The sequence below is a fragment of the Actinomadura geliboluensis genome (genome assembly GCF_043197915.1).
Classification (GTDB): domain Bacteria; phylum Actinomycetota; class Actinomycetes; order Streptosporangiales; family Streptosporangiaceae; genus Spirillospora; species Spirillospora geliboluensis.
On sequence record NZ_JBICUA010000003.1, the window covers coordinates 703,491 to 759,390 of the forward strand.

General features: G+C 73.7%; 54 protein-coding genes and 1 riboswitch (1 of these 55 running past the window's edge). Of the genes, 18 read left to right on the plus strand and 36 right to left on the minus strand.

Annotated features, from left to right (window positions below; translation table 11 throughout):
* Positions 1–176: 176 nt before the first annotated feature.
* The 6 genes from ACGFI1_RS13440 to treS all read right to left on the minus strand — a co-directional run bounded on the left by ACGFI1_RS13440 (position 177) and on the right by treS (position 7,554).
* Positions 177–1,070, minus strand: coding sequence for a metal ABC transporter permease (locus tag ACGFI1_RS13440; protein ID WP_138638414.1), 894 nt, complete (start codon positions 1,068–1,070; stop codon positions 177–179).
* Positions 1,067–1,696: a metal ABC transporter ATP-binding protein gene (locus tag ACGFI1_RS13445; protein WP_138638424.1), complete on the minus strand. Its 630-nt coding sequence runs from the start codon at positions 1,694–1,696 to the stop codon at positions 1,067–1,069. Before ACGFI1_RS13445 ends, ACGFI1_RS13440 begins: the two co-directional genes overlap by 4 nt.
* Before the next feature lie 5 nt (positions 1,697–1,701).
* Entirely contained in the window at positions 1,702–2,625 is a 924-nt protein-coding gene (locus tag ACGFI1_RS13450; RefSeq protein ID WP_392785325.1) for a metal ABC transporter solute-binding protein, Zn/Mn family, read from the minus strand.
* A gap of 384 nt (positions 2,626–3,009) precedes the next feature.
* Entirely contained in the window at positions 3,010–3,930 is a 921-nt protein-coding gene (locus ACGFI1_RS13455; RefSeq protein WP_392785327.1) for a C40 family peptidase, read from the minus strand.
* A 284-nt stretch (positions 3,931–4,214) separates the two neighbouring features.
* Positions 4,215–5,645, minus strand: a complete 1,431-nt coding sequence (locus ACGFI1_RS13460) for a maltokinase N-terminal cap-like domain-containing protein (RefSeq protein ID WP_392785329.1) — start codon at positions 5,643–5,645, stop codon at positions 4,215–4,217.
* 1 nt (position 5,646) lies between these two features.
* On the minus strand, positions 5,647–7,554 hold the full coding sequence (gene treS / locus ACGFI1_RS13465) for a maltose alpha-D-glucosyltransferase (RefSeq protein ID WP_392785330.1): 1,908 nt from the start codon (positions 7,552–7,554) through the stop codon (positions 5,647–5,649).
* 401 nt (positions 7,555–7,955) lie between these two features.
* Between treS and ACGFI1_RS13470 the strand changes: the two genes are divergently transcribed.
* Both ACGFI1_RS13470 and ACGFI1_RS13475 read left to right on the plus strand, forming a co-directional pair.
* On the plus strand, positions 7,956–8,225 hold the full coding sequence (locus ACGFI1_RS13470; protein WP_138641629.1) for a hypothetical protein: 270 nt from the start codon (positions 7,956–7,958) through the stop codon (positions 8,223–8,225).
* Positions 8,226–8,228: 3 nt separating this feature from the next.
* Positions 8,229–9,071: an STAS domain-containing protein gene (locus tag ACGFI1_RS13475; RefSeq protein ID WP_386869353.1), complete on the plus strand. Its 843-nt coding sequence runs from the start codon at positions 8,229–8,231 to the stop codon at positions 9,069–9,071.
* Between the two features lie 4 nt (positions 9,072–9,075).
* Here the strand turns inward: ACGFI1_RS13475 and ACGFI1_RS13480 are convergent, their stop codons facing one another.
* From ACGFI1_RS13480 to ACGFI1_RS13510, 7 genes are all read right to left on the minus strand, one after another.
* The gene (locus tag ACGFI1_RS13480; RefSeq protein ID WP_392785332.1) at positions 9,076–11,208 is read right to left on the minus strand and encodes an alpha-1,4-glucan--maltose-1-phosphate maltosyltransferase; all 2,133 of its coding nucleotides are present in this window, start codon (positions 11,206–11,208) and stop codon (positions 9,076–9,078) included.
* A 151-nt stretch (positions 11,209–11,359) separates the two neighbouring features.
* The gene (locus tag ACGFI1_RS13485) at positions 11,360–12,103 is read right to left on the minus strand and encodes a copper homeostasis protein CutC (RefSeq protein WP_392785334.1); all 744 of its coding nucleotides are present in this window, start codon (positions 12,101–12,103) and stop codon (positions 11,360–11,362) included.
* Positions 12,100–13,056, minus strand: coding sequence for an asparaginase (locus ACGFI1_RS13490; RefSeq protein ID WP_392785336.1), 957 nt, complete (start codon positions 13,054–13,056; stop codon positions 12,100–12,102). The genes ACGFI1_RS13485 and ACGFI1_RS13490 overlap by 4 nt, the downstream gene beginning before the upstream one ends.
* 11 nt (positions 13,057–13,067) lie before the next feature.
* The gene (locus ACGFI1_RS13495) at positions 13,068–13,943 is read right to left on the minus strand and encodes an amino acid ABC transporter permease (RefSeq protein WP_364554284.1); all 876 of its coding nucleotides are present in this window, start codon (positions 13,941–13,943) and stop codon (positions 13,068–13,070) included.
* A complete protein-coding gene (locus ACGFI1_RS13500; RefSeq protein WP_138635229.1) occupies positions 13,940–14,584 on the minus strand; it encodes an amino acid ABC transporter permease in 645 nt (214 codons plus the stop codon). Before ACGFI1_RS13500 ends, ACGFI1_RS13495 begins: the two co-directional genes overlap by 4 nt.
* 11 nt (positions 14,585–14,595) lie before the next feature.
* Positions 14,596–15,531: a glutamate ABC transporter substrate-binding protein gene (locus tag ACGFI1_RS13505; protein WP_364554285.1), complete on the minus strand. Its 936-nt coding sequence runs from the start codon at positions 15,529–15,531 to the stop codon at positions 14,596–14,598.
* A 53-nt stretch (positions 15,532–15,584) separates the two neighbouring features.
* Entirely contained in the window at positions 15,585–16,313 is a 729-nt protein-coding gene (locus ACGFI1_RS13510) for an amino acid ABC transporter ATP-binding protein (RefSeq protein ID WP_138635233.1), read from the minus strand.
* Positions 16,314–16,429: 116 nt separating this feature from the next.
* On the opposite strand from ACGFI1_RS13510, the gene ACGFI1_RS13515 reads away from it, so the two are divergent.
* Positions 16,430–17,587 carry an ROK family protein gene (locus tag ACGFI1_RS13515; RefSeq protein WP_205719123.1) on the plus strand — a complete coding sequence of 386 codons (1,158 nt, stop codon included), beginning with the start codon at positions 16,430–16,432 and terminating at the stop codon, positions 17,585–17,587.
* Between the two features lie 31 nt (positions 17,588–17,618).
* Here the strand turns inward: ACGFI1_RS13515 and ACGFI1_RS13520 are convergent, their stop codons facing one another.
* Complete coding sequence (locus ACGFI1_RS13520) at positions 17,619–17,963, minus strand: STAS domain-containing protein (RefSeq protein ID WP_171068878.1); 345 nt, start codon at positions 17,961–17,963, stop codon at positions 17,619–17,621.
* Between the two features lie 432 nt (positions 17,964–18,395).
* Here ACGFI1_RS13520 and ACGFI1_RS13525 point away from each other — a divergent pair, with 432 nt between their 5' ends.
* From ACGFI1_RS13525 to ligD, 4 genes are all read left to right on the plus strand, one after another.
* Positions 18,396–18,671: a sulfurtransferase TusA family protein gene (locus tag ACGFI1_RS13525; protein ID WP_138635237.1), complete on the plus strand. Its 276-nt coding sequence runs from the start codon at positions 18,396–18,398 to the stop codon at positions 18,669–18,671.
* 111 nt (positions 18,672–18,782) lie between these two features.
* Positions 18,783–20,252 (plus strand): flavin-containing monooxygenase, encoded by a 1,470-nt coding sequence (locus tag ACGFI1_RS13530; protein ID WP_392785339.1) that lies wholly within the window; start codon positions 18,783–18,785, stop codon positions 20,250–20,252.
* A 1-nt stretch (position 20,253) separates the two neighbouring features.
* Positions 20,254–21,258, plus strand: coding sequence for a transglutaminase domain-containing protein (locus tag ACGFI1_RS13535; protein ID WP_138635241.1), 1,005 nt, complete (start codon positions 20,254–20,256; stop codon positions 21,256–21,258).
* Positions 21,259–21,293: 35 nt separating this feature from the next.
* Positions 21,294–22,250: a non-homologous end-joining DNA ligase gene (ligD, locus tag ACGFI1_RS13540; protein WP_392785341.1), complete on the plus strand. Its 957-nt coding sequence runs from the start codon at positions 21,294–21,296 to the stop codon at positions 22,248–22,250.
* 84 nt (positions 22,251–22,334) lie between these two features.
* On the opposite strand, the gene ACGFI1_RS13545 is transcribed toward ligD, so the two are convergent.
* The gene (locus tag ACGFI1_RS13545; protein ID WP_392785343.1) at positions 22,335–23,549 is read right to left on the minus strand and encodes a cytochrome P450 family protein; all 1,215 of its coding nucleotides are present in this window, start codon (positions 23,547–23,549) and stop codon (positions 22,335–22,337) included.
* 214 nt (positions 23,550–23,763) lie between these two features.
* Complete coding sequence (locus ACGFI1_RS13550) at positions 23,764–24,615, minus strand: PaaX family transcriptional regulator (protein WP_386869327.1); 852 nt, start codon at positions 24,613–24,615, stop codon at positions 23,764–23,766.
* Between the two features lie 190 nt (positions 24,616–24,805).
* Here ACGFI1_RS13550 and ACGFI1_RS13555 point away from each other — a divergent pair, with 190 nt between their 5' ends.
* The 4 genes from ACGFI1_RS13555 (at position 24,806) to ACGFI1_RS13570 (ending at position 28,050) form a co-directional block, all read left to right on the plus strand.
* On the plus strand, positions 24,806–25,720 hold the full coding sequence (locus ACGFI1_RS13555; RefSeq protein ID WP_364554286.1) for an SDR family NAD(P)-dependent oxidoreductase: 915 nt from the start codon (positions 24,806–24,808) through the stop codon (positions 25,718–25,720).
* A complete protein-coding gene (locus tag ACGFI1_RS13560) occupies positions 25,717–26,613 on the plus strand; it encodes an amidohydrolase family protein (RefSeq protein ID WP_392785345.1) in 897 nt (298 codons plus the stop codon). Before ACGFI1_RS13555 ends, ACGFI1_RS13560 begins: the two co-directional genes overlap by 4 nt.
* On the plus strand, positions 26,610–27,062 hold the full coding sequence (locus tag ACGFI1_RS13565; protein WP_386869321.1) for a MaoC family dehydratase: 453 nt from the start codon (positions 26,610–26,612) through the stop codon (positions 27,060–27,062). The genes ACGFI1_RS13560 and ACGFI1_RS13565 overlap by 4 nt, the downstream gene beginning before the upstream one ends.
* A 187-nt stretch (positions 27,063–27,249) precedes the next feature.
* Positions 27,250–28,050, plus strand: a complete 801-nt coding sequence (locus ACGFI1_RS13570; RefSeq protein ID WP_301178280.1) for an IclR family transcriptional regulator domain-containing protein — start codon at positions 27,250–27,252, stop codon at positions 28,048–28,050.
* On the opposite strand, the gene ACGFI1_RS13575 is transcribed toward ACGFI1_RS13570, so the two are convergent.
* From ACGFI1_RS13575 to ACGFI1_RS13600, 6 genes are all read right to left on the minus strand, one after another.
* On the minus strand, positions 28,037–28,993 hold the full coding sequence (locus tag ACGFI1_RS13575) for a quinone oxidoreductase family protein (RefSeq protein WP_392785347.1): 957 nt from the start codon (positions 28,991–28,993) through the stop codon (positions 28,037–28,039). The genes ACGFI1_RS13570 and ACGFI1_RS13575 overlap by 14 nt on opposite strands.
* Positions 28,994–28,997: 4 nt before the next feature.
* Positions 28,998–29,360 (minus strand): hypothetical protein, encoded by a 363-nt coding sequence (locus tag ACGFI1_RS13580; RefSeq protein ID WP_392785349.1) that lies wholly within the window; start codon positions 29,358–29,360, stop codon positions 28,998–29,000.
* 57 nt (positions 29,361–29,417) lie between these two features.
* Positions 29,418–30,623, minus strand: coding sequence for an RNA-guided endonuclease InsQ/TnpB family protein (locus ACGFI1_RS13585; protein WP_392785539.1), 1,206 nt, complete (start codon positions 30,621–30,623; stop codon positions 29,418–29,420).
* Positions 30,624–30,739: 116 nt separating this feature from the next.
* Entirely contained in the window at positions 30,740–31,603 is an 864-nt protein-coding gene (locus ACGFI1_RS13590; RefSeq protein ID WP_386869317.1) for a DODA-type extradiol aromatic ring-opening family dioxygenase, read from the minus strand.
* The gene (locus ACGFI1_RS13595) at positions 31,596–32,414 is read right to left on the minus strand and encodes a citryl-CoA lyase (RefSeq protein ID WP_392785351.1); all 819 of its coding nucleotides are present in this window, start codon (positions 32,412–32,414) and stop codon (positions 31,596–31,598) included. Before ACGFI1_RS13595 ends, ACGFI1_RS13590 begins: the two co-directional genes overlap by 8 nt.
* A complete protein-coding gene (locus ACGFI1_RS13600) occupies positions 32,407–33,603 on the minus strand; it encodes a CaiB/BaiF CoA transferase family protein (protein ID WP_387076768.1) in 1,197 nt (398 codons plus the stop codon). Before ACGFI1_RS13600 ends, ACGFI1_RS13595 begins: the two co-directional genes overlap by 8 nt.
* A gap of 215 nt (positions 33,604–33,818) precedes the next feature.
* On the opposite strand from ACGFI1_RS13600, the gene ACGFI1_RS13605 reads away from it, so the two are divergent.
* The 3 genes from ACGFI1_RS13605 to ACGFI1_RS13615 all read left to right on the plus strand — a co-directional run bounded on the left by ACGFI1_RS13605 (position 33,819) and on the right by ACGFI1_RS13615 (position 36,045).
* Entirely contained in the window at positions 33,819–35,252 is a 1,434-nt protein-coding gene (locus tag ACGFI1_RS13605) for an amidohydrolase family protein (RefSeq protein ID WP_392785354.1), read from the plus strand.
* 125 nt (positions 35,253–35,377) lie between these two features.
* Complete coding sequence (locus ACGFI1_RS13610; RefSeq protein WP_392785356.1) at positions 35,378–35,566, plus strand: hypothetical protein; 189 nt, start codon at positions 35,378–35,380, stop codon at positions 35,564–35,566.
* 83 nt (positions 35,567–35,649) lie between these two features.
* The gene (locus ACGFI1_RS13615; RefSeq protein ID WP_392785358.1) at positions 35,650–36,045 is read left to right on the plus strand and encodes a hypothetical protein; all 396 of its coding nucleotides are present in this window, start codon (positions 35,650–35,652) and stop codon (positions 36,043–36,045) included.
* Positions 36,046–36,159: 114 nt separating this feature from the next.
* Here the strand turns inward: ACGFI1_RS13615 and ACGFI1_RS13620 are convergent, their stop codons facing one another.
* The 5 genes from ACGFI1_RS13620 to cobF form a co-directional block, all read right to left on the minus strand.
* Positions 36,160–36,444 carry a DUF6295 family protein gene (locus ACGFI1_RS13620; RefSeq protein ID WP_138635264.1) on the minus strand — a complete coding sequence of 95 codons (285 nt, stop codon included), beginning with the start codon at positions 36,442–36,444 and terminating at the stop codon, positions 36,160–36,162.
* A 27-nt stretch (positions 36,445–36,471) separates the two neighbouring features.
* Positions 36,472–37,215, minus strand: a complete 744-nt coding sequence (locus ACGFI1_RS13625) for a dienelactone hydrolase family protein (RefSeq protein ID WP_138635265.1) — start codon at positions 37,213–37,215, stop codon at positions 36,472–36,474.
* 67 nt (positions 37,216–37,282) lie between these two features.
* Positions 37,283–38,119, minus strand: a complete 837-nt coding sequence (locus ACGFI1_RS13630) for an undecaprenyl-diphosphate phosphatase (protein WP_392785360.1) — start codon at positions 38,117–38,119, stop codon at positions 37,283–37,285.
* 152 nt (positions 38,120–38,271) lie between these two features.
* Positions 38,272–39,393, minus strand: coding sequence for a 5-methyltetrahydropteroyltriglutamate--homocysteine S-methyltransferase (locus tag ACGFI1_RS13635; RefSeq protein WP_138635267.1), 1,122 nt, complete (start codon positions 39,391–39,393; stop codon positions 38,272–38,274).
* A gap of 186 nt (positions 39,394–39,579) precedes the next feature.
* Positions 39,580–40,335, minus strand: a complete 756-nt coding sequence (gene cobF / locus ACGFI1_RS13640) for a precorrin-6A synthase (deacetylating) (protein WP_392785362.1) — start codon at positions 40,333–40,335, stop codon at positions 39,580–39,582.
* A gap of 73 nt (positions 40,336–40,408) precedes the next feature.
* Here cobF and cbiE point away from each other — a divergent pair, with 73 nt between their 5' ends.
* The 3 genes from cbiE to ACGFI1_RS13655 are packed head-to-tail and all read left to right on the plus strand — an operon-like array spanning position 40,409 to position 43,085.
* A complete protein-coding gene (cbiE, locus tag ACGFI1_RS13645) occupies positions 40,409–41,614 on the plus strand; it encodes a precorrin-6y C5,15-methyltransferase (decarboxylating) subunit CbiE (protein WP_392785364.1) in 1,206 nt (401 codons plus the stop codon).
* The gene (gene cobM, locus ACGFI1_RS13650; RefSeq protein WP_386869297.1) at positions 41,611–42,366 is read left to right on the plus strand and encodes a precorrin-4 C(11)-methyltransferase; all 756 of its coding nucleotides are present in this window, start codon (positions 41,611–41,613) and stop codon (positions 42,364–42,366) included. The genes cbiE and cobM overlap by 4 nt, the downstream gene beginning before the upstream one ends.
* Positions 42,351–43,085 (plus strand): cobalt-precorrin-6A reductase, encoded by a 735-nt coding sequence (locus ACGFI1_RS13655; protein WP_392785366.1) that lies wholly within the window; start codon positions 42,351–42,353, stop codon positions 43,083–43,085. The genes cobM and ACGFI1_RS13655 overlap by 16 nt, the downstream gene beginning before the upstream one ends.
* On the opposite strand, the gene ACGFI1_RS13660 is transcribed toward ACGFI1_RS13655, so the two are convergent.
* Genes ACGFI1_RS13660 through ACGFI1_RS13670 form a run of 3 tightly spaced genes read right to left on the minus strand, consistent with a single transcriptional unit; the run spans position 43,076 to position 46,313 of the window.
* Positions 43,076–44,563, minus strand: coding sequence for a precorrin-2 C(20)-methyltransferase (locus tag ACGFI1_RS13660; protein WP_392785368.1), 1,488 nt, complete (start codon positions 44,561–44,563; stop codon positions 43,076–43,078). The genes ACGFI1_RS13655 and ACGFI1_RS13660 overlap by 10 nt on opposite strands.
* Positions 44,563–45,180: a precorrin-8X methylmutase gene (locus tag ACGFI1_RS13665; protein WP_138635273.1), complete on the minus strand. Its 618-nt coding sequence runs from the start codon at positions 45,178–45,180 to the stop codon at positions 44,563–44,565. Before ACGFI1_RS13665 ends, ACGFI1_RS13660 begins: the two co-directional genes overlap by 1 nt.
* Positions 45,181–45,212: 32 nt before the next feature.
* Complete coding sequence (locus ACGFI1_RS13670; RefSeq protein WP_392785370.1) at positions 45,213–46,313, minus strand: precorrin-3B synthase; 1,101 nt, start codon at positions 46,311–46,313, stop codon at positions 45,213–45,215.
* Positions 46,314–46,384: 71 nt separating this feature from the next.
* A riboswitch (cobalamin riboswitch) is annotated at positions 46,385–46,508 on the plus strand.
* A 52-nt stretch (positions 46,509–46,560) separates the two neighbouring features.
* On the opposite strand from ACGFI1_RS13670, the gene cobN reads away from it, so the two are divergent.
* Positions 46,561–50,187, plus strand: coding sequence for a cobaltochelatase subunit CobN (gene cobN / locus ACGFI1_RS13675; protein WP_392785372.1), 3,627 nt, complete (start codon positions 46,561–46,563; stop codon positions 50,185–50,187).
* On the opposite strand, the gene ACGFI1_RS13680 is transcribed toward cobN, so the two are convergent.
* The 6 genes from ACGFI1_RS13680 to ACGFI1_RS13705 form a co-directional block, all read right to left on the minus strand.
* On the minus strand, positions 50,142–51,485 hold the full coding sequence (locus tag ACGFI1_RS13680) for a cobyrinate a,c-diamide synthase (protein ID WP_392785541.1): 1,344 nt from the start codon (positions 51,483–51,485) through the stop codon (positions 50,142–50,144). The two genes, cobN and ACGFI1_RS13680, sit on opposite strands and share 46 nt — an antisense overlap.
* Positions 51,482–52,084, minus strand: a complete 603-nt coding sequence (gene cobO / locus ACGFI1_RS13685; RefSeq protein ID WP_301176081.1) for a cob(I)yrinic acid a,c-diamide adenosyltransferase — start codon at positions 52,082–52,084, stop codon at positions 51,482–51,484. The genes ACGFI1_RS13680 and cobO overlap by 4 nt, the downstream gene beginning before the upstream one ends.
* Before the next feature lies 1 nt (position 52,085).
* Positions 52,086–54,098, minus strand: a complete 2,013-nt coding sequence (locus ACGFI1_RS13690) for a VWA domain-containing protein (RefSeq protein WP_392785374.1) — start codon at positions 54,096–54,098, stop codon at positions 52,086–52,088.
* A gap of 215 nt (positions 54,099–54,313) precedes the next feature.
* Positions 54,314–55,051 (minus strand): CbtA family protein, encoded by a 738-nt coding sequence (locus ACGFI1_RS13695; protein WP_392785376.1) that lies wholly within the window; start codon positions 55,049–55,051, stop codon positions 54,314–54,316.
* Positions 55,052–55,059: 8 nt separating this feature from the next.
* Positions 55,060–55,245 (minus strand): CbtB domain-containing protein, encoded by a 186-nt coding sequence (locus ACGFI1_RS13700; protein ID WP_138639530.1) that lies wholly within the window; start codon positions 55,243–55,245, stop codon positions 55,060–55,062.
* 237 nt (positions 55,246–55,482) lie between these two features.
* A protein-coding gene (locus ACGFI1_RS13705) for an extracellular catalytic domain type 1 short-chain-length polyhydroxyalkanoate depolymerase (RefSeq protein ID WP_392785378.1) crosses the window boundary here: on the minus strand, positions 55,483–55,900 show its end. The gene runs 797 nt beyond the window's last position; 418 of the gene's 1,215 nt are visible here — the last part of the coding sequence; its start codon lies beyond the right edge, outside the window; it ends in the stop codon at positions 55,483–55,485.

A 55,900-nucleotide genomic window follows, 5' to 3' on the forward strand; every position in this document is an offset into this window, starting at 1 on the left:
TCTTGTTGATGCCCTTGCGACCTGCGGCGATGCCCACGGGCGGGTAAGCGAATCGCAACGACCCGGTGATCACCGATCCGGCATGTCCGGAACGTCGGACGCGGCGCGGTGCCCGTCCGGCGCGCGGCGCCGGGCGGGCACCAAGAGTTCCTGTGGGAACGATCAGGTGGGAACGATTAGGCGGGCACCGCGTCCGGGCGGGGCGCGGCGCGCCGCGCCGTCCAGCCGCGCCGCGCGCGGACCGCCCCGGCCGCGCGGCAGACCGCGTACAGCGCGAACGAGATCGTCGTCACGTACGGGCTGACGGGGATGCTGGAGCCGATCGACAGCAGGATCCCGCCCACTACCGACACGGTCGCGAACACCGTGCTCAGGACCGGCACGAGCACCGGGGACGCGGTGACCCGCACCGCCGCCGCGGCCGGGGTGCAGAGCAGCGCGAGCACCAGCAGCGCCCCGACCACCTGCACGGACACCGCGACCGCGAGCCCGAGCACGAGCGTGAACGCCAGCGCGAGCGCCCGCACCGGGACGCCCCGCGCCGCCGCCACGTCCGGATCGAGGCTGGCGAACGCCAGCGGCCGCCACATGAGGGCGAGGCACACCAGCACCACCGCCGACGTGCCGAGCAGCCACGACAGGTGCGGCGTGTCGATCGCGACGATCTGCCCGGTGAGCAGGCCGAACTTGTTGGCCGACCGGCCCTTGTACAAGGAGAGGAAGAGCACGCCGAGCCCCAGCCCGAACGGCATCAGCACGCCGATGACCGAGCCGCGGTCGCGCGCCTTCGCGCCGAGCAGCCCGATCAGCGCGGCCGCGGCCAGCGCGCCGACGACCGAGCCGCCCGCGACACTGAGGCCGAGCAGCAGCGCGCCCGCCGCCCCCGCGAACGACAGCTCGCTGATGCCGTGCACGGCGAACGGGAGGTCGCGCATGATGACGAACGTCCCGGCGAGCCCGCCGACGAGCCCGAGCACGGCGCCCGCGATGAGCGAGTTGCGGACGAGCCCGAGCAGCGCCCCGTAGTCCTCGAAGTTGAAGATCTCGTGCCAGATCTCGTGCCAGCTCACGCCGCCTCACCCAGCTCCAGCACCCGGTCGGCGAACGGCGCGACGGGCTCGACCTCGTGCGTGACGAACACGACCGCCGTGCCGTGCTCGCGCCGCCGCCGCTCGACCAGCTCGGCGACGATCCGCTGGTGCTCGGCGTCCAGCGACGCGAGGGGCTCGTCGCACAGCAGGATGCGCGGGCCGGTCGCCAGCGCCTGCGCGATCCGGACCCGCTGCAGCTCGCCGCCCGACAGCAGGTCGAGCGGGACGTCCGCGTAGGCCGCGGCGCCCACGTCGCGCAGGGCGTCCTCGACCCGGCGGCGCGTCTCCCGGGGGCGGCGCCGGGGCCCCCACGTGTGCCCGTCGATGCCGAACCGCACCAGGTCGCGGGCCCGCAGCGGGGTGTGCGGCGGGACGGCCCGGTGCTGCGGGACGTAGCCGACGAGGTCGCTGCCCCGGCGCGGCGGGCGGCCCCGCACGGTGACCGTCCCCGCCGTCAGCCGCTGCAGCCCGAGCAGCACCCGCAGCAGGCTGGTCTTGCCCGACCCGTTGTGCCCGAGGACGACGAGGAACTCGCCCTCCGCCACGTCGAGGTCCAGTCCCTTCCACACCGTCCGCTCCCCGTAGGAGAGGGCGGCGCCGCGCATGGCGATCACGACAGCGCCTTCCCCAGCGCGGCGATGTTGCCGTCCATCCAGGTGATGTAGTCGGTGCCCTCGGGCAGCGTCTCGGTGACCGGCACGACGGGCACGCCGCTCTCCTCGGTGGTCTTCTCGACCTGCTCGGTCTGCGGCCCGCTGGTCTGGGAGTTGTAGACGAGCGCCTTCACCTTCTTGCCGGTGAGCAGCGCGAGGATGTCGCGCATGGCGCGGGGCGGGACGTCGCCCTCCTCCTCGACCGCCTCGCTGAACTCCTCGGGCGTCCGGTTCTCCAGCCCGGCCGCCTCCAGCAGGTAGACGGGGACGGGCTCGGTGATGGCGACGCCGTCGCCCGCGTGCGCGGCCTTGAGCGCGGCCACCTTCTCTTCGAGCGTCTTCAGCTTGGCCTTGAAGGCGCCGGCGTTCGCGGTGTACGTCTTCGCGCCGTCCGGGTCGGCCTTGGCGAGCGCGGCGGAGAGCCGGTCGGCGAGCCGGCCGACGGACGGCAGGTCGTACCAGACGTGCTCGTTCAGCTCCTCGCCCGCCGGCGCGGTCCGCCCGGAGACCTCCACGGCGTTGAGCACGGTGGCCTTGGACGCCGCGCCCTTGAGCAGCGTGTCCATGAAGTCGTCGTAGCCGCCGCCGTTCTCGATGACGACCCCGGCCTTGGACAGGGCGAGCCGGGTGCGCGTCCCGGCCTCGAACGAGTGCGGGTCCTGCGCGGGGTCGGTGATGAACGACGTCACCGACACCTTGTCGCCGCCGATCTGCCGGGCGATGTCGCCGTAGACGTTCGTCGAGGCCACGACGGGCACCGCGGCGTCCTTCTCCTCGGTCGCCCCGGCGTCCGGCGACGATCCGCAGCCGGCCGCCAGCAGCGCCGAGACGGTGAGGAGGGCGCCCGCCCCGGTGACGCGGGCACGCAGGAGAGAGGTCATGAGAGGCTCCCGAGAATGAAAACGGTTTTCAGTGCAACTTAGCATGATCTGCCGCGTTCGCCGGACCGCACGATGGTCCGGCCGAGCCTGTGAACGAGATGGGGGAATGGCAACGTCACCTGCGTCGAGCAGGTGACGGCATGAGCGGAGACCCCGGCGTGAGCGCGGGTGACATCGTCCCGGCTGGCGGGAGTGGGGCAGGGTTCGCGGATCTCGCCGCCGAGTACGGCGCGGCGGTCGCGTTCGACCTGCTCTTGCGGCGCTACATCGGGCCGCGTCCCGCGCTGGGCGAGGAGGGCGGCCCCGTCGCCTTCCGGAGGGGCCGCTTCAGGTCCGGCACCGCCGCCGCGGCGTCCGCTGCGGCGGTGCCGGTCGTGCGTTCGGTCAGAGCTGTCTGCCGGACACGGCCGGCAGGTAGTCGTAGGGACCCGTGTACTTCGCCCAGACGCGGTGCTGGTAGAAGGGGTGCCGCTTTGCGGGCGCGGTGGAGGCCGGTTGTATGCGCGGCCTCGGTTCAGGCTTTGTCTTGTCCGACGGTGTGTCGCTTCGCGGAGCCTGTGCCGCGGGATCGTCCGGCTTCTGTGCGGGGCGGCCGGGTGGAGCGGCCTTGTCCGCCGGGATGTGTCCGGGGGCGGTGAGCGGGGGATTCTTGGGTGAATTAGGAACTGTGTCGGATGGTGGCGGAATTTGGGGGGTCCGCCCCTTATCTGGCGGCTGATCCGCGCGCTTCTCCGCGCTCATCCGGTCGATCTTCTCGACCAGCTCCCGCACCGAGGCCGGGAACTCCTTGTAGGCCGGGGCGCCCGGCCGGACCGCGCCGGCGAACTGCCCCTTGCGCCGCTTGCCGATCTTGTCGATGCGGACCCGCGCGCCGGAGTGCGGCGCGTGCAGGAACCTGCCGCGTCCGACGAAGAGGCCGACATGGCTGCGGCCGTGGAAGAAGACGAGGTCGCCCGGCTCGAGGTCGCCGTACTTCACCTTGCGGTCGACCTGGCGGTACTGGGCGTAGGTGACGCGCGGGATCTTCACGCCCGCCTTGCGCCACGCCGCCATCGCGAGGCCGGAGCAGTCATAGCCGCCGGGCCCGTCGGCGCCCCACCGGTAGGGCTTGCCGATCTGCTTGCGGGCGAACCGGAGCGCCTTCCCGGCCTTGGACCGCTGGGACGCCACGCGCGTCCGGTACCGGTCGTACGCCTTCACCTTCGCCAGCGTGGCGGAGTCCAGGTGCAGGCTCCGCAGCACCGCCGGGTTGATCGCCGCCGGCGCGGGCGCGCTCAGCGGTACCGCCAGCGCGGCTCCGGTCACCGTCGCGACGACGGCCGCCCGGAGCGTCCCCCGTTTTCGGCCGGCCGCCGGCCGGGTGCCGCCGGTATGGCCGCCGAATGCTCCGCTTCCGGCCGCGTCATGATGTGAATGGCGTGCGATGGACATCGCTGTTCTCTCCGTTCCCCATTGCCGGGTATCGCGTCGGCAGGTGATCACCATCCTGCCGAGAGTTCGGGTACCCGTTGATCGCCGGGGAATTGAGCGAACCGGCCGATTTTACATGATCATGGTGCGGAATTAGCTGCGTTCTTCAGTGTCTTTGATCAAGCGGTCAGATGGGCGAGCGAGGTCAGCGGAACGGGCAGCCAGGCCGGCCGGTTCCGCGCCTCATAGCGCACCTCGTAGACGGCCTTCTCGAATTCGAACGCGTGCATCAGCACCGAATGCGCGGCCGGGTCGGCGCCGCCCGCCGCCGCGTAGCCGCGGCAGAACGCGGCGCGGTTGCGCGCCGCCCACGCGTGCGCCCGGGTCTCCAGGTGCGGCCCCGACTCGGTCGGCACCGTGCCGGCCTTGGTGATGAGGAACCGCGCCGCGTACTCGAACGAGCGCAGCATCCCGGCGACGTCGCGCAGCGGGTGCGCGAGGGCCCGCCGCTCGCTCTGCGTGCGGGCCGGCTCGCCCTCGAAGTCCAGCAGCGCCCAGCCCGACTCGGTGCGCAGCACCTGGCCGAGGTGGTAGTCGCCGTGCACGCGCTGGACGGCCAGCGGCGCCGCCCGCGCGGCCAGGTCCAGGAACGCCCCGGTGAGCGCCTTGGCGTGCGGCGCGAGGCCGGGCACCGCCCGGCAGGTGGCGGTCAGCTCGGCGTTCATCCGGGCGGCCAACGCGCGCACCTCGGCGGCCGGGACGGTCGTCACGCCGAACGCGTCGGCGAGCGCCCGGTGCACCTGCGCCGTGGCCGCGCCGAGCCGCTCGGCCTCGGCCGCGAAGTCGCCGCCCGCGACGGCGGCGTCCAGCTCCGCCCACTCATCGCCGGACGGCAGCGGGTAGGCGAACCAGTCGCGGACGCTCGCGATCGCCAGGCTCCAGCCGTCCGCGCCGGTGTGCAGGTAGTCCGACAGCAGCGCGAGCGTGACCGGCTCCTCGCCGGCCTCGCCGGCGTCCAGTTCGATCCAGCCGTGCACCGCCGGGACGTGCGCGCAGCCCTGGCGGGTGAGCGCGAGGTTGACCTCCAGGTCGAGGTTCACGCCCTGGCTGAGCCGGCGGAACAGCTTGCAGATGTAGGCGTCCCCGAACAGCAGCGAGGTGTTGCTCTGCTCGGCGGTGATGGGCAGGCTCGCCAGGTCCGTCCGGATGCGGGCGCCGCCGGCGTGGTGGAAGCGCAGCGGCCCGATCGACGCCCCGTCCGCCAGCGCGGCCAGCAGCGTCCGGGTCAGGTCCGGGTCGTGGGCGGCGTCGTACGTGCGCGCCCTCGTGCCGCCTGCGCCGCCCGCGCCGCCCGCGTCCCGCCCGATCTCCACGTGGCGGAGCCGGTCGGGGAGTTCGCGGCGGACGCCGAGGAGGAGCTGGTAGTGGTCGGTGGTGCCGTTCTGGCGGACGTCGAGGACGAGGTGGTGCAGGGCGGGGTCGCCGGTGCGCAGTTCGGTGGCGGTGCCGATGGACAGCTCGTCGATGGGGCCGTCCTTGCCGCCGAACCAGCGCTGCCGGGGCAGCCACTCCGCGAGGTCCCGGGTCAGCTCCGCTCGGGGTGGCAGCATGTCAGACGGTCCTTCCCGCGCCCACGATCCGGTCCCGGCCGGCGTCGTCCGGTGGGAGCAGCTGGAACCAGTAGAAGCCGTGCCCCGGGAGCGTCAGCAGGTACGGGAGCTCCCCGATGGCGGGGAACTGGACGCCGCCCATGCACTCGACGGGGGAGTAGCCCTCGAAGCGCCGCATGTCCAGTTCGACCGGCTGCGGGAAGCGGGACAGGTTGCTGACGCACAGGACGGTGTCCATCTCGCCCCACGGGCTCTCGTCCTCGGTGATCTCGCGGGTGAAGGCGAGGACGGAGGGGTTGGAGGCGGAGAGTTCGACGTAGGAGCCGACGCCGAAGACGGGGTGGCGCTGCCGGATCTCGATCATTTTGCGGGTCCAGTGCAGCAGTGAGCCGGGGTTGTTGGCCTGTGCTTCGACGTTGACGGCCTGGTAGCCGTAGATGGGGTCCATGATGACGGGCAGGTAGAGGCGGGCGGGGTCGCAGTGGGAGAAGCCGGCGTTGCGGTCGGGGGTCCATTGCATGGGGGTGCGGACGGCGTCGCGGTCGCCGAGCCAGATGTTGTCGCCCATGCCGATCTCGTCGCCGTAGTACAGGACGGGGGAGCCGGGGAGGGAGAGCAGGAGGGCGGTGAAGAGTTCGAGTTGGTTGCGGTCGTTGTCCAGGAGGGGGGCCAGGCGGCGGCGGATGCCGATGTTGGCTTTCATGCGGGGGTCTTTGGCGTATTCGGTGTACATGTAGTCGCGTTCTTCGTCGGTGACCATCTCCAGGGTGAGTTCGTCGTGGTTGCGCAGGAAGATTCCCCATTGGCAGGATTCGGGGATCTTGGGGGTCTGGGCCATGATCTCGGAGATGGGGTAGCGCTGTTCGCGGCGGACGGCCATGAAGATGCGGGGCATGACGGGGAAGTGGAAGGCCATGTGGCATTCGTCGCCGCCGGCGGCGGGGTCGCCGAAGTACTCCACGACGTCGGCGGGCCATTGGTTGGCTTCGGCGAGCAGGACGCGGTCGGGGTAGAGGCGGTCGACTTCGGCGCGGACGCGTTTGAGGTAGGCGTGGGTTTCGGGGAGGTTCTCGCAGTTGGTGCCCTCGCGGGCGTACAGGTAGGGGACGGCGTCCAGGCGGAAGCCGTCGATGCCCAGGTCGAGCCAGAAGCGCAGGTTCTCCAGCATGGCGTCCTGGACGTCGGGGTTGTCGTAGTTGAGGTCGGGCTGGTGGGAGAAGAAGCGGTGCCAGTAGTACTGGCCGCGGACGGGGTCGTAGGTCCAGTTGGAGGACTCGGTGTCGACGAAGATGATGCGGGCGTCGGGGTAGCCGGTGTCGTCGTCGGCCCACATGTAGAAGTCCCCGAAGGGTCCGTCGGGGTCGGTGCGGGACGCCTGGAACCAGGGGTGCTGGTCGGAGGTGTGGTTCATCACCAGGTCCGCGATCACCCGGATACCGCGCGCATGGGCCTGCTCGATGAGCTCGACGAAATCGCCGAGTTCTCCGAAGTCCGGCAGGATGCTGGTGTAGTTCGCGATGTCGTAGCCGCCGTCCTTGAGCGGTGACTGGTAGATGGGCAGCAGCCACAGGCAGTCGATGCCGAGCCATTGCAGATGGTCGAGTTTGGAGATCAGGCCGCGCAGATCGCCGTAGCCGTCATTGTTGGAATCGGCGAATCCCCGCACCGACACCTCGTAGAACACCGCCGTCTTGAACCAGTGGGGCGTGCGCGGCGTGCTCTCGTCGAACGGGTCGGGGACCGCCCCCGCGGCTGGCGCCGATCCCCCCGCGATCCCGCCGGCCGGCCGGGCGCGGCCGGCCTCTCCGGCGGTGCGCGGACCGCCGCCCGCGCCGGGTCCCGTGTCCACCTCTGGGGCGGTGACCTGGTCGGACGTGCTGCGGGCGGAATCGTTCGGCTGGCCGTGCATGGGTCACCCCGGGTGTGTTGGAGACATCTAGATCAGCAATGCCCGCCACCGGCGCGGGGGACGTTCAGGACAGGCAACCATCCGTAAAAGATTCCGTACGGAGCGTGACCGATGCGGCGGTTTCGGTTGCCCGCCGGCCCGTCCGCCGGACGCGCGGAGGCACCGTTCGGGGCGGATCGCCCGGCTGTCGAACACTTGCCGCGCGACGGTTGTGTCATGTCCGTGTTTTTAGGTTCGTCGCTTTTTCTGTCGCAGGCCCCGGGTAGGTCGTTTCCAAGCTCAGAACCCGCCCCCACCGGCGGGTTCTGATCCGTTCGGACGGTTTTCCGTCCAAAGCGATCGGAGGGACAGTGGAGCGCTGGGAGAAGTCGCCATCGGTCGTACCGACACGCGATTCGCTCGTGGCGCGGCTGCGCGTTCGCTTCGCCGACATCCCGGCTGAGAACGTGCGCCGCTGCGTCGACGACCTGTGGTGCTGCTGCACCCATCTCGGGGTGCGGCCCGAGGAAGGGACCATCGAACGCCTCGCCGCGTCCCGGCTGACCGGTGTCGTGCGGGGCGGCCGGCCGCCCTATCCGGACGGCCGGACGGTGTCCAGACCGCCCGGCTCCTCCCTGACCGCCCCGCACCGGCCCGCGCCCGCGGCCGCCAGAACCCCGATCGGGATGTGACGCATGAAGGACACGACCGTGCCGGGCCTGGGCATCGACACCCGGCGAGGGTTCATCGTGCTCAGCCTGCCCGCGCAGATCAGCTGGCAGAACTACGCGGGCGTCCGGGAGGGGGTGAGCAGGGCCCTGTCCATGGCCGCCGGCGGCCGGGCGCACGGGCGGCGGCGTACGGGGGTCGTCGTCGACTTCGGCGACACCGTGCTGCTGGACGCGGCCGGGCTGGTCCTGCTGGCCCGCGCCGAGACGCGCGCGCAGCTGCTCGGCTGCCCGCTGCGGGCCGTGGTGCCCGCCCTGTCCGCGCACGTGCGGCGGGCGCTGCACCTCACCGGGCTGGCGCAGCTCGTCCCGGTGTTCCCGGACGTCGCGTCGGCGACCGGCGCGCCCGTCCCGCCCGCGCCGGCGGGCGACGTCGACACCACGCACGTGCTCGACGCCATCCGCGCGCTGCATCCGGGGGACGCCGGGCTGACGCCGACGCCGCCCGCGCCGTCCGAGCTGATGATCACCACGACGGAGGCCGGGGACGGCGACCACACGGTCGTCCACCTGTCCGGCGTGCTGGACGAGGTGACGGTGCCCCGGCTCGGGGAGACGCTGACGACGCTGGTCGAGGGCAACCTGCGGCACCTCATGGTGCGGATGCACGAGCGTCTCGGCATCCGCTGCGACCCGCTGCCGATCCTGCTCGGCATCCGCTGGCGCGTCGCCGCCGAGGGCGGCTGCCTGGCGCTGCCCGCGCTGCCGGCCCGGCTCCGCGAGATCATCGACCGGGAGGGGCTCGGCTCGGTGTTCACCGGCTGCCGCTCCATCGAGGACCGCCTGCTCGGCGGCGCCGGGCCGGCCTGACGGCTCAGCTGCCGCCCGTCCGGCGCCGGCTCCGGGACGGCCGGGACGATTCGGGCCGCGGCGAACTCCGGCGCGACCTCGCGGTCGTCCCGTCCGCCCCGGCCATGCTCCCGTCCGACCGGCTCCCACTGGCCCGCACACGTCCGCCGTTCCGCTGGAACGTCAGGATGTGTGCGGGCTTCTCGCGCGGGTCGAGCCGCACGTAGTTGGATTTGGTCCAGGTGTAGGTGGCGCCGTCGAGTTGGTCGGTGACGGTGTGGGTGTGGTGGGGGTCGTCGGGGAGGCCGAGGGCGGGCAGGTCGAGGTGGACGGTGGCTTCGCGGGGTTGGTGGGGGTTGAGGTTGACGATGGTGAGGATGACGTCGTCGAGGTGGCGTTTGGAGAAGGCGAGGAGTTCGGGTTGGTCGATGTGGTGGAAGTGGAGGTTGCGGAGTTGCTGGAGGGCGGGGTGGGTGTTGCGGAGGGTGTTGAGGCGGGTGATGAGGGGGGCGATGGTGGTGGCGGTGCGGTCGGCGGCTTCCCAGTCGCGGGGGCGGTACTGGTATTTCTCCGAATCGCGGTATTCCTCGCTGCCGGGGCGGACGGGGGTGTTCTCGCAGAGTTCGTAGCCGGCGTAGATGCCCCAGGTGGGGGACAGCAGGGCGGCGAGGACGGCGCGGATTTCGAAGGCGGGGCGGCCGCCGTGCTGGAGGTATTCGTTGAGGATGTCGGGGGTGTTGGTGAACAGGTTGGGGCGCATGTAGGCGGCGGCGGGGCCGGTGAGTTCTTGGAGGTAGGCGGTGAGTTCGTCGGCGGCGTTGCGCCAGGTGAAGTAGGTGTAGGACTGGTGGAACCCGATTTTGGCGAGGGTGTGCATCATGGCGGGGCGGGTGAAGGCTTCGGCGAGGAACAGCACGTCGGGGTCGGTGGTGTGGATGTCGGCCAGGAGCCGTTCCCAGAACGCGGCGGGTTTGGTGTGGGGGTTGTCGACGCGGAAGATGCGGACGCCGTGGTCCATCCAGTGGTGCAGGACGCGTTTGACTTCGGTGTAGAGGCCGTCGGGGTCGGTGTCGAAGTCCAGGGGGTAGATGTCCTGGTATTTCTTGGGCGGGTTCTCGGCGTAGGCGATGGTGCCGTCGGCGCGGTGGGTGAACCATTCGGGGTGCTGGCGGACCCAGGGGTGGTCGGGGGAGCACTGCAGCGCCAGGTCGAGGGCGACTTCGAGGCCGTGGTCGCCGGCGTAGGCGACGAAGGCGTCGAAGTCGGCCAGTGTTCCCAGGTCGGGGTGGACGGCGTCGTGGCCGCCGTCGGGTGACCCGATCGCCCAGGGGGAGCCGGGGTCGTAGGGGCCGGCGTCCAGGGTGTTGTTGGGGCCTTTGCGGAATGTGGTCCCGATCGGGTGGATCGGTGGGAGGTAGACGACGTCGAAGCCCATGTCGGCGATCGCGGGGAGCCGTTTCATCGCGGTGCGGAACGTCCCGGAGGTCGGGCCGCGGCGTCCCATCGGGTCGAAGGTCGCGCCTTCGGAGCGGGGGAAGAACTCGTACCAGGCTCCGTAGAGGGCGCGTTGGCGGTGGACGACCAGGGGGTACCAGTCCGACACCGTCAACAGATCCCGCAGCGGGTGGCGCCGCACCACGTCCAGCACGGTCGGTTCCCCCGCGGCGGCGAGACGTTCGAGCGCGTCCACGTCCTCGTCCACCAGCAGGCGCGTGAGCCGGGTCAGGACGCGCCTGTCCTTAGCGGGGACCTCGCGCGCGGCGCGGGTGAACAGCGCCGCGCCCTCGGTGAGCATGAGCTCGACGTCCTGGCCGCGGGGCACCTTGATCTGCGCGTCGTGCCACCAGTGCGCGATCGGGTCGCCCCACGCCTCCACCCGGAACGACCACGACCCCAGCTCCGTCGGCGTCACCAGCGCCGACCACCGGTCCAGCCCCGCGCCGACCTCGGCCATCCGCTCACCGGGCAGCTCCTCGCCGTCCGGCGTGCGCAGCACCACCGCCGCGCCCAGCCGCTCGTGCCCCTCCCGGAACACCGTCGCCGACACCTCGACCGTCTCGCCAACCACGGCCTTCGCCGGCCACCGGCCGCAGCCCACCACCGGCGACACGTCCAGAATCGGAATGCGCCCGAGTTCGGCCTCCAGCTTCACCTGCATGTGCCCGCTCCCGCTCTCGGCGCCGTCCCTCCGGCGCCGGTCGCAGACATCCATGCCCCGTCCGCAACCTCCGGCCATCCCCGGCGCGACAAGATCATGCAAAGAACTGCCGTGCCGGGGGGAGCGGGCCGCGCGCGGCCCGGCCGGGACGTCAGCCGGCGGCGCGGATGACCGAGGCGACGCCGGCGCCGGTGGTGACGAGCCGCCGGTACTCCGGCTGCCGCAACTCCCCGCCCATGAACGGGTACGGGTTGCGGTGCACGGCCGGGCTCGGCTCCTCGCTGAGCGCGGCGAAGTGGATCTCGCGGGCGCCGGTCGCCGCGACGACCCGCGCGACGTTGCGGTCCGTGACGCCGCCGCCCGGCATCACGATGATGCGGTCGCCGGCGCGCTCGACCAGCTCGGCGATGAGCGGCGCGCCCTCCAGCACGCTCACGTCCTGCCCGGAGGTGAGGACGCGGGCGACGCCCAGGTCGATGAGCTCCTCCAGCGCGGCGAACGGGTCGGCGGCCATGTCGAACGCGCGGTGGAAGGTGACGGGCAGGCCGCCCGCCGCCGCGATGAGCCGCTCCGCCACCGGCCGGTCGATCCTCCCCTCCGGGGTCAGCGCGCCGATCACGATGCCGTCCGCGCCGGCCTCCCGGACGAGGGCCGTGTCGTGCTCCATCGCCGCGACCTCGTGCTCGTCGAAGATGAAGTCGCCGCCGCGCGGGCGGATGATGACGTGCACCTTGATCGACGACACGGCCGCGAGCGCGGCGCGGACCGTGCCCAGGGTCGGGGTGAGCCCTCCCTCGAACAGCGCCGCGCACAGCTCGACGCGGTGCGCGCCCGCCTGCTCGGCGGCGATGGCGCCGGCGACGCTGTCGATGCAGATCTCGTAGGTGAGGCTCACGAACGTCCTTCCCCGGTGGTGCGGATTTCGGTGGTGCGGATCTCGCCGACCGGGCGCCCGCCGCCGAGGACCGGGACGGCGCCGAGCGGGTCGGCCGGGCTGGTGTCGGCACCGAGCGCGGCGAGCGCGCGCAGCGCGATGGCGGTGGTGGCGCGGGGGCTGCCGTCGATGACCTTCACCGCGACGGCGCGGCCGTCGGCGGTCGCGGCGATGAACACGCCCTCGGCGCCGCCCTTGGCGACGGTGCCGGGCAGCGCCCGCATGAACTCGGTGTTGGCGTGCCCCGTCCCGCCGACGTACTCGGGGTGGGCGCGCATCGCGTCCGCGACCGGGCGGGAGCCTTCGGACAGCACGAGCGAGCGCGCGGCGCGGGCCAGGCCGGCCAGGGTCAGCCCGAACAGCGGCGCGCCGCAGCCGTCGATCGCGACGGGCGCCGGCTCCTCGCCGGACGCGTCCGCCATGGCCTGCCGCACCATCAGCTGCAGCGGGTGCGACGGGTCGAGGTAGGCGTCGACCGGCCAGCCGTTCGCGGCGCACGCGGCGAGCATGGCGGCGTGCTTGCCGGAGCAGTTCATCCGCACCCGCGACTCGCCCTCGCCGGCCCGGATGAGCGCCGCCTTCGCCGGCTCGTCCTCCGGCCAGGACGGCGGGCACCGCAGGGCGTCCACGCCGAGGCCGGCGTCCGCGAGCATCGCCTCGACCGTCTTGACGTGGAAGTCCTCGCCGGTGTGGCTGCCCGCCGCGATCGCGAGGCGCTCCCCGGCGAGGGGTGCGCCGGCCCGCAGGCAGGCGAGCGCCTGGAACGGCTTCGTGGTGGAGCGCGGCAGGACGGTCTCGTCCGGGACGCCGCGCGCGTAGGCGAGCGAGCCGTCGGGGGCGAGCCCCGCGACGCTGCCGTAGTGGCGGCTCTCCACGAAGCCGTTCCGGACGACCTCGGCCAGCACTTCGTACATGACTTCCTTCGTTACGGTTGCGCCGCCGGGACGGTCTCCCGGACGGGGGCCCGGCCGGCGCGGGACGGGCGGTGGCGCTGCCGCGCCTCCAGCGTCCGCGCGAGCTTGGCCAGCGACGCGTTGATCACCAGGTAGATCAGCGCGATCACCAGGTAGGTCTGGATGAGCAGGTGGTTGTAGTTCGCGAGGACCTTGCCGCTGTAGAGCAGTTCGGCGTAGCTGACGACGTACCCGAGCGAGGTGTCCTTCAGCAGCCCGGCGGACTGGCTGACCAGCGACGGCAGCACCCGCCGCGCCGCCTGCGGCAGCACGATCAGCCGCATCGCCCGGCCGCGGGTCAGGCCGAGCGCGAGGCCCGCCTCCAGCTGGCCGCGCTCCACCGACCGGATCCCGGCCCGGAAGATCTCCGCGAACGCGGCGGCGTTGGACACCGACAGCGGCACGACGAGCTTCCAGAACAGCGGCAGGTCGACGCCGTACTTCGGCAGCGCGAACAGCACGATGTAGACCAGCAGCAGCGCCGGGATCGTCCGCACGATCTCGACGTAGGCGGCGGACGGGACGCGCAGCCACCGCGACGGCGAGACCCGGCCGAGCGCGAGCAGGATGCCCGCCGCCATGGCCAGCGCGATCGACACGGCCGCCGCGTACAGGGTGGAGCGCAGTCCCTCGAGGAGGTACCGCCACATGACCCATGTCCCGTACGGGCGCCACCGGTCGGCGGCGAGCTGGCCGTTGTCGGCGAACTGCCGCAGCGCGAGCGCGACCAGGACGGCGCCGCCCAGCAGCGTCAGCGCGGTGGTGATCCGGATGCGGCGGCGGGCGCGCGGCCCCGGCTCGTCGAACAGCAGCCGCGCGGAGTTCCCGGTGTCCGCGGTCTTCTTCATCGCAGGATCGCCAGCTTCCGTTCGAGGCCGCCGGTGACCAGCCCGAAGACCCCCGACAGCGCCATGTAGCCCAGGCCCGCCGTCACGAAGATCCAGATCGGCTGCGCCTCGGCGAGGTTCACCCGGTTCGCGGCCGCGGTCAGCTCCACCACGCCGACCGCCGCCGCGAGCGCGGTGTTCATCAGCGTCATGATCGCGATGTTGCCGAGCGGCTGGACGACCGTCCGCAGCGCCTGCGGGAGGACGACCAGCCGCAGCGACTGCACGAACGTCAGCCCGAGCGCGCGGGCGGCCTCGCCCTGCCCGGCCGGCACCGCGTTGATCCCGGACCGGATCGCCTCGGCCATGTACGCCCCCTGGTAGAGGGCGATGACGACGACCGAGGTGGTGAACAGCCCGGCGATCACCCCGATCTCGGGGAGCCCGAACACGGCGATGACCAGCCAGACCAGCAGCGGGATGTTCTGCAGGAGCTCGACGTAGGCCATCCCCGCGGCGCGGAGCACCCGCACCGGGCTCACCCGCATCGCGGCGACGAGGACGCCGGCGGCGAGCGCGCCGGCGAGCGCCAGCAGCGTCAGCTCGACGGTCAGCAGCAGCCCGTCGCCGAACTCCCCGAGGTGGTCGGTGATGACGTCCATGGGAGGAGGGGTTACTCCGAGCCCGGCGCGGAGCCGATCGCGGGCGGCTGCGGGGCGTCACCCTGGACGACCGTCCCGATCGAGTTCTTCCAGACCTTCGCCCACAGCCCGGACTCCTGGATCTTCTTGAGCCAGTCGTTGACGAACTGCTTCATCTGGGCGTCGCCGTGCTTGAGGCCGATGCCGTACGGGTCCTCGGTGAACGGCTCGCCCTGGATCTGGACGCTCGGGTCCTGCTTCGCGGTGGCGAGCAGCACGGCCTGGTCCTGGACGTAGGCGTCGCCGCGGCCCTGCTTGAGCGCCTGGACGCACTCGGGGTCGCTGCCGAACGTGACGATCTTCGCGTCCGGGGCGGCCTTCTTGATCGCCGGGATCGCCGGGGTGTTGGCGCCCGCGATGACCGTCTTGCCCTTCAGGTCGGCCGGGGTCTTGATGCCCGTCTCGTCCTTCTTGGTGGCGATGACGAGGCCGGAGCTGTAGTACGGCCCGGCGAACGCGACCTGCTTCGCGCGCTCCGGCGTGATGCTGTAGGTCTGGAAGACCACGTCCACGGTGCCGTTGGACAGCAGCGCCTCGCGCGTCTCCGACGCCGAGTTGACGATCTTCACGTTGGGCTTGCCGATGATGTACTTGGCGAGCAGCCGGCCGAAGTCGGCGTCCAGCCCCTCGACCTTCTTGGTCGCCGGGTTCTGCTGGGACAGCAGCGGCGCGTCCAGCGAGCCGCCCACGACCAGCTCCCCGCGCTGCTTGATCTTCTCCATGGTGGAGCCGGCCGGGATGTCGGCGGCGACCGGGGCGGAGGCGAGCAGGTCGTCGGTCTTGCCGCCGCCGGCGCCGGGCACGGCCGAGTCGGAGTCGCCGCCGGAGCAGGCCGCGAGGCCCGTCAGCGACAGCGCGGCGACCGCGGCCACCGCCGCCCGCCGCAGCCCCGCAGAGGAACGCACCATGATCATCAACCTTTCTCGGGTGGCGCGCCATGGGCGGCGCGCCGGGGGTGCCACTAGTGGCTGAGGACCTTGGCCAGGAAGTCCCGGGCCCGGTCGGTGGCGGGGGAGTCGAAGAAGGCGGCCGGGGTGCCGGACTCGACGACCTCGCCGTCCGCCATGAACACGACGCGGTCGGCGACCTTGCGCGCGAACCCCATCTCGTGGGTGACGACGACCATCGTCATGCCGTCGCGGGCGAGGCCCGTCATCACGTCGAGGACCTCGCCGACCATCTCGGGGTCGAGCGCGGAGGTCGGCTCGTCGAACAGCATCGCCTTCGGCCGCATCGCGAGCGCGCGGGCGATCGCGGCGCGCTGCTGCTGGCCGCCGGACAGCTGCGCGGGCAGCTTGTCCGCCTGCTCGCCGATGCCGACCCGGTCGAGCAGTTCGCGGCCGCGCCGCTCGGCCTCGGCGCGCGACAGCCCGCGCACCCGCGTGGGCGCGAGCGTCATGTTCTGCAGGACGGTCTTGTGCTGGAACAGGTTGAACGACTGGAACACCATGCCGACGTCCGCGCGCAGGCGGGCGAGGGCGCGCCCCTCGGCGGGCAGCTCCTCGCCGTCGATGCGGATCACGCCCTCGTCCGGCGTCTCCAGCCGGTTCAGGCACCGGCAGAGCGTGGACTTGCCCGACCCGGACGGGCCGATCACCACGACCACCTCGCCGCGCGCGACGTCGAGATCGACGTCGCGCAGCGCGGTGTGGCCGCCGAAGCGCTTGCTGAGCCCGCGCACCTCGATCATTCGGTCACCTACGATCCAACTTCCTTCGATATCGAAGCCAAGCGCGACGATAGATGTAAAAATCGACGTAAGTCAACACGTTGCTGTACCAAGTTCGCGCATGCTATCTATCTGGGGTGCGTAACAGAGGGGACGACGGACCGGCGGCGCTCGTGCGGCTGGTGGCGACCGGCCGGGCGGAGTCGCGGGCCGAGCTCGCCCGGCTGTCCGGGCTCGCCGCCTCCAGCGTCTCGCTGCGGGTCGAGCAGCTCATCGCGGCCGGCCTGTTCGCCGAGGAGGGCGCCGGGGCCTCGCGCGGGGGCCGGCGGCCCCGCCGCCTCCGGCTGGCCCGGGAGGCGGGCGTCCTGCTCGTCGCCGACCTCGGCGCGCACCACGCCCGGCTCGCCGCCGCCGACCTCGCCGGGACGCCGCTCGCGGTGTCCGACCTGCGCTGCGACATCGCCGCCGGGCCCGAGGCCACACTGACCCTGGTGGTGCGGAGCCTGCGCGCGCTGGCCCGCGAGCACGGGCTGGCGGACGTCCCGGTCCGCGGCATCGGCATCGGGCTGCCCGGCCCCGTCGACCCCGCGACCGGCCAGGTCGTCTCGCCGTCCCGGATGCCCGGCTGGAACGACTTCCCCGTCCGCGACCACGTCGCCGGGCAGACCGGGGTGCCCGTCCTGGTCGAGAACGACGCCAACCTCATGGCGGTCGGCGAGCACCGCCGGTCCTGGCCGTCCCTCGACAACCTCATGGTCATCAAGCTGGGCAGCGGCATCGGCTGCGGCGTCATCGTGGACGGCCGGCTGCACCGGGGCCGCGGCGCCGCGGGCGACATCAGCCACGTGCGGATCCTGTCGGAGGCGACGGTCGACTGCTCCTGCGGTCACCCCGACTGCCTGGAGGCCCACGCCAGCGGCGCGGCGCTCGCCGCGGCCCTCACCGCGCAGGGCATCGCCGTCGAGCACCCGTCGGAGATCGTGGACCTCGTCGCCGACGGCGTCCCGCAGGCGACCAGCGCCGTCCGCACCGCCGGCCGGCTCATCGGCGACGTGCTGACGGCGCTCGTGAACTTCTTCAACCCCGACGCGCTCGTCATCGGCGGCAGCCTGTCGAACGCCGAACCCCTCGTCGCCACCATCCGGGGCGTCATCTACGAGCGCTGCCTGCCGCTCGCCACCCGCAACCTGGAGATCGCCACCTCGCGCGCCGGCCGCGACGCCAGCGTCCTCGGCGCGGGCCGCCTCCTGCTCGGCACCGCCGACACCTGGATCGACCGCGTCCTCGAGCGCTAGCGGCGGCCGGTGAGGCCGGCCGGCGGGGCGGCTAGCGGTGCGCGGCGAGCGCCTCCCGCGCGGTCGCCACGTCCGGCGCGATCGCGACGCGGCGCTGCAGCCCGGCCACGTCCGACACCCGGCGGACGAGCCCGCGCGCCGGCAGCACCACCCACATGGGGACGCCCAGCTCACTCGCCCGCATCTGCGAGCGGGTGATGACGTTGAGCCCGTTGGAGTCGCAGAACGTGCAGCCGCTGAGATCGATGATGAGGGCGGGCGTCCCGGAGTCGAGGAGCCGCACGGCCTGCTCGAGGATCGCCTCGCCGTTGCTCAGGTCGACCTCGTCCGGGAACGTCAGCGTCCCGCAGGTGTCCGTGATCTCCACACGTGCCACTCCGAGCTCCATGGTCCGCCCCAAATCGGTTTCCTCACCTGGATGACAACGGGGGGTACTTCACTGCGACTGTAAGCCCCGATCCTGGACGGAACCTGAAAGAAAGGTTCAAGTCTAGGACCTCCCTCGCCCATATCGGCGGCGAACTCGTTCACTTGAGATTCGTCCTGGTTTGTCGCATCTGAAGGAGCCCGGAAGCCCGTCCCCAGCGGGGTTCGGGCGTCCCGCGCGCTCCGGGGCGGAGGCGGGTGCGCGGCGGGGCGCATCCGGACGATCGGCGTGCCTCCCGCCAGTCTGGTCGTCCTTCCTGAAGTTTCCCTTACCGGATGCGAACCGGGCGCTGAGAGTTCACGCCCGGCCTCCCACCGGCGGCCCGGTGGGGGCGAACCCATATATTTCACCCTGCGGCCTGCTAGAACCGGGGGTGTGGGAATGAGCGCGGACCCAGTGGTCATCGACGGCGGCGACCGGTCCTGCGTGCGCCTGCTGCTGGAGCTGCGCGGGCACCTCGCCGGCCTCGCGCCCGGGACGGTCGTGCACCTGATCGCCAGCGACCCGGCCGCCCCCATCGACCTGCCCGCCTGGTGCCATCTGACCGGCCACGGCTACCTGGGCCCCGTCGAGGCCGCCGCGTCCCCGACCTACGCGCTCCAGGTGGCCGCCGACCCCCGTCCGACCTCCCCGGAGTCGCCCTGGCGCCCGCGCTGACCGCGCGTCCGGCCCCCGTTCCGCAGCTTGCCGGACGCCGTCCGGACGTCTATTGGCGAGGCGCCAATTAGCGGTTAGGCTGGCGGGCGGTGGCGGTGAAGGGACGTTGGCATGAGCGGGCCGTCTGTCGCGATCGTCGGAAGCGGGTTCAGCGGGCTGGGGCTGGCCATCGCGCTGAAACGCACCGGGTGCACCGAGCTGACCGTGTTCGAGCGGGCGGACGGCCTCGGCGGCGTATGGCGGGAGAACACCTACCCCGGCGCCGCCTGCGACGCCCCCTCGCACCTGTACTCCTACTCCTTCGAGCCGAAGCACGACTGGTCGCGCCGGTTCGCGCCGCAGCCGGAGATCCTCGACTACCTGCGGGACTGCGCGCGCAAGTACGGCGTCACCGAGCACGTCCGGTTCGGGACGGAGGTCACCGGCGCCGACTTCGACGCCGCGACCGGGCGCTGGACCATCCGGACGGCCGCCGGCGAGGAGTTCGCGGCGGACGTCCTGGTCTCGGCGTGCGGCCAGCTCAGCCGCCCGGCCCTGCCCGACATCCCCGGCCTGGGGACGTTCGCCGGCACCGCGTTCCACTCCGCGCGCTGGGACCACGGCCACGACCTCGCCGGACGGCGGATCGCCGTCATCGGCAACGGGGCGAGCGCCGTCCAGTTCGTCCCGCGGATCGCGCCGGACGCCGCGAAGCTCACCGTCTTCCAGCGGGAGCCGCAGTGGGTCGGCTGGAAGTGGGACCGCCGCTACCCCCGCCTCCGCTCCCGGCTCAACCGCCGGCTCCCCGTCCTCCAGCGGCTGTCCAGGCTCGGGGTGTTCCTCTGGTTCGAGGCCCTGCTCAACCCGATGCTGATCTCCCCGCGCGGCCGCCGGGTGCTGTCCGCGCACATCCGGGCGCTGTGCCGCACCACCCGGTGGGCGGTGCGCGACAAGCGGACCCGCCGCGACCTCACGCCCGGCTACGAACTCGGCTGCAAGCGCGTCCTGGTCTCCAGCGACTACTACCGGACGCTCAACCTGCCGCACGTCGACGTCGTCACCAGCCCCATCGTGAAGGTCACGCCCGACGCGGTCGTCACCGCGGACGGCACCGCCCACCAGGTCGACACCATCATCATGGGCACGGGCTTCCGGTCGCACGACTTCGTCGCACCCATGCGCGTCACCGGCCTGGACGGACGCGCGCTGGACGACGCCTGGCAGGACGGCCCGCGCGCCTACCTCGGCCTGACCGTCGCCGGTTTCCCGAACTTCTTCCTGATGTACGGGCCCAACACCAACGTGGGCTCCGGGTCAGTGGTACACATGCTGGAGAGCCAGATCGCCTATATCGTGCAGGCCGTCCGCGCCCTGCGCGACCCGGAGGTGCTCTACATGGACGTCCGCGAGGGCGTGCTCTCCGAGTTCGACGAACGTCTCCAGCGCCGCCTGGACGGGACGGTCTGGAACGCCGGCGGCTGCACCAGCTGGTACCTGCGCGACGGTCGCCGCAACGCCAGCAACTGGCCCGGATCGATGCTCGCCTACCGCCGCCGGACCCGCACCCTCGACCCGTCCGACTACCGGTTCGTGAAGCGCTGACATGGGCCGGGCCACCGCTCACCCGCTGCTGCGCACCCTGGACGGCCTCCTCGTCATCCCGCCCGAGCACCACCGCCCCGACACCGGCCGCGCCGACGCCGCCGCGATGCTCGCCTGCCCCGACGCCACCCTGACCGACCTCGTCCGGCACGGCCTCCCGGCCACCGGCGAACGCGGCCGGGAGCGCTTCGACTCCCGGGACATCTTCAACATCGCCCTCTACTCCGGCTCCGGCCGCACCGGGATCGAGCGGACCGTCGCCTCCGCGCTGCGCTGGACCCGCGCGTCCTGCGAGGACCTCATCGCGCCGCGCGTCTCCCGGTTCGAGCTGCGCGTCGCCTGCGGCTCCCCGGACGGCTGCCGCCCCGGCGCCCGCAACACCCTCGCCCGGCCGCGGACCGGCGCCTACGGCGGGCGGGTCCGCCACGTCCGCGCGCACCCGGCCGGCGCGGCGCGCAACGAGCACGCCGGGACGGCGGCGACCGCCCGCGCGTCCGGCCCCGCGCTCACCCTCTCCGCCGTCCTGCGGACGGTCGGCGACTGCCCGGTGCTGCGCTCGCCCGCGCTCCGCGCGATCCTGCGCGAGTTCATGGGCGCGGAGCTGCGCTGGCTGCGCCTCCCCGAGGCCATGCGCGACGATGAGTCCCTCGTGCCGCGCGGGTTCGCCAGCTGCGGCTCGGCCAGCCGCTACATCGCCCGGCTGTGCCGGGAGGAGGGCATCCCCGCGACGACGCGGATCGGCTGGGTCGTCGGCCTGCCGGACCTCGTGCACGCCTGGGTGGAGGTCGAGGACGAGGACGGCGTCACCAAGGTCATCGACCCGACGTTCGTGCTGCTCGCCGAGGTGATCCCGGGCGCGAACCCGATGCTGCGCGACCCCGGCATCGCCTTCCGCACCAACCGGCTCGTCCCCACCGCGCTCGGCGTCGGCGCCGACATCGCGTCCCACACCTGCGCCGCCGGGCACGTGCCCCGCGTGAGCGCGTCCCTCGTCCCCGTGGCCTGAGCGGGTTTGTCGGACGGGCGTGCGATGGTGGTGGGGTGAGCGCCGATGAGGAGCGTGACGGGGTCCGGCTGACGAACCTCGACCAGCCCCTGTTCGAGGGGGCCGACGCGACCAAGCGCGACCTGGTCGACTACCTGGACGCCGTCGCCGGGCGCCTCGTGCCGCAGCTGGCCGGGCGTCCGCTGTCGGTGATCCGCGTGCTGCGCGGCCAGAAGCCGTTCATGCAGAAGAACGTCCCGAAGTACACCCCGTCCTGGGTGCGGACCGTGACGGTGTGGGCGGAGACGTCGCGGCGCGAGGTGTCGTACGCGCTGTGCGACGACCGCCGCACCCTGCTGTGGTTCGCCAACCAGCGCGCCGTCGAGTACCACCCGCCGCTGTTCCGCGCGGACGCGCCGCACCGCCCCACCCACCTCGTGATCGACATCGACCCGCCGGGCACCGACGCGTTCGGCGCGGCGGTGCAGGCCGCGCATCTGGTCCGGCGGGCGCTGGACGACTGCGGGCTGGCGGGCGCGGTGAAGACCAGCGGCGCGAAGGGCGTGCACGTGTTCGTCCCGCTGGACGGCACGGCCGAGGTCGAGGACGTCGCCGCCGCCACCCGCGCGCTCGGCGCCCGCGCCGAGCGGCTCGACCCGGAGCTCGCGACGACCGCGTTCATCCGCGAGGACCGCGGCGGCAAGGTGTTCCTCGACTCGACCCGCGCGGGCGGCGCGACCGTCGCCGCCGCCTACAGCCCCCGCATCCGCCCCGGCGCGCCCGTCTCGTTCCCCGTCGCGTGGGACGACCTCGACGGCGTCGCCCCGGCCGACTTCACGATCAGGACCGCGCTCGGCGTCCTCGGCGACCGCGACCCGTGGTCGGAGCTGCTGCCGGCGCCGCAGTCCCTCCCCGCCGACCTGGTCGAGGAGGGGCACACGATCCCGATCGCGCGGGTCCAGGCGATGCACGAGGGCAAGCGCCGGGCCAAGGCGCGCCGCGACGCCGGCTGACGCATCCGCGGGCCGCCCCGCGCTTTTCCTCGGTCTGCTTTTCCCCGGTCTCGCGAGCAGGCCGGGGAAAAGCGCGGCGAAAGCTCAGGAATTCAGCCTGACCGGCAGCGACCGGTGCCCGTTGGAGATGAACGACTCGACCGGCCGCAGCTCGCCCGGATCGACGGCGAGCTCCATATCCGGGAAGCGGGCGAAAAGCGCCGGAAGGGCGACCTCGGCCTCCATCCACGCGAGAGGCGAGCCCACGCAGAAGTGCACGCCGTGGCCGAAGGAGATGTGCTCCTTGACGGCCCGGGTGATGTCGAAGGCGTCGGCGCTGTCGCCGTGCAGGGAAAGGTCGCGCCCGGCCGCCGCGTAGGCGGCGAGGATCGCCTCGCCCTTGCCGATCGTGACGCCGTCGACGTCGATGTCCTCGACGGCGTAGCGCAGCGGCAGGTTCGCCACGGGCGCCTGCCAGCGCAGCGCCTCCTCGATCACCTCCGTCCACGGCACCGCCCCGGACCGGACGAGCGCGAGCTGCTCCGGATGCGTCAGCAGCGCGGTGATCGCCTGGTCCAGCAGGTTCACCGTGGTCTCGTGCCCGGCGGAGATCATCAGGATCAGCGTGTCGACCAGCTCCTCCTCGCTGAGCCGCGACCCGTCCTCGTCGCGGGAGGAGATCAGCACGCCGGCCAGGTCGTCGGCGGGCTCGCGGCGCCGGAACGCGACGAAGTCCTGCAGGATGCCGTACATCTCGGTCTGGTTGGCGATGGCCTCCTCCGCCGTCAGCGCGGTGTTGAAGATGCCGTCCACGCACCGGCGCAGGCTCGGCCGCGTCTCCTCCGGGACGCCGAACAGCCGGCAGATCACCTCGATCGGCAGCGGGTAGGCGAACGCCTCGCGCAGGTCGGCGCGCCCGCCGGGGGCGGCGGCGAGCCCGTCCAGCAGGCCGGCGGTGATCCGCTCGACGTCGGGCCGGAGCGCCTCGGTGCGGCGCGGCGTGAACGCCCGGGAGATGATGGCGCGCAGCCGGCGGTGGTCCTCGCCGTAGGCGGTGAACATGTTGCGCACCGACACCCACAGGCGCAGCGGCCAGTCCTCGGCGATCTCGCCGTCGATGTACTTCGTCCAGTGCAGATTCGGGTCCTTCGACACCCGCGGATCGGCCAGCAGGCGTTTCAGCTGCTCCTGGCCGGTGACCGCCCACGCGACGACGCCGCCGGGCAGTTCCACGAGCGTCACCGGGCCGCGCGCCCGCAGTTTCGCGGCCTCTCCCTGGACGTCGCCGCCGGACGGATCGATGACGAGCGGATTCTCCATTGCTGCCCTCTCCACGGACGCGTCGGAGCGCACCCGCGGGCGGCTCCCGAATGACCGACGCAGCCAACGTACGGGGCGCCGCGCCGGGCCGCCAGATCACCGTGCGGACTCGTCCGGCGGCCGCATTTTCGGCCATTCCTTAAATGGCCGCGCGGAAATCCTCAGCCCGGATTCGGGGTGGCACGGCAAGCGGTACGCACCGCCGCCCGGCCGGTCAGCGGCGGCCGGCGTCGGCGGCGAGCAGGGTGCGGAGCTGGTCGGCGGCGTCGGGTTCGAGGGCGGCGAACCGCTCCCGGTACAGGGCGGTGGACGCGGGCGCCGGCCAGTCGGCGGGCAGGTGCTCGGCGGGCAGGCCCGGGTCGGTGCGCAGCAGCTGCAGCCAGTCGGCGCCGAGCAGGGTGAGCCGGCTGAGCGGGCTGCCGCGCCGCTCCCGGTCCGGCGTCCAGGTCGCGATGAACGACTCGTGCTCGGCGCGGATCGCCGGGACGTCCCAGGCGCGGCGCAACAGCCGCGGCACGTCGGTGCCCTCCACCGGGACGGAGTAGAACGCGTCGGCCAACTCCGCCAGCCCCGCGAACGCAGGGCCGGCGAAGATCGCGCCGATGTCGACCCGGCCGGGCGCGATCCACAGCCCGTCGCGCAGCCCGCCGAAGCCGGCCCAGATCAGCCGGGCCCGGATCTGGTGGCGCAGGTCGCGGCGGCTCTCCGGCATGGAGTAGCTGAGCAGCGTCCACTCGCCGCCGGGGTGGGCGAACGGCTCCGCCGAGCGGACCCGGGGGGTGGCCTCGCGGAGCAGCTCCTCGGCCCACGGGGTGAGCGAGAACCGCGCGGTGCGGCCCTCCCGGACGCGGGCGAGCTGCCCCTTGCGGGTCATCCGCGCGAGCGTGGCGCGGCCGGCCGCCTCCGCGACGCCGAGGTCCTCCAGCAGGTGCAGGAAGACCCGGGAGCTGATCGGCGGGAGGCCGCGGTCGAGGACGAGCGAGCCGAGGAAGCTGAACAGCAGCTGCTGCGGGGCGCGCCGGCGCGGCCGTGCGCTCGCGGACGCGTCGTCCTGCTCGCCGGTCATGCCCCGTCCCTCCGTCGTCGCCGTTCGCCGCCATCGGTGGACGCCGCCATCGGTGGGACGGCGCCGTCGCTGGACATCCCACCATGCCGCCCCCGGTCTCCGGCCGCGTCCCACTTTATTCGAACAAATCTTGACGAGCGACAGCAATGAATCTAGCTTCTAGGGCACAACGCGGATCGGAAGGGTGGCAATGGAGCTGAACGGGAAGGTGGCGGTGGTCACCGGAGCCGGCCGGGGCCTCGGCCTCGCCTACGCCGGCGAACTCGCCCGCGCCGGCGCGGCCGTCGTCGTCAACGACGCGGACGCCGGCGCCGCCGAGGCGGCCGCGGCGCGGATCGCCGCCGCGGGCGGGCGGGCCGTCGCGCACCCCGCCGCGGTCGGCCCCGCCGAGGCCGCCGACGCGCTGGTCGCGCGGGCCGTGGCGGAGTTCGGCCGGCTCGACGTGATGGTGACCAACGCCGGCGTCCTGCGCGACCGGGTGCTGTGGAAGATGACCGACGACGACTTCGACACCGTCGTCCGGGTGCATCTGAAGGGCACGTTCACCTGCGCCCGCGCGGCGGCGGTCCGGTTCCGCGAGCAGGGCGAGGGCGGCCGGCTCATCCTGGTCGGCTCGCCGGCCGGGCAGCGCGGCAACTTCGGCCAGACGAACTACTCCGCGGCCAAGGCCGGGATCGTCGGGTTCGTCCGGACCTGGGCGATGGAGCTGGCCCGCGCGAACGTCACCGTCAACGCGGTCGTGCCCGTCGCGGCCACCGCGATGACCGAGACGATCCCCGCGCTCGCGCCCTATGTGGCGGCGATGCGGGAGGGCCGCGCCATGCCGCCGTTCGCGCGCCGCGCGCTGGCCTTCGGCACCCCCGAGGACGCCGCCGGGCTGGTCGCCTTCCTCGCCTCGGACGCCGCGTCCGGCATCACCGGGCAGGCCATCGGGATCGGCGGCGACCGGCTCTCGCTCTGGACGCACCCGACCCAGGCCGTCGCCGCCTACCGGGACGGCGGCTGGGCCGCGGCCGACATCGCCGGGGTCTGGCCGGCGGTCTTCGCCGAGCACGAGCAGAGTGTCGGGGAGAACCTTCCCGCGGCCCCGGAGGGCGCCGCGTGAGCGGCCTCGACCTGGCCGCGCTGGAGGCGATCGACGTCCACGTCCACGTCGAGTCCGACGGGCACGGCCACCTGTCGCTGCCAGAGGAGTTCATGGAGGCGTCGGCGAAGTACTTCGGCGCCGGCCAGAACCGCACGCCCACGATCGACGAGATCGCCGCCTACTACCGCGAGCGGCGCACGGCGGCCGTCGTGTTCACCGTCGACACGGAGAACGCCACCGGGCACCCCGCCATCTCCAGCGAGGAGATCGCCGACCGCGCCGCCGAACACCCCGACGTGCTCATCCCGTTCGCGAGCATCGACCCGGCCAAGGGGCGCGCCGGCGCCCGGACGTTCCGCCGGCTGATCGAGGAGCGCGGCGTCCGCGGCATCAAGTTCCACCCGTCGCTGCAGGGCTTCGCACCCGACGACCGCAGCGCGTACCCGCTGCTGGAGGTCGCCGCCGAGCACGGCGTCCCGGCCCTGTTCCACACCGGGCAGACCGGGATCGGCGCCGGGATGCCGGGCGGCGGAGGCATCCGGCTCGGCCTGTCCAACCCGATGCTGCTGGACGGCGTCGCCGTCGACCTCCCCGAACTGACGATCATCATGGCGCACCCGTCGTTCCCCTGGCAGGACGAGGCGCTCGCCGTCGCCACGCACAAGCCGAACGTCTACATCGACCTGTCAGGCTGGTCGCCGAAGTACTTCCCGCCGCAACTCGTCCGGTACGCCAACGGGCTGCTGCAGGACAAGGTCCTGTTCGGTTCCGACTACCCGGTCATCACCCCGGACCGGTGGCGGCGCGACTTCGCGGAGCTGGAGATCAAGCCGCACGTCCGCCCCAAGATCCTGAAGGACAACGCCGTGCGGGCCCTCGGCCTGGCTCCGGCGGGCGAGGAGGAGGCATGAGCACGACCGTCGCGTACGCGGACCTGAAGAGCCTGGCGGGCGGCTCGCTCGGCACCAGCCGCTGGCTGGAGGTGGACCAGTCCCGCATCGACACCTTCGCCGACGCCACCGACGACCACCAGTGGATCCACGTCGACCCCGAGCGCGCCAAGGACGGCCCGTTCGGCGGCCCGGTCGCGCACGGCTACCTGACGCTGTCGCTGGTCATCCCGCTGTGGACGGAGCTGCTCGACGTCACCGGCGTCACCACGAAGATCAACTACGGGCTGAACAAGGTGCGCTTCCCGGCCCCCGTCCCGGCCGGCTCCCGCATCCGCCTCTCCGGAACCCTCGCGGACGTGGCGGACGTCGCCGGCGGCGTCCAGGTCACCGCCGACCTCGTCGTGGAGATCGAGAACGCCGACAAGCCCGCCTGCGTCCTCCAGGGCATCTTCCGCTTCCACCCGTAGCACCATCGCCCTAGCGCGGCCCCGCCGGGCCGGGCTGTCCGCTCTGCGTCCGCTCCCGCCGCCCGGCCGCACCCTCCGCCGCCCGGGTCCGCGGCACGCCCCGACAGGGGCGGGTCGCGGACCTCCGGTCATGTGTCCGTATGATGGACAGCCGAGTGATCTGAGACGGCCGGCGAGGGGATGATCGATGCCACGGGAAGGCACCGGACCGGATTTCATCGAGGCGCTGGCCCGGGGCCTGGACGTCATCACCGCGTTCGAGGCGCGGCGGCCGGTGATGACCCTCGCGCAGGTCGCCGAGGCCGCCGGGCTCGCCCGGCCGACCGCCCGCCGCGTGCTGCTCACGCTGCAGGAGCTCGGCTACGTCCGGGCGGGCGAGGGCGGCTACGCGCTCACCCCGCGCGTGCTCGACCTCGGCGTCGCCTACGTCCGGTCCATGGGCCTGTGGGACGTGGCGCGCCCGCACATGGAGCGGCTCGTCGCCCGGACGAACGAGTCGTGCTCGATCGCGCAGCTCGACGGGTCCGACATCGTCTACGTCGCGCGCGTCGCCGTCCCGAAGATCGTCGCGCTGGCGGTGCAGATCGGCACCCGGTTCCCCGCGCTGCAGACCTCGCTCGGCAAGGTGCAGCTCGCCGCGCTCGACCCCGCCGAGGTCGACCGGATCCTCGCCGAGCCGACCCGCTCCGGGCTGGAGCCGCGCGTCCAGCTCACCAAGGCCGAGCGGGACGCGGAGCTGCGCGAGGTGCGGGCGCGCGGCTGGGCGCTGACCGACGAGCAGCTCGCCCGCGGCATCCGCTCGGTCGCGGCGCCGCTGCGGGACGGCTCGGGCAAGGTCATCGCGGGCATCAACGTCAACACCCACGCCGCCGAGACGCCCGTCGAGCAGCTGCTGGAGGAGCACCTGCCGCTGCTGCTGCACACGGCGGGGGAGATCAGCGCCGACTTCGCCCGGCTGGAGACCGTCCCCCAGGTCACCGCGGGGTGAGGACGATCCGCCCCGCCGCCGTCCCGTCGCCCTGGCGCCGCCACGCGTCCGCCGCGTCCTCCAGGGGCGCGGTCTCGTGGGCCACCGCCAGGCTCCCGGACGCGGCCCGCTCCGCGACGAACGCGATCGACGCCGCCCGCTGCTCCGCCGACAGCTCGTTGTTGGTGTAGCCGAGCAGCCGCAGCGACCTCCCGCGCAGGGTGGCGGAGTCGATCGGGCACGTCTCGCCCGCCGAGCCCCCGAGGTTGACGAGCCGCCCGCCGGGGCGCAGCGTCCGCGCCGCTGCCGCCGCCGGGGCGCCGAACAGCGGATCGAGGACCAGGTCCACCGGTCCGTCGGCGGCGTCCGCGAACCGCCGGGCCAGCTCGGCGACGTCGGCGGTGTCGAGGACGACGACCGCGTCCGCGCCGGCCGCCGCCGCCCGCGCCCGGGCGTCCGGCGACCGGGCGCCGGCGACGACCCGCCGCGCGCCCGCCGCCCGCGCGAGCTGCACGGCGGCCTGGCCGACGACCCCGCCCGCGCCGAGCACGATGACCTGCTCACCGGCGGCGAGCTCGCCGCGCCAGGTCAGCGCCATGTGCGCGGCGACGGCCGACAGCCCGAGCGCCGCCAGCCGCACGGGGTCGGCACCGTCCGGCAGCTCGACGAGCGACGCCGCCGGGACGGCCGCGACCTCGGCCATGCTGCCGTCGCCCGGCGCCATCCCGGCCGGGGACGGGAACCAGACCGTCCGGCCCCCGTACGTCCCGACGCCCTGGACGCCCGGCACGTACGGTGTCGCGGGCGTCCCGAAGTAGGACGTCCCGCTCGCGCACAGCAGGTCGAGCGGCGTGATGGGCGCGGCGAGGACGTCCACCAGGACCTCGCCGCCCCCCGGCACGGGAGGCGTCCGGTCCGCCACGACGGGCGGGCGGCCGGGCTCCCTGATCTCCGCGGCGCGCATCGGCTCAGGTCGCGATGTCGGGGTAGGGGAGGGCGAAGTGCCCGAGCCGCCGCGCGTACTCCAGCTGGAAGCCGAGCGGCTCGGCGTGGTCGCGCTCGAACATCGCGATGAACAGCGTCAGCGTCAGGAACGGGTGCGCGCCCAGCTCGAACAGCTTGGGGTAGTCGTGCCCGGCGAGGGCCGCCCGCTCGTCGTCCTCGAACCGAAGCCAGGTGGACGACTCGCCGCCGTGGCAGTTGATGATGCGGTTGGCCTGCTCCTCCTCCCACCAGGCCACGGTCGCCTCCGGCTCCTCCCGGTAGCGCTCGACGAGGCCGGGGTCGCGGTCGACGGTGTAGAGGAACTTGTTCAGCAGATACTTGCTCACGCGTCCGCTCCGTTCGGATACCAGTTGACTTCGTCGCCTCCCCGCGGGGAGGGACTCCTACGGCTCGCGCTGTAGGGGTTTCTGCTTCGCGGCCGACCGCGGAAGGGAGGACCCCTGCCGTCTGACATCAGCTCCACAGACATCGCCGGAGGCGCCGCCTCCGGCTGCGACTCGACCAGCCGCAAGAATGTTCTTGGCCGCGTTGTGGTCCCGGTCATGCCGGGTGCGGCAGCCCGGACACGTCCAGCGCCGGGTCGACAGGCTCAACTCATCCAGTAGGTGGCCGCAGGCCGAGCAGGTCTTGGACGAGGGGTACCACCGGTCGATCACGACCAGGGTGCGCCCGGCACGCTCGGCTTTGTACTCCAACTGGCGGCGGAACTCTCCCCACCCGCAGTCGGAGATGGCACGGGCAAGGCTGCGGTTGCGCACCATGTTGGCGACCGCGAGGTCCTCGATCACGATCACGTCCGCCCGGCGGATGAGGTCGGTGCTGGTGCGGTGGAGGAAGTCTCGCCGGGCGTTCCGGACTTTGCGGCAGGCGCGGGCGACCTTCTCCTTGGCCTTGCGGCGGTTGACCGACCCGGGCTGCTTCCGGGCCATCCGCCGCTGGTACCGAGCCAGGTTCGCGGCCTTGCGCTCCAGATGCCGGGGGTTGGCGACACGGTCCCCGTCGCTGGTGACGGCGAAGTCCTTTACGCCCAGGTCGATGCCGATGGCGTGCCCGGCGGCGGGCAGGGCTTCGGGGGTGTCGATGTCGGCAGCGAAGGTCACGTACCAGCGGCCGTCCGGATCACGCGAGATCACCACCATGGTGGGGGTGAGGGTGGCCGGGTCCACATCGTCGAACGACCACACGAACTTAAGCGGCGCAGTGCTCTTGGCCATCCACAACTCGGCCTTCTTCATCCGAAACGCCGAGCGGGTGTAATGCGCGGACTGGCGGGAGTGCCGCGACTTGAATCGCGGGTGGCGAGCGCGTCCGGCGTAGAAGTTGGCGAACGCGGCGTGCTGGTGCCGCAGTGCCTGCTGCAGAGGGACCGACGACACCTCGCTTGGGAACGCCAGCTCTTCGGTCTTCTTCCACATGGTCAGCGCGGCGTCGGTCTCCTTGTAGGAGGTGCGCTTGCCGTCGATGCGGTAGGCGCGCCGGCGTTCGGCAAGTGTCTTGTTCCAGACCAGGCGGACGCAGCCGAACGTGCGGCCGAACATGGCCGCCTGCTCAGGGTCGGGGTAGGCCCGGCACTTGTACGCCGTCCGCATGACCGGCACTTTACAAAAAAGCAAGATGCGTGTGGTGGATGCCGGAGTGGCATGTCGCTCGACTTCGTTCTCCGACTGTTTCGGCTGCACCAGGCGGCTCATGATGGAATGGGAGTTCATTTCGGGCCTGCTGCTGGATACCAGGTGAAGTACGCCTCCATCGTGTGGAACAGGTCGTAGGTGTCGACGTAGTCGGCCTTCCGGCCCTCGCCCGCGACGCCCATCATCAGCATGAAGTCCATGAACCCGTGGGTGGCGTTGCCGGGCGCGTGCAGGCTGTCGAGGGTGACCTCCGCCAGGCAGCCCTCGATGTCGCCGGAGGAGATCCATTCGACGGCCTTCGCGTCGAAGTCCGGGTCGGGGCCGTGCGGGCCGAACTGGCGCGGCCCGCCCAGTTCCAGGGACAGGTGCCCGGTGCCGATCACCGCGACGCGCCGATCCCCGGGCCACGACTCGACCAGCTCCCGGATCGTCCGCCCGAGCTGGACGAACCGCTTCGGCCGCGGCAGCGGCGGCGCGAAGATGTTGGTGTAGACCGGGACGATCGGCAGGTCGTTCTGCGGGCGCAGCGTGATGATCGGGCACGTGATCGAGTGGTCGATGCGCAGCTCGTTGGAGAACGCGAGGTCGAAGCCCGCGTCGATGCCCTCGCGCAGCAGGTAGGCCGACAGGTCCTCCTGGCCCTTGAGCAGCATGCGCGGCAGCCCGAACTCGCGTTCCTCGTTGTACCAGTTGGCGTCGTAGAACGGCGCCTTGCCGATGAGGAACTGCGGCATGTTGTCCAGCCACAGCTGGTGGAAGTGGTCGGAGCCGACCATCACCAGGACGTCCGGGCGGGCCTTGGTCAGCGTCGCGCGGAACGCCTCGACCTTGCGGACCCACTCGTCCGCGAAGTCGGGGCGGTCCTCGCCGGTCGCGGTGCTCGCGCGGTGGTAGAAGGGGTGGTGGGTCGAAGCGATCACAGCGACCAGTTCAGCCATGACGGTCCTCGGGGGTGTAGGGGTCGGGGGCGACGGACCGGTTGTTGAGGTCCACCGACAGGAAGATCTCGTTGCCGACGGGGCGGCGCAGCTCCTCGGCGAGCTGCCCGATCAGGCCGGCGGTGCGGGCGAGCAGCGCGAACCCGCGCAGCAGCTCCAGCGGCAGGCCGAGGTCGGCGAGCGCGGCGCCGCACACGCCGGCCCCGTTCAGCGGCAGCGTCCTGCCGAGCACCTCGGGGTGGACGCGGCCGATCGCGGCGAACAGCGACAGGTGCGGGCCGAACAGGCCCTCCTCGGTGGCGATCTGCATCAGCCGGGGAGTGCGCGGATCGCCGTCCTTGTGCACGTGGTGGCCGAGGCCGGGGACGAACCGCTTCGCCTCCCGCTCCACCTGCAGGGTCCGCAGCGCGAGCGCGTCCCACCCGGCGTCGTCGGACGGGAGGCCGCCCTCCACCGAGGCCAGGACGCCGTGGAGGAAGCGGCCGGTGTCCTCGGTGACGCCGAGGAAGCGGGACCCGCCGCCCAGCAGCCCGGCGGCGAGCGCGCCCTGCACCGAGTCGGGCGCCGACAGGTACGTCAGCCGGGTGACGATCGCGGTCGGGGTGAAGCCGTGGTCGGCGAGGGCGGCGAGGACCGCCTCGAAGACCCGCGTCTCGCCGGACGCGGGCCGCCGCTGCGCCGCCAACCAGAACGCCAGCTCGCCGAACCCGACCTCGCCCATCACGTCCCGCGCCAGGTCGTGGCCGAGCAGCGTGATCGTCTCCCGGCTGGAGGCGCCCAGCGCCGTCGGGTACTCGGGTGCGTCAGCCACGGTCGTCGTCCCCCTCGGATCCGTTCGCGCCCTGCGGCTCTGACAGCCATTGACGCAGTTCGGCGCCGTGTTCGTCCAGGTCCGGCGGCGGGAGCCGGTAGGTCGCCGGCGTCCGGGAGAAGCGGATCGGGTGCCGGGTCGTCGGCACCGCGTGGTCGCCCTCGCCGACCACCACGACCGGGTCCAGTTCGAACCGCTCGGCCATCGCGAAGCCGCCGTCGATGGTGTTGATCGGCCCGCTCGGCACGCCCGCGTCCACCAGCAGCTCGAACCACTCGACCGCGCCGCGCCGCTTCAGCCGCTCCACCAGGATCGGGCGCAGCTCGGCGCGGTTGGCGGTCCGGTCGGCGTTGGTCGCGAAGCGCGGGTCGTCGGGGACCTCCGGGATGCCGAGCACGACGCAGAGCCTGCGGAACTGGCCGTCGTTCGCCGCCGTGACGATCAGGTCGTTGTCGGCGGTCGGCAGCGGCTCGTAGGGGAACACGCTCGGGTGCGCGTTGCCCATCCGGTACGGGACGGTGCCGCCGGCGACGTAGGCGGAGCTGTGGTTGACGAGCCCGGTCAGCGCCGACGACAGCAGGTTCACCTCGACGAGCTGGCCCTCGCCGGTCGCGTCCCGGTGCCGCAGCGCCGCGAGGATGCCGATCGCCGCGTGGTTGCCCGCCATCACGTCGAACACCGAGATGCCCGCCCGGTACGGCGGGCCGTCCGGGTCGCCGGTCAGGCTCATCAGCCCGGAGATCGCCTGCACCATCAGGTCGTAGCCGGGGACCTTCCGCCCGGCGCCCGACCCGAACCCGGTGATCGAGCTGTAGACGATGCCGGGGTTGGCGGCGCGGACCGCGGCGTAGTCGAGGCCGAAGCGGGCGAGGCCGCCGGGCTTGAAGTTCTCGATCAGGACGTCGGCGCGGCGGGCCAGCTCGCGGGCCGCGGCGGCGTCCTCGGAGTCGCGGAGATCCAGCGCGATCGAGCGCTTGCCTCGGTTGACGCCGAGGTAGTAGGTCGCCGCGTCGCCGCGCGCGGGCGGCGTCCAGGTGCGGGTGTCGTCGCCGCCCGGCCCCTCGACCTTGATCACGTCCGCGCCGAGGTCGGCCAGCAGCATGGTGGCGTAGGGCCCCGCCAGGATCCGGGAGAAGTCCGCCACCAGCACCCCCGAGAGCGGCCCGCCGCGCGCGGTGTCGTCAGTCATCCGGCTCCCTTGCTCTCTCGCGTTCACGCCGTGCTCGTCCGTTCAACGGACAGTCGTCCGCCTCTCTGATTCTGGCATGCCCGCATCCAGAGTGGTCAAGTGGTTGACACTTTGACTAGCGGTGACGAGAGTGGCTCCCAGCAGCTATGACCGTAGAGCGGACATCGGTCCGTGACAGCTCCCGGCGGTCGGGCCCCAAGACGAGGAGAGCGATGATGAGCGAGTTCGAGCCGGGGCGCCCCCTGGTGCTGCGCGGCGGCACGGTGCTGCCGATGACCGACGGACGCGCCGTCCTGGACGGCGCCGACGTCCTCATCGAGGGCGACCGGATCACCGCGGTCGGCCCCGGCCTCCCGGTGCCGGACGGCACCGCCGAGATCGACGCGTCCGGCGGCATCGTCATGCCCGGGATGATCGACACGCACCGGCACATGTGGCAGACCGCGATGCGCGGCTACGGCGCCGACTGGACGCTGACCCAGTACTTCGTCTGGTACTACCTGGAGCACGGCAAGCGGTTCCGGCCCGAGGACGTGCACGCCGGGAACCTGCTCGCGGCGATCGAGGCGATCGATGCCGGGGTCACCACGGTCGTCGACTGGTCGCACGGCCTGCAGACCCCCGGGCACGCCGACGCGGCCGTGGACGCGCTGCGCGCGGTCCCCGGGCGGTTCGTCCTCGCCTACGGCAACATCCAGGCGCCGCCCGCCGAGTGGACGGCGACGCCGGAGTTCCGCGGCCTCGCGGGCGAGCTCGCCGGGGGTGACATGCTCGGCTTCCAGGTCGCGTTCGACGTGCTCGGCGACCCGTCTTTCCCGGAGCGGCCCGCCTTCGAGACCGCCCGCGACCTCGGCGTCCCCGTCACCACCCACGCCGGCGTCTGGGGCGCGACCAGCGACGAGGGCATCAAGCAGATGCACGACCACGGGTTCATGACGCCCGAGACGGTGTACGTGCACGCCGCGTCCCTGTCCGCGGACTCCTACCACCGCATCGCCGCCACCGGCGGCTCCATCTCGGTGTCGACGGAGAGCGAGCAGAGCGCCGGGCAGGGCTACCCGCCCACCTGGGCGCTGCGCTCGCACGGCATCCCGGTGTCGCTGTCGATGGACACGAGCGTGTGGTGGAGCGGCGACCTGTTCTCCGCGATGCGCGCGACGCTCGGCGCCGACCGCTCCCGCATGCACCTGGAGGCGCACGGCAACGGCGACACCGTCACCCACTGCAGCCTGCGCGCCGACCAGGTCGTGGACTGGGCCACCCGCGGCGGCGCCCGCACGCTCGGCCGCGCCGACCTCGGCAGCCTCGAACCCGGCAAGAAGGCCGACGTCGTCCTGATCAAGAACGACCACTCGCCGGTGTCGTTCCCCGTCCTCAACCCCTACGGGCACGTCGCGTTCCAGGCGCAGCGCGGGGACGTCCACACCGTCGTGGTGAACGGGCGCGTGGTCAAGCACGACCACCGGCTGGTGGGCGTCGACCTGGCCGCCGCGCACCGCGAGGTCGAGGCGACGGTGGAGTACCTGCGCGGGTCGATGGGCGAGGAGGCGTGGGCGGCGGGCATGAACCCCGACGTCCCTGAGACCAAGATCCTCGACAACCCGTACACCTACACGGACTACCGCAGCGACGCCACCCGCACCCGGTGAGCCGCGCGCCCGCCGGAAAGAGGCTCGACGTTCTCTTGACGCTCCTTCAAAAAACTGTATAACTTCGCGGAGGACGGCTCCGAGCCGCCCGCGCCCCGCACGCCGGCCGCGAACCGAGGTGACCGATGGACCTGTTCGCCGCACCGACGACGCTCGCCGACCGGCGCGTGGACGGCTCGCTCGTCCTGGAGTCCGCGCTCGCGCCCGTCCCCCCTGCCGCGAGCATGGTGCACCTCTTCCGGGACGCCGCCGCCGCGCGTCCCGGCCGGCTCCTCGTCGCCGACCGGGACCGCGGCGCGTCCGGCCGCCCGTGATGATCCTGTCCGGCACGGCGGCACCCTCTACGTCGACGACGGGCGGCCCGGCCCGGAGGCCGTGAAGCGCACGGTCCGCAACCTTGCCGAAGTGCGCCCGACCGTGTACTTCAACGTCCTCGCCGGGTACGCTGCTCGGCGCCTGCGGCGGGCTCGTCTCGGACGCCGTCCTGACCGGGCACGACACCGCCGGCGTCGGCGCGATGGTCTGGCTGGACCCGGCCAGGGCGGCGGCGTGCGCCGACGTCCGCGCGGCGCTCGGCACGGCGCTGCACCGGCTGAACGCGGGCGCGACCGGGGCGTCCCGGCGGATCGTCCGGCTGCTCGTCCTGGACGACCCGGCCTCACTCGCCCACGGTGAGCTGACCGACAAGGGGTACGTCGACCAGCGCGCCGTGCTCGACCGCCGCGCCGACCTGGTCGGCCTCCTGCACACCGACCCGGCCCCCGCGGAGGTGATCCTTCCCGGGGACCGATGAGTTCCGGGAGCGCGCCCGGTCGATATCCGACATCGCCGAGTCGCGCCGCGCCCATGCCGGGGAGTGACCGGCGGGGGCGCGGCGCGACACAGGGGCCGCGCCGCCCGCGGAGCGTCAGGCCGCCGTGGAGTCCCGCCCGGACGCGAGACCGGGCGGGGCGGCCGCGAGCGCCTGCTGGATCGCCGCCACCAGCGCCAGCGCCGCCTCCTCGGTCAGCTCGACCGCGACGCGCGCCGACGGCCCGGCGCCCGGATTGGTGAAGTCGATGTTGACCGTGTGCTCGTGGCACGCGTGGTACGGGTGGTCGACGTAGACGGCGCCGTCGGTCAGCGTGAACCAGCCGGCCGCGCCCTTCGCCGCGCCGTCGAGCTCGACCTTGAAGGTCTGGTAGGTGCACATGGCGTCTCCTCTCAGGCGGTCGGGTGGTCAGGCGGCCAGGTGGCGGCCGAAGAACGCGAAGATCTTCTCCCAGCCGTCCTTGGCGGCGGCGGGCCGGAACGCGGGCCGCTCGACGGCGAAGAACGCGTGCCCGGCACCCGGATAGGTGTGGAACTCGTGCTCCTTGCCCAGCTTGGTGAGCTCCGCGTCCAGCACGGCGACCTCGTCCGGCGGCGGGGCCTTGTCGTCCTCGCCGAACAGGCCGAGCAGCGGGCACGACAGGTCCGGCGCCTTCGACAGCAGCGGCGTCATCTTCAGCCCGGCGTCCGCCGGCGGCTCGCTGACGACGAACGCGCCGTAGCAGTCGACGGCGGCGTCGATGTCCAGCGAGCAGGCGGCGAGGAACGCCTGCCGCCCGCCGGAGCAGTGCCCGATCACGCCGATCCGCCCGTTGGCGTGCTCCAGCGAGTTCAGGTACGCGGCGGCGCCGGCGACGTCCCCGACGAGCTGCTCGTCCGGCACGCCGCCCTTCGCGCGGGCGGCGGCGGCCTGGTCGTCCGGGCTGACGCCGGCGCCCTCCCGCGAGTACAGGTTCGGGACGACCGCCGCGTACCCGTGCGCGGCGAACGTGCGGGCGAACTCCTTCGTCCCGGCGTCGTACCCGGGCAGGTGGTGGATCAGCACCACGCCGCCGCGCGGGGCGTCGTTCAGCGGACGCGCCAGGTACCCCTCCAGTTCGGCGCCGTCGTGCCCGCCGAAGGCGACGGTCCCGGCCCACATCGCATCGTTCATGACTGTCAGTGCTCCGCTTTCATATCGGTCCGTGGACCGTGACAGTCTTCCCCATCCGGGGCGGTCCTCAGGCGTTCAACGTGCCGGCGCCGAGCAGCCCGAACAGCAGCAGCCCGATGATGATCCGGTAGACCACGAACGACGTGAAGCTGTGCCGCGCGACGAAGCGCAGCAGCCAGGCGATGGACGCGTAGGCGACGACGAACGACACCACCGTGCCGACGGCGAGCGGCAGCGCGTCCACCGACGTGCCGAGCGCGGACGGCAGCTCGTAGATGCCGGCGCCGGTCAGCGCGGGGATGCCGAGGAAGAACGACAGCCGGGTCGCGGCGACCCGGTCGAGGCCGAGCATCAGCCCGACCGACATCGTCGCGCCGGACCGGGAGAAGCCGGGGAACAGCATGGCGAGGATCTGCGCCGACCCGATCAGCATCGCGTCGGTGAACGAGGTGTCGTCCTCGCCGCGCTTGTGCCGGCCGAGCCGGTCGGCGAGCCACATCACGACGCTCCCGCCGAGCAGCGACCCGGCGACCACCCACAGCGAGGCGAGCGGCCCCTCGATGGCGTCCTTGGCGGCGACGCCGACGACCACCACCGGGATGGTGGCGAAGATGACCCACCAGCCGAACTTGTAGTCGTGGTGGTACCGCGCGTTCGGGTCGACGATGCCGCGGCCCCACGCCTTCACGATCCGGACGATGTCGGAGAAGAAGTACACCAGCACGGCCGCGATGGCGCCGACCTGGATGACGGCGGTGAAGCCGACGACCGCCTTGTCGTCCACCGGGATGCCCATCAGGCCCTCGGTGATCTTCAGGTGCCCGGTCGAGGACACCGGGAGGAACTCGGTCAGGCCCTCCACGATCCCGAGGACGATCGCCTGCCCGACATTGATGACGCTCAACGACGTTCCTCTCCAGCCCCGTCCCCGCTCCGGCCCTGCGGGATCCGCACCGAGGCTACGCCGGGCGCCGGGCGCGACCTGCGCTCAAGGAGATAACTTCACCCATCATTAACCGAAAGGTCAGGCGCCGGCCGCCGCGGACCGCGGGCGGCCTAGCCCCAGATCTCCTCGGCGGTCTCCGCGATGAGGCGCAGCTTCGCCGCCTGCTGCTCGGCGGTCAGCACGTTCCCCTCGACCGTGGAGGAGAAACCGCACTGCGGCGACAGGCAGATCTGCTCCAGCGGCACGAACCGCGCCGCCTCGTCGACGCGGCGCTTGAGGTCGTCCTTCGACTCCAGTTCCCCGCGCTTGGTGGTGACCAGCCCGAGCACGACCATCTTCCCCGGCGGGACGAACCGCAGCGGCTCGAACCCGCCCGACCTCGCGTCGTCGTACTCCAGGAAGAAGCCGTCCACGTCCAGTTCCCCGAACAGCGCCTCGGCGACGAAGTCGTAGCCGCCCTCGGCCGTCCAGGAGGAGCGGAAGTTGCCCCGGCACATGTGCGTGGTGACGTTCATCCCCTCGGGGCGCCCGGCCAGCGCGGCGTTGATCTGCCGGATGTAGCGCAGGTGCAGGTGCTCGGCGTCGTCGCCCCGCTCGCTGATCATGGCGCGCTGCGCCGGGTCGTTGAGGTAGGCGAGGCTGGTGTCGTCGAGCTGCAGGTACCGGCACCCGAGTTCGCCGAGCCGCCGCACCTGCTCGGCGTACGCGGCGGCGAGGTCGGACCAGAACTCCTCGACGTCGGGGTAGACCGCCGGGTCGATCGCGGCGGGCCCGCCCCGGTAGTGGACCATGTTCGGCGACGGGATCGTCAGCTTCGGCGTCACCCCGTCCCCGGCGGCGTCCCGCAGGAACGCGAAGTGGTCGGCGAAGATCGTCTCCTCCAGCCGGACCTTGCCGTGCACCCGCAGCGCCGCCGTGGTGAACTCGATGTCCCCGGCGTCGCCGTGGAACCGCACCTTGATCTTCTCGTCCGCCGGGCTGATCCCGCCGAGCCGGTAGATGAAGTCCATGTGCCACGACGTGCGGCGGAACTCCCCGTCGGTCGCCGACCGCAGCCCCGCCTCGCGCTGCATGGCGACCACGTCGCGGATGGCGGCGTCCTCGGCCGCGGCCAGCGCCGCGTCGTCGATGCGGCCGGCGGCGTGCTCGCCCCGGGCCGCCAGCAGCTCCGGCGGACGCAGCAGGCTGCCGACGTGGTCGGCGCGGAACGGGGGCAGGGTGCGCTGAGACAAGACGGTGCTCCTTCCACGGGAAAGAACGTGGTCCTGCCCAATCTAGGCACGCCTGTAACGGCGATCAATGAATTGCCGAAAATGCATCCCCACCTGCCCCGCACCACCGCCGACGACGGGTAGCCGGACAGTTCGCTGACGGGGTGCGCGAGGAAATGGGCTCCGTGTGGTGCGCGCCCTGCCGGTTCAGTCGTGAGCGGGGGGTTCGCGGCGCAGGAGGTAGGTGTCCATGATCCAGCCCTTGCGGGCGCGGGCCTCGGCGCGGGTGGTGCGGATCTCGTCGGCCACCTCGCGTACCGGGCCGGAGATGAGGATTTCGTCCGGCGTGCCGAGGTAGGCGCCCCAGTAGATGTGGAAGTCGTCGCCTGCGCCGGTGAAGGAGCAGTGCGCGTCGAGCAGGACGAGGACGTCGTCGGCGGTGGCGCCCTCGGCGGCGAGGCGGCGGCCCGTCGTCAGGTGGACGGGGCGGCCCACCCGGGTCAGCCCGATCCGGTGCCGGGCGGTCAGCGCCGACACGCTGCTGATGCCGGGGATCACCTCGGTCTCGAACTCGGCGTCGACCTCCGCCAGCGCCGCGAGGGTGCTGTCGTAGATCCCGGGGTCGCCCCAGACGAGCAGCGCGCCGGTCTGCCCGTCGGCCAGCTCGTCCCGGACGAAGTCCGCGTAGATGCGGGCGCGGCGGGACCGCCAGTCCTCGACGGCGGCGGTGTAGGCGGGGCCGTCTGCGGTGCGGTCGCGCTCGGGGTCGCGGGCCTCGACGATCCGGTACGGGGCGCGGCCGTGCGCGGCGATGAGGTCGTGCCGCAGCCCGGCCAGGTCGTGTTTGGCCTCGCCCTTGCCGACGAGGAGGAACACGTCGGCGGCGGCGATGGCCTTGGCCGCCTGGAACGTCAGGTGGTCCGGGTCGCCCGCGCCGATGCCGATGATCAAAAGCCGCTTCACCTGGCCAATAGTGCCAGCTATAGACTTGGCGCCGCATTTCACCCGAGCGGCCGGGGGGCCAGTGGACCAGCGTGTGATCACCGTCGTGGGCGTCGGCGCCGACGGCTGGGACGGGCTCCCGGAGGTCTCGCGCGCGGCGCTGCGGGAGGCGGACGTGCTGCTCGGAAGCGCCCGGCAGCTCGGGCTCGTCCCGGACGGGGGCGCCGAGCGGGTCGCGTGGCCGTCCCCGCTGCTCCCGGCGCTTCCCGGGCTGGTCGAGCGGTACGCGGGACGCGCCGTCGCCGTGCTGGCGAGCGGCGACCCCATGTTCTACGGGATCGGCTCCACGCTCGCGGACCTGGTCGGCCCCGGACGGCTGCGGGTGCTGCCGCATCCGTCGTCGGCGTCGCTGGCGTGCGCCCGGCTCGGCTGGCCGCTGGACCGCACCGACGTCGTCAGCTTCGTCGGCCGCCCCGCCGAGACGCTGAACGCGCTCGTCGCGCCGGGCCGCCGCGTGCTCGTCCTCGGCGCCGGGCGGGAGGCGCCGAGGGTCGTCGCGGCGCTGCTCACCGGCCGCGGCTTCGGCCCGAGCCGCATGACCGTCCTGTCCGACCTCGGCGGCGCGGACGAGGCGGCGGCGCACGGCGTCGCCTCCCGCTGGAGCGGCCCGGCCGCCTCCGCGCTCACCGTCGTCGCCGTCGAGTGCGTGCCCGGGCCGGACGCGGCGCCGCTGCCCCGCGTCGCGGGCCTGCCCGACGACGCCTACGAGCACGACGGGCAGATCACCAAGAGCGAGGTCCGGGCGGTGACGCTGGCGCGGCTCGCGCCGCTGCCGGGCGAGCTGCTGTGGGACGTCGGCGCCGGGTCGGGCAGCGTCGCGATCGAGTGGGCGCGGGCGCACCCGTCCTGCGCGGCCGTCGCGGTCGAGAGCCGCCCCGAGCGGGTGGAGCGGATCGGCCGCAACGCCAAGGCCCTCGGCGTGCCCGGCGTCCGCGTCGTGGAGGGCCGCGCCCCGGACGCCCTCGACGGCCTCCCGCGACCCGACGCGGTGTTCATCGGCGGCGGCCTCACCACCCCCGGCCTGCTGGACCGCTGCTGGGACGCGCTCCAGCCCGGCGGCCGCCTCGTCGCCAACGCCGTCACCCTCGAATCGGAGGTGAAGGTGGCCGAGTACCGCCGCACCCACGGCGGGGAGCTGGTCCGCCTCGGCGTGGAGCGCGCCGCGCCGCTCGGCGGGTTCACCGGCTGGCGCCCCGCGATGCCCGTCACCGTCTGGACGGCCCGGAAGGACACCCTGTGACCGTGTACTTCGTCGGCGCCGGCCCCGGCGCCGCCGACCTCATCACCGTGCGCGGCCTGCGGGTGCTGGAGTCGGCGCCGGTGTGCCTGTACGCGGGGTCGCTGGTGCCGCGCGAGCTGCTGGACGCGTGCCCGCCCGGCGCCCGCCGCGTCGACACCGCGAACCTCACCCTCGACGAGATCACCGCCGAGCTGACCGCCGCGCACCGCGCCGGCCTGGACGTCGCCCGGCTGCACTCCGGCGACCCGTCGGTGTTCAGCGCGGTCGCCGAGCAGATGCGGCGGCTCGACGCGGCGGGGGTGCCGTACGAGGTCGTCCCCGGCGTCCCGGCGTTCGCGGCGGCGGCGGCCTCGCTCGGGCGGGAGCTGACCGTCCCCGGCGTCGGGCAGACCGTCATCCTGACCCGCACCGCCGTGCGCGCCACCCCGATGCCGCCCGGCGAGGACCTCGCGACCCTCGGCGCGAGCGGCGCCACGATGGTGCTGCACCTCGCCGTCCAGCGCATCGACGAGGTCGCGGCCGAGCTGCGGCCGCACTACGGCGCGGACTGCCCGGTCGCGGTCGTCGCCCGCGCCAGCCGCGCGGACGAGCTGGTGCTGCGCGGCACCCTTGCCGACATCGCCGGGCTGGTCCGGGAGGCCGGGGTGAAGCGCACCGCCGTGATCGTGGTCGGCCGGGTGCTGACGGCGTCGGCGTTCCCCGACAGCCACCTCTACAGCGCGGGCCGGGACCGGGCGTGCGGCGCGTCCTGATCCTCGGCGGCACCGCCGAGGCCCGCGCCCTCGCCGCCGCGCTGGCGGACGCGCGCCCGGACGTCCATGTCGTGTCGTCCCTCGCCGGGCGCGTCACCGACCCGCGCCTGCCGGTGGGGGAGGTGCACGTCGGCGGGTTCGGCGGTGCCGAAGGGCTCGCCGCCTGGCTCCGCGACCACCGGACCGACCGCCTCGTGGACGCCACGCACCCGTTCGCGGAGCGGATGAGCGCCTCCGCCGCGCGGGCGTCCCGGCTGACCGGCGTGCCGCTGCTCGCGCTGCGCCGCCCCGGCTGGACGGAAGGGGACGGCGACGACTGGCGCCGCGTCCCGTCCCTGCCGGCCGCCGCCGAGGCCCTGCCCGCCGGAGCCCGCGCGTTCCTCACCACGGGCCGCCGCAGCATCCCGGTGTTCGCCGCCCGCGCCGACGCATGGTTTCTCGCCCGGTCGGTGGACCCGCCGGAGCCGCCCGTCCCGTCCAACGTGGAGGTCCTGCTCGCGCGCGGCCCCTACACCGTGGACGGCGAGCGCGCGCTGATCGGCGCCCACCGCCTGACCGTGCTGGTCACCAAGGACAGCGGCGGCGCCATGACCCGCGCGAAGCTCACCGCCGCCCGCGACGCGGGCATCCCTGTCGTCATGGTCGACCGGCCGCCGCCCCCCGAAGGCGTCCGGACGACCCACGACGTGGCGGCGGCCGCCGCCTGGGCTCAGGGGTAGCGGCGCGGCGTGTAGACCACGCCCTTGTCAGTGACCCGCGTGGTGGACGACCCCACGATGACCAGGCAGCGCATGTCGACCCGCTCCGCGTCGAGTTTGCCGAGCGTCGTCACCGCCACGCTCTCCTCGGGGCCGCCGACGTCGCGTCCGATCACCACCGGCGTCTCGGGGGAGCGGTGCTCCAGCAGCAGGTCGCGCGCCGCCGGGAGCTGGTGCCTGCGCCGGCTGGACGACGGGTTGTAGAGCGCCACGACCAGGTCGGCCGCGGCCGCCGCGGACAGCCGCCGCGCGATCGCGTCCCACGGTTTGAGGATGTCCGACAGCGACAGCACGCAGAAGTCGTGGCCGAGCGGCGCGCCCGCCCGCGCCGCGACGGCCTGCGCCGCCGTCAGCCCCGGCACGACCTGCACCGGCACGTCCGCGAACGCGTCGTCGGCCGCGACCTCCAGCACCGCCGCCGCCATCGCGAACACGCCCGGGTCGCCGGACGAGACGACGGCGACGCGCGCCCCGTCCCGCGCGAGCGCCAGCGCGTGCCGGGCCCGGTCGGCCTCCACCCGGTTCCCGGACGGGTGCCGCCGCTGCCGCGGGTTCGGCGGCACCCGGTCCAGGTAGGGGCCGTAGCCGACGAGGTCGGTCGCGGAGGCGAGGACGTCCTGCGCCTCCGGGGTGAGCCAGGCCCGTCCCGCCGGGCCGAGCCCGACCACCCACACCCCGCCGGGGCCCTCCGGCCGGGCCGGGGGCGGCGCCTCGAACGACCGCTCCGCCGGGCTCGTCAGCAGGGCGAGCGACATGTACGGGACGTCCGCCGGGTCGACCTCGGCGAGCGGCGCGACCCGCTGCCGGCCGGTGGACGCCCGCTCGACGTACCAGGCGTCGCCGAGCCGGCCCGCGTCCTCGAAAGCCTGCCTGACCTTGGGGAACGTCCGGCCGAGCTTGAGCACGGCCGCCGCGTCCGCCGCGCGCAGCCGCTCGGCCAGCTCGTCGCCGGGCAGCGTCCCCGGCAGGACGGTCAGCGTCTCCTCCCGCTCCGCCAGCGGGCGCCCGGCCGCCGCCGACGCCGCGCTCACCGACGTCACACCGGGCACCACCTCGGCCGGGTAGTGCGGAGCGAGCCGCTTGTGCAGGTGCATGTAGGACCCGTAGAACAGCGGGTCGCCCTCGCTCAGCACCACGACCGTCCGGCCCGCGTCGAGGTGCGCGGCGAGCCGGGCGGCGCAGTCGGCGTAGAACTCGTCGAGCGCGCCCTGGTAGCCGCCCGGATGGGCGGTCGTCTCCGTCGTCACCGGGTAGACGAGCTGCTCCTCGATCCGGCCGTCCCGCAGGTAGGGCTCGGCCGCCGACCGGGCGATGCTGCGGCCGTGCCGCGCGCAGTGGAAGGCGACCACGTCCGCCTCGCCGATCAGCCGCGCCGCCTTCACCGTGACCAGCTCCGGATCGCCGGGGCCGACGCCCACGCCGAACAGCCGTCCCGCCATCACTCCGCCTCACTGGCGATGGCGTTGACCGCCGCCGCCGTCATCGCGCTGCCGCCGCGCCGCCCGCGCACCACCAGGTGGTCGAGCCCGCTCGCGGCGAGCGCCTCCTTCGACTCGGCCGCGCCGATGAACCCGACCGGGATCCCGAGCACCGCCGCCGGACGCCCCGCGCCCGCCGCCACCAGCTCCAGCAGCCGGAACAGCGCGGTCGGCGCGTTGCCGATCGCCACGACCGACCCCTCCAGCCGGTCCAGCCACAGGTCGAGCGCCGCCGCGCTGCGCGTGGTGCCGAGCCGCTCCGCCAGCGCGGGCACCTCCGGTTCGCCCAGCGCGCACACCACGTCGTTGCCCGCCGGCAGCCGCGCGCGCGTGATACCGGACGCGACCATCCGCGCGTCGCACAGGACCGGCGCGCCGTCGAGCAGCGCCGCCCGCGCCCGCGCCACCACCCCCGGCGACCAGCCCAGATCCCGGACGAGGTCGGTCATCCCGCAGGCGTGGATCATCCGCACCGCGACCCGCGCGACGTCGTCCGGCAGGCCCGACAGGTCGGCCTCCGCGCGGATCGTCGCGAAGGACCGCCGGTAGATCTCGGCGCCGTCCCGGACGTACTCCATCACCGCTGCTCCTCAAGCATGTTCAGCACGACTCAGCCGTTCTCAGCCGACTCAGGCGCTCTCAGCACGACGGGGCCGCGGGGCGTCCCGCAGTGCCGCTCGCATCCCGTCCAGTGGACGGGCGTCTCGGGTGCGCGCTCCAGCCCGGCGACCCACCGCCGCGCCGCGCCCAGCACATCGCCGCGCGACTTCGCGCAACCGGGGCTCCCCGTGCAGGCGGTGACGCCGACCCATGGCGACGCGGCGTCGACCGCGAACCTCGCCTCAGCCAGCACCGCCGCGACCTCTCCCGCCTCGCCGGAGGCCAGGTCCCGCAGCACGGCGCTCCGCCACGGCGTGATCCGCACGCTGCCGGAGACCCCGGCGAGCGCCTCGGCCTGCGCGCCCGACATCCGCCCGAGCGGCGGCACGACCTCCAGCGCGACGAGCCCGTCCCGCTGCCGGACGACCCCGGCGCGCGGCGGCCGGGGCTCAGGAGGCGCGCCGGGCTCTTCCGCGCTCGCGCCGAGCCGCCCGGCGATGAGCCGCGCGCCGTCCGGCACCTCCGCCACCCGCCACGCGTCCCCCCGGACGTCGAGGAATCCCTCCGCAGCCGCGACCAGCAGCGCGACCGCGTCACCGGCCGGAAGGGAGACCCGCGTCCCGGCGATGTGGAGGCCGTCCGGCGCGTAGGTCAGGTCGGCGTCCAGGCCGGCGGCGTCGCCGGTGCCGTCGTCCAGCGCGAACAGGAAGCGGCCCGGCAGACCGGCCAGCCGCGGGTTCGCGCACAGCACCCGGTCGAGGGCCGTGACCAGCGGATCCGTCGCCAGCACGCCGCGCGGGCCGCGCCCGCCGAGCGGGGACGCGACGATGTTGCGCACCCGCTCGTGGGACGGCGACGGCAGCAGCCCCGCCGCCTCCAGGCGCGCCGCGAGCGCCGCCGGATCGCGGACGCCGCGCAGCTGCGCGTTGCCGCGCGAGGTGAGTTCGATCACGTCGCGGCCCAGCTCGCGGGCGGCGGTGCCGAGCACTCCGAGCTGCGCGGACGACACCGCGCCGCCCGGCACCCGGACGCGCGCCAGCGGTCCGTCGGCGGCGTCGTGGGTGCGCAGCGCACCGGGGCACGCGTCGGCGTGCGGTCTGGCAATCGGCACGGGGAGGATGTTAACCACACTTTGCGGGCGGGCCGCGCTGCCGTACTCTTCTCCCCAGGCGATGGCAATGGGAGGAAGCCGGTGTGAATCCGGCGCGGTCCCGCCACTGTGACCGGGGAGCGAACCCCGCTTGAGGCCACTGTCCGCACGGACGGGAAGGCCGGGGCGAGCATCGATCCGGGAGCCAGGAGACTCCTGCCGTCGCGACACCCGCTACCGGGGCGAGGACCCCAGGGGAGGAACGGCCGTGTCCGCTGGCACCGTGCTGCTGCTGTCGACGTCCGACACCGATCTGCTGAGCGCCCGCGCGTCCGGCGCCGCCTACCGCCTCGGCAATCCCGCCCGGCTCACCGCCGCCGACCTGCCCGGCCTGACCGAGGGCGCCGACGTCGTCGTGGTCCGGCTGCTCGGCGGCCGGCGCGCCTGGGAGGACGGGCTCGACGCGCTGCTCGCCGGCCCCCGCCCGGTCGTCGTCCTCGGCGGCGAGCAGGCCCCCGACGCCGAGCTGATGGAGCTGTCCCGGCTCCGCGGCGGGGTCGCCGGCGGCGTGTGCGCCGAAGCCCACGCCTACCTCGCGCACGGCGGGCCCGCCAACCTCGCCGAGCTGCACGCGTTCCTCACCGACACCCTGCTGCTGACCGGGCGCGGGTTCGCGCCCCCGGCCGCCACGCCGACGTGGGGACGGCTCGAACGCGAGCCCCGCACCACCGAGGGCCCCGTCGTCGGCGTGCTCTACTACCGCGCCCACCACATGGCCGGGAACACCGCGTTCGCCGAGGCGCTGTGCGCGGCCGTCGAGGACGCGGGCGGGCAGGCCATGCCCGTCTTCTGCTCGTCCCTGCGCACCGCCGAACCCGAGCTGCTCGACACCCTCCGCCGGGCGGACGTGCTGGTCGTGACCGTCCTCGCGGCGGGCGGGTCCAAGCCCGCGACCGCCGGGGCCGGCGGCGACGACGAGGCGTGGGACGTCGGCGCCCTCGCCGCGCTCGACGTCCCGATCCTGCAGGGCCTGTGCCTCACCACGAGCCGCGCCGACTGGGAGGCGAGCGACGACGGGCTGTCCCCGCTGGACGCCGCGTCGCAGGTCGCGATCCCCGAGTTCGACGGCCGCATCATCACCGTCCCGTTCTCGTTCAAGGAGATCGACGAGGACGGCCTCACCGTGTACCGGGCCGACCCGGAGCGGGCCGCGCGCGTCGCCGGGATCGCCGTCCGGCACGGCCGCCTGCGGCACACTCCGCCCCCCGAGCGCCGCGTCGCCGTGATGCTGTCGGCGTACCCGACCAAGCACTCGCGCGTCGGGAACGCCGTCGGGCTCGACACCCCGGCGAGCACCGTCCGGCTGCTGGCCCGCCTCCGCGACGCGGGCCACGACCTCGGCGAGGGCTTCCCCGGCGTCGGCGACTCCGCGGACGGCTCCGCCGGCGACCTGGACGGCGACGCGCTGATCCACGCGCTCATCGCCGCCGGCGGCCAGGACGAGGACTGGCTCACCGAGGAGCAGCTCGCGGGCAACCCGGTCCGCATCTCCGCCGCGTCCTACGAGCGCTGGTACCGGACGCTCCCCGAGGAGCTGCGCGGCGAGATGGAGCTGCACTGGGGGCCGCCGCCCGGGCAGCTGTTCGTCCAGGACGGCGACATCGTCCTCGCCGCGCTGCGCGCCGGCAACGTCGTCGTCATGGTGCAGCCGCCGCGCGGCTTCGGGCAGAACCCCATCGCGATCTACCACGACCCCGACCTGCCGCCCAGCCACCACTACCTGGCCGCCTACCGGTGGCTGTCGGACGAGTTCGGCGCGCACGCGATCGTCCACGTCGGCAAGCACGGCAACCTGGAATGGCTGCCGGGCAAGGCCGCGGGCATGTCGGCGTCGTGCGGCACCGACGCCGCGCTCGGCGACGTCCCGCTGATCTACCCGTTCCTCGTCAACGACCCGGGGGAGGGGACGCAGGCCAAGCGCCGCGCGCACGCCGTCCTCGTCGACCACCTGGTCCCGCCGATGGCCCGCGCCGAGACCTACGGCGACATCGCCCGCCTCGAACAGCTGCTGGACGAGCACGCGACGATCGCCGCGATGGACCCGGCGAAGCTGCCCGCGATCCGCGCCCAGATCTGGACGCTGATCCAGGCCGCGAAGCTCGACCACGACCTCGGCCTGGACGACCGCCCGCACGACACCGAGTTCGACGACTTCCTCCTGCACGTGGACGGCTGGCTGTGCGAGGTGAAGGACGCGCAGATCCGTGACGGCCTCCACGTCCTCGGGCAGCCGCCGGAGGGCGCGGCCCGCGTCGACCTGGTGCTGGCGATGCTGCGCGCCCGGCAGATGTGGTCGGGACGGGAGACGCTGCCCGGCCTGCGCGAGGCGCTCGGCCTGACCGAGGACGGCACCGAGGCCCTCGCCGCCGTCGACGCCGCCGAGACCGCCGCCCGCGGCCTCGTCCAGGCCATGGAGGACGCCGGCTGGGCCGCGGACGCGGTCGCCGAAGCCGCCCGGCAGGTCCCCGAGGAGCGCCGCGACCTGGTGGCCCGCGTGCTGGAGTTCGCCGCCGCCGAGATCGTCCCGCGGCTGGCCCGCACGTCCGACGAGCTCGACCACGTCCTGCACGCGCTCGACGGCGGCTACATCCCGGCCGGGCCGAGCGGGTCGCCGCTGCGCGGCCTCGTCAACGTCCTGCCGACCGGCCGCAACTTCTACTCGGTGGACCCGCGCGCCGTCCCGAGCCGCCTCGCCTGGGAGACCGGGCAGGCGATGGCCGACTCCCTCCTGGACCGCTACCGCGCCGACCACGGCGAATGGCCCCGCTCCGTCGGCCTGTCGGTGTGGGGGACGAGCGCGATGCGCACCGCCGGGGACGACGTCGCCGAGGTGCTCGCGCTGCTCGGCGTCCGCCCCGCCTGGGACGAGGCGTCCCGTCGCGTCACCGCCCTGGAGCCGATCCCCCTCGCCGAGCTGGGACGGCCCCGCATCGACGTGACCGTCCGCATCAGCGGCTTCTTCCGGGACGCGTTCCCGCACGTCCTCGCCATGCTGGACGACGCCGTCCGGCTCGTCGCGGGCCTCGACGAGCCCGACTCCGCCAACCACGTCCGCGCCCACGTCCGGGCCGACCGGGAGGAGCACGGCGACGAGCGGCGCGCCGCCCGCCGCATCTTCGGGTCGCCGCCCGGCGCGTACGGGGCGGGGCTGCTGCCGCTCATCGACAGCCGCAACTGGCGCGACGACGCCGACCTCGCCGAGGTGTACGCGGTGTGGGGCGGCCACGCCTACGGCCGCGACCTCGACGGCGTGCCCGCCCGCGACGACATGGAGAGCGCCTACCGCCGCATCGCGGTCGCCGCCAAGAACGTCGACACCCGCGAGCACGACATCGCCGACTCCGACGACTACTTCCAGTACCACGGCGGCATGATCGCCACGGTCCGGGCGCTGACCGGGAAGGCGCCGGAAGCCTACGTCGGCGACAGCACCCGCCCCGACGCCGTCCGCACCCGCACACTCTCGGAGGAGACCGCCCGCGTCTTCCGGGCCCGCGTCGTGAACCCGCAGTGGCTCGCCGCGATGCGCCGCCACGGCTACAAGGGCGCGTTCGAGCTGGCCGCGACCGTCGACTACCTGTTCGGCTACGACGCCACCACCGGCGTCATGGCCGACTGGATGTACGACCGGCTCACCGCCGCCTACGTCCTGGACGACGAGAACCGCGAGTTCATGGAGAAGTCGAACCCGTGGGCGCTGCACGGCATCGCCGAGCGGCTGCTGGAGGCGGCCGAGCGCGGCATGTGGGAGCACCCCGACCCGGAGGTCCTCCAGGGCCTCCAGGAGGTCTACCTCAAGACCGAGGGAGACCTGGAGGACGACACGAGCCGCTGAGCCGCCTCCGGACACCCGGCCCAGTGCAGGTGCAGGTAGGACGCGGTGATCCGGTCGCTGCCGAAGCCGTCCGCGCCGGTCCCGCCGCCGTCCCGCCAGCGGAACAGCGGTTCGCCGCCGCCGGTCAGGACCGTCCGGTGGAACTCGTGGCCGTGGAACCGCTCGCCCGGACGGGTCAGCAGCGAGGACCCGACGGCGACCGCCTCCCGGTAGCCGAGCGTGAGCCGCGGCGTCATCCGCGCCCGCCCCGGCACGAGCCCGCACATCGCCTGACCGTCGAGTTCCTCGCAGAGATAGAGGAGCCCCGCGCATTCGGCGGCGACCGGCCCGCCGAACGCCGCCACGGACGCCAGCATCGGCGCGTTGGCGGCCAGCTCCGCGGCGTGCACCTCGGGGAACCCGCCGCCGATGACGAGCGCGGCCGTCCCGTCCGGCAAGGCCGCGTCCCGCAGCGGGTCGAACACCGCCACGTCCGCGCCCGCCGCACGCAGCAGCTCCACATGCTCCCTATAAGAGAAGGTGAACGCCGGCCCGCCCGCCACCGCCACCACCGGACGCCCCGCCACCGGCTCGACCTCCCCGGCCGGGTCCCACACCGGCCCCGGCAGCGGGGGAGCGGTGCCCGCGAGCCGCACCAGCGCCTCCACATCGCACGACCGCTCGACCAGCGCGCCGAGCCGCTCCACCGCCCGCACGGCCGCCGGCCCGCGCTCCGCCGCAGGGATCAGCCCGAGATGCCGGGACGGGTTCACGACGGCGTCGTCCCGCCGGATCGCGCCGAGCACCGGCACGCCCGCCGACTCCAGCGCGCCCCGGCACAGCTCCTCGTGCCGGTCCGACCCGACCCGGTTGAGGACGACGCCGGCGACCCGCACCCCCGGCTCGAACGTCGCGAAGCCGTGCACCAGCGCCGCCACCGACCGGCTCTGCCGCGCCGCGTCCACGACCAGCACCACCGGCGCCGCGAGCAGCCGCGCGACATGCGCCGTGGACGCGAACCCCGTGTCGCCGCGCCCGTCGAACAGGCCCATCACCCCCTCGACCACGGCCACGTCGCAGCCGGCCGCGCCGTGCCGGAACAGCGGCGCCACCCGCTCCTCGCCCACCAGCCACGGATCGAGGCTGCGGCCCGGCCGCCCCGCCGCCAGCGCGTGGTAGCCGGGGTCGATGTAGTCGGGCCCCACCTTGTGCGGCGACACCGCGAGCCCCCGCGCCCGCAGCGCCGCCATGAGCCCCGTCGCGACCGTCGTCTTCCCGCTCCCCGACGACGGCGCCGCGACCACCAGCCGCGGGATCACCACTCGATGCCCCGCTGCCCCTTCTGCCCGGCGTCCATCGGATGCCGGACCTTCCCCATCTCCGTCACCAGGTCGGCGGCCCCGACCAGCGCGTCCGGCGCGTCCCGTCCCGTGACGACGACATGCTGGACGCCCGGCCGGGCGGTGAGCGTCTCCACCACGTCGTCCACGTCCAGCCAGCCCCACTTGAGCGGGTAGGTGAATTCGTCGAGCACATAGAAACGGTACGTCTCCGCGGCGAGGTCCCGCTTGATCTGCGCCCAGCCCTCCCGCGCGTCGGCCGCGTGGTCCTCCTCGCTGCCGGGCCGCTGGATCCACGACCAGCCCTCGCCCATCTTGTGCCACGCGACCGGCCCGCCCTCGCCGCTGTCGCCGAGCACCCGCAGCGCGCGCTCCTCCCCGATGCGCCACTTCGCCGACTTCACGAACTGGAACACCCCGACCGGCCAGCCCTGGTTCCACGCCCGCAGCGCCATCCCGAACGCCGCCGTGGACTTCCCCTTCCCCGGCCCGGTGTGGACGATCAGCAGCGGCCGGTTGCGGCGCTGCCGCGTGGTGAGTCCGTCGTCGGGGACGGACACGGGCTTCCCCTGGGGCATCTCAGGCCGCCTTCCTGTGCTCGCGCACGATTCCATCGAGTTCCCGCAGCGGGACGAGCCGCGCGTCCATCCGCACGGCGAGCCGGCCCGCGAGCCCGAGCCGGACCGGGCCGTCCTCGCAGTCCACGACGATCCCCGCCGTCCCGGCGAGCAGCCCGGCCGCCCGGTCCACGTCGCCGCCCGCGGTGGCGCGGCCGTCGGTGACGACCACGACCAGCGGGCGCCGCGCCGGATCGCGCAGCCGCTCCGCCCGCAGCACCTCGGCGGCCCGGACCAGCCCCGCCGCCAGCGGCGTCCGGCCGCCCGTCGGCAGCGCCCGCAGCCGCGCCGCCCCCGCCTCCACCGACGACGTCGGCGGCAGCACCACCTCCGCCGTCCGGCCCCGGAACGTGATCAGCCCGACCTTGTCGCGGCGCTGGTAGGCGTCCAGCAGCAGGCTCAGCACCGCCGTCTTCACCGCTGTCATCCGGCGCCGCGCCGCCATCGAGCCGCTCGCGTCCACGACGAACAGCACGAGGTTGCCCTCGCGCCCCTCCCGCACGGCCTCCCGCAGATCCCCCCGCCGCAGCACGAGCCCCGAGCCCGACCGGCCCCGTTCCCGCTGGTGGGGGGCGGCGGCCAGCAGCGTCGCCACCAGGTGCGGATCGCGGACCCGGTCGGCCGGACGCCGCGCCCCGGTGACCCGTCCCCGCGCCGTCCGCGCCCGCGACCGCCGCCCCGCGGCACCGTCACCGACCCCGGGCACCTCCAGCCGAGGCACCGCATGCGGCGCCTCCGCCGCCACGACCCGCTCACCCCCGCCGCCCGCGGAGGCGTCGTCGCCAGGCGAGCCGGTCTCACCTGGCGGCTCCCCGTCGCCAGGCGTCCCGTCACCAGGCGTCCCGTCACCTCGCGACCCGTCACCTCGCGACCCGCCATCCCGGGGCCCGTCGTCCTGCGGGCCGTCATCCTGCGGGCCGTCATCCTGGGGGCCGCCGCCGGGCGGGGGCGGGTCGTCGTCGGGGGAGGAGCGGTCCAGGAGGTCGTCGAGCAGCGACTCGTCCAGGCCGGGTGCGTCGAACGGGTCGCGGCGGCGCCGGTGCGGCAGCGACAGCCGGGCGGCGGCGCGGACGTCCTCCTCCGACACCTCGTCCCGGCCCCGCCAGGCCGCGTGGGCCATCGCGGCGTTCGCGGTGACGATGTCGGCGCGCAGCCCGTCCACCTCGAACCCCGCGCAGACGGCCGCGATCTGCTCCAGCCGCTCGTCCGGCAGCCGGACGCCGCCGAGCCGCGCGCGGGCCTTCGCGATCCGTGCGGCGAGGTCGGACTCGGCACCGGCCCACCGCGCCGCGAACGCCTCCGGGTCCGCGTCGAACGCCAGCCGGCGCCGGACGACCTCCGCCCGCTCGCGCGGCTCCCGCGACGCGGCCACCTCCACCGTCAGCCCGAACCGGTCGAGGAGCTGCGGCCGCAGCTCGCCCTCCTCGGGGTTCATCGTCCCGACCAGCAGGAACCGGGCCGCGTGCCGGACCGACAGCGATTCGCGCTCCACGTAGCAGGTGCCGAGCGCGGCGGCGTCCAGCAGCAGGTCCACCAGGTGGTCGTGCAGCAGGTTCACCTCGTCGACGTACAGGACGCCCCGGTGCGCCGCCGCGAGCAGCCCCGGCTCGAACGCCTTGACGCCCTCGGTCAGCGCCCGCTCCACGTCCAGCGACCCGGCGAGCCGGTCCTCGGACGCGCCGACCGGCAGTTCCACCAGCGCGGACGGCCGCCGCTCCGCCGGGCCGCCCGGCTCGTGCGGGCCGTCCGGGCAGGACGGGTCCGGCGCCGCCGGGTCGCACGCGAAGCGGCAGCCCGCGACGACGTCCACGGCGGGCAGCTGGGCCGCGAGCGCCCGCACGATCGTCGACTTCGCGGTGCCCTTCTCACCCCGCACCAGCACCCCGCCGACGCGCGGCGAGACGGCGTTGAGGAGCAGCGCCAGCTTCAGGTCGTCCAGGCCGACGACGGCGCTGAACGGATACAGGGCGGTCAAGGAACCACCTTCCGGTTGACGTGGGCGACTCGCCGGCCGCGCGGAGCGGCGGCGAGCCGCGTGGTGGACAGGGGCGCGAGATCGAAGCAGCCGACACCGGCGGCACCCAGGCCGCCGACGCCATGTGCCGGACGAGCAGGCACCCCGTGGGGCGGCCACCCCATTCAGGCAGGCGCCCCGTTCAAGCAGGCACCCCGTTCAAACAGGCACCCCGTTCAAGCAGGCGCCGGGGTGGGACGACGGGCGGCCCGGTCGCAGGCCAACCCGAACAGCGCGCCGAACGTCGCCCAGAACACCAGCTGCGTCCCGAGCGAGGTGATGCGGAACTCCCACAGCAGCGTGGCGGGGAACCCGTCTGGCACCTCGTCCACCCCCGGCAGCAGCAGCGATGCGACGGCCACCGGGACGACGAAGGCGAGCACGGCCGCCGGCCACCGCGCCCACGGCCCGCCGGGCACGCGCCGCGCCGTGGTCACCGCGATCGCGGTCGCGAGCAGCCCGACGCCGATCATCGCCAGGTACAGCAGGGTGCGGCCGTTGATGGTCTCGGGATCGCCCACCGCGGGCGGGTTCGCCGGATACTTCAGGAACGGGACGAGGATGACGGCGGCGAAGCCGGTTCCGGCGGCGGCGAGCGCGAGCCCGCCGTCCGACTCCGGACCGACCCGCCCGCGCAGCCCCGCGTAGACGAGCGCGAACACGCCGCCGACGGCGAGCCCGTACAGCCCGGTGGCGAGGAACAGCCCGGCCTTCTGCGTGCCGCGGCTCACCTCTTCCTCGTGAGCGTGCTCTTGTCCACCGTGCTCGTGAACATGCTCGTGGGCGGCGGCGGCGTTCTCCAGTGCGATCGCCTCGTCGATGCGCGGCTCACCGGCCGCGAAGGCGAAGACGCCCGCGACGAGGCCGGCCAGCAGGCCCAGAAGAAGGCCCCTGACCAGCAGGGTGCGTACCATGCGGCGGCCTAGTGGCAGGGCACGGCGAGCAGGTGCCGGCCGTCGTGCATCAGCTCGTGCAGGTAGCCGCCCGCCTGCGACACGGCGCCGTTGTCCATCAGGACGAGGTAGCCGATCAGCAGCAGCACGGGCACCGCGAGCAGCCACGGAGCGATTCGGGGAAGGGGGATGGTGCGGGCACTGAGCGTGCTCACGGAGCCTCCATGAGGGATCTAGCGCGTCCCGGACAATGAGGTCGCGGCCACCCGAGCGACCTGGCTCCCGGGATCGTCGTCCCGGATACAGTGGCGCGTCCGCACCGGCATCTCACCGGATTTCCCTCGGGCAACCGTGAATCAAGCGAACCGTACGGGCCGCCCGGACCGCTGTCAACAGCCCGGTGTCCGGCCCGTGCGGAGCGGGGGCGGGCCGCCCCGCACGGGCGCGAACCGTCAGGAGGCGGCGCAGGCGGCGCCGTTGAGCGTGAACGCGGACGGCGCGCCGGTGCCGCCGGTGTGGGTGGCCTGGAAGCCGATCCCGACGGATCCTCCGGCGGGGATCGCGGCGTTGTAGGACACGTTCGTCGCGGTCACCGCGCCGCTCGTCGGCTGGTAGGCGGCGCCCCACCCGGAGGTGATCGTCTGCCCGGCGGGGAGCGTGAAGCCGAGCGTCCAGCCGTTGATCGCCGCGGACCCGGTGTTGGTGATGGTGATGCTCGCCACGAGCCCGGTGTTCCACGCGTTCACCGCGTAGGAGACGGCGCAGTCGCCGTCCCCGGGCGGCTCGGTGGTGCCGCCCTGGTCGAGGCCGAAGAACTGGATCGCCCGCTGCGCCATGCCGGACGCCATCAGGTTGTGGCCGACGCCCTGC

Excerpts from the sequence above, each read along its gene's own strand:
- ACGFI1_RS13445 (WP_138638424.1), bottom strand. The coding sequence starts at position 1,696 with ATGCGCGGCGCCGCCCTCTCCTACGGGGAGCGGACGGTGTGGAAGGGA.
- ACGFI1_RS13450 (WP_392785325.1), bottom strand. The coding sequence starts at position 2,625 with ATGACCTCTCTCCTGCGTGCCCGCGTCACCGGGGCGGGCGCCCTCCTC.
- ACGFI1_RS13460 (WP_392785329.1), bottom strand. The coding sequence starts at position 5,645 with ATGCTGCCACCCCGAGCGGAGCTGACCCGGGACCTCGCGGAGTGGCTG.
- treS (WP_392785330.1), bottom strand. The coding sequence starts at position 7,554 with ATGCACGGCCAGCCGAACGATTCCGCCCGCAGCACGTCCGACCAGGTC.
- ACGFI1_RS13475 (WP_386869353.1), top strand. The coding sequence starts at position 8,229 with ATGAAGGACACGACCGTGCCGGGCCTGGGCATCGACACCCGGCGAGGG.
- ACGFI1_RS13480 (WP_392785332.1), bottom strand. The coding sequence starts at position 11,208 with ATGCAGGTGAAGCTGGAGGCCGAACTCGGGCGCATTCCGATTCTGGAC.
- ACGFI1_RS13490 (WP_392785336.1), bottom strand. The coding sequence starts at position 13,056 with ATGTACGAAGTGCTGGCCGAGGTCGTCCGGAACGGCTTCGTGGAGAGC.
- ACGFI1_RS13495 (WP_364554284.1), bottom strand. The coding sequence starts at position 13,943 with ATGAAGAAGACCGCGGACACCGGGAACTCCGCGCGGCTGCTGTTCGAC.
- ACGFI1_RS13500 (WP_138635229.1), bottom strand. The coding sequence starts at position 14,584 with ATGGACGTCATCACCGACCACCTCGGGGAGTTCGGCGACGGGCTGCTG.
- ACGFI1_RS13505 (WP_364554285.1), bottom strand. The coding sequence starts at position 15,531 with ATGGTGCGTTCCTCTGCGGGGCTGCGGCGGGCGGCGGTGGCCGCGGTC.
- ACGFI1_RS13510 (WP_138635233.1), bottom strand. The coding sequence starts at position 16,313 with ATGATCGAGGTGCGCGGGCTCAGCAAGCGCTTCGGCGGCCACACCGCG.
- ACGFI1_RS13525 (WP_138635237.1), top strand. The coding sequence starts at position 18,396 with ATGAGCGCGGACCCAGTGGTCATCGACGGCGGCGACCGGTCCTGCGTG.
- ACGFI1_RS13530 (WP_392785339.1), top strand. The coding sequence starts at position 18,783 with ATGAGCGGGCCGTCTGTCGCGATCGTCGGAAGCGGGTTCAGCGGGCTG.
- ACGFI1_RS13535 (WP_138635241.1), top strand. The coding sequence starts at position 20,254 with ATGGGCCGGGCCACCGCTCACCCGCTGCTGCGCACCCTGGACGGCCTC.
- ACGFI1_RS13545 (WP_392785343.1), bottom strand. The coding sequence starts at position 23,549 with ATGGAGAATCCGCTCGTCATCGATCCGTCCGGCGGCGACGTCCAGGGA.
- ACGFI1_RS13550 (WP_386869327.1), bottom strand. The coding sequence starts at position 24,615 with ATGACCGGCGAGCAGGACGACGCGTCCGCGAGCGCACGGCCGCGCCGG.
- ACGFI1_RS13555 (WP_364554286.1), top strand. The coding sequence starts at position 24,806 with ATGGAGCTGAACGGGAAGGTGGCGGTGGTCACCGGAGCCGGCCGGGGC.
- ACGFI1_RS13565 (WP_386869321.1), top strand. The coding sequence starts at position 26,610 with ATGAGCACGACCGTCGCGTACGCGGACCTGAAGAGCCTGGCGGGCGGC.
- ACGFI1_RS13570 (WP_301178280.1), top strand. The coding sequence starts at position 27,250 with ATGCCACGGGAAGGCACCGGACCGGATTTCATCGAGGCGCTGGCCCGG.
- ACGFI1_RS13575 (WP_392785347.1), bottom strand. The coding sequence starts at position 28,993 with ATGCGCGCCGCGGAGATCAGGGAGCCCGGCCGCCCGCCCGTCGTGGCG.
- ACGFI1_RS13585 (WP_392785539.1), bottom strand. The coding sequence starts at position 30,623 with ATGCGGACGGCGTACAAGTGCCGGGCCTACCCCGACCCTGAGCAGGCG.
- ACGFI1_RS13590 (WP_386869317.1), bottom strand. The coding sequence starts at position 31,603 with ATGGCTGAACTGGTCGCTGTGATCGCTTCGACCCACCACCCCTTCTAC.
- ACGFI1_RS13600 (WP_387076768.1), bottom strand. The coding sequence starts at position 33,603 with ATGACTGACGACACCGCGCGCGGCGGGCCGCTCTCGGGGGTGCTGGTG.
- ACGFI1_RS13605 (WP_392785354.1), top strand. The coding sequence starts at position 33,819 with ATGAGCGAGTTCGAGCCGGGGCGCCCCCTGGTGCTGCGCGGCGGCACG.
- ACGFI1_RS13610 (WP_392785356.1), top strand. The coding sequence starts at position 35,378 with ATGGACCTGTTCGCCGCACCGACGACGCTCGCCGACCGGCGCGTGGAC.
- ACGFI1_RS13620 (WP_138635264.1), bottom strand. The coding sequence starts at position 36,444 with ATGTGCACCTACCAGACCTTCAAGGTCGAGCTCGACGGCGCGGCGAAG.
- ACGFI1_RS13625 (WP_138635265.1), bottom strand. The coding sequence starts at position 37,215 with ATGAACGATGCGATGTGGGCCGGGACCGTCGCCTTCGGCGGGCACGAC.
- ACGFI1_RS13660 (WP_392785368.1), bottom strand. The coding sequence starts at position 44,563 with ATGGCGGGACGGCTGTTCGGCGTGGGCGTCGGCCCCGGCGATCCGGAG.
- ACGFI1_RS13665 (WP_138635273.1), bottom strand. The coding sequence starts at position 45,180 with ATGGAGTACGTCCGGGACGGCGCCGAGATCTACCGGCGGTCCTTCGCG.
- cobO (WP_301176081.1), bottom strand. The coding sequence starts at position 52,084 with ATGCCCCAGGGGAAGCCCGTGTCCGTCCCCGACGACGGACTCACCACG.
- ACGFI1_RS13695 (WP_392785376.1), bottom strand. The coding sequence starts at position 55,051 with ATGGTACGCACCCTGCTGGTCAGGGGCCTTCTTCTGGGCCTGCTGGCC.